Annotated in this window: 58 protein-coding genes and 2 riboswitches (2 of these 60 only partly in view); of the genes, 35 read left to right on the top strand and 23 right to left on the bottom strand. The window is 62.9% G+C overall.

The genetic code is table 11. The features are described from left to right. The 4 genes from QZW03_RS00560 to QZW03_RS00545 form a co-directional block, all read right to left on the bottom strand. Positions 1-346, bottom strand: the 5' portion of a protein-coding gene (locus QZW03_RS00560; RefSeq protein ID WP_296507362.1) for a thymidine kinase. 224 nt of this gene lie to the left of the window's left edge; 346 of the gene's 570 nt are visible here — the first part of the coding sequence; the start codon lies at positions 344-346; its stop codon lies off the left edge, out of view. A 114-nt stretch (positions 347-460) separates the two neighbouring features. Further along, entirely contained in the window at positions 461-1,060 is a 600-nt protein-coding gene (locus QZW03_RS00555; protein WP_296507360.1) for a hypothetical protein, read from the bottom strand. Continuing rightward, positions 1,044-2,465: an exonuclease domain-containing protein gene (locus tag QZW03_RS00550; RefSeq protein ID WP_296507358.1), complete on the bottom strand. Its 1,422-nt coding sequence runs from the start codon at positions 2,463-2,465 to the stop codon at positions 1,044-1,046. The genes QZW03_RS00555 and QZW03_RS00550 overlap by 17 nt, the downstream gene beginning before the upstream one ends. An 8-nt stretch (positions 2,466-2,473) precedes the next feature. Continuing rightward, complete coding sequence (locus QZW03_RS00545) at positions 2,474-3,019, bottom strand: NUDIX hydrolase (RefSeq protein WP_296507356.1); 546 nt, start codon at positions 3,017-3,019, stop codon at positions 2,474-2,476. 227 nt (positions 3,020-3,246) lie between these two features. Here QZW03_RS00545 and QZW03_RS00540 point away from each other — a divergent pair, with 227 nt between their 5' ends. After that, positions 3,247-3,393, top strand: coding sequence for a hypothetical protein (locus QZW03_RS00540; protein ID WP_296507354.1), 147 nt, complete (start codon positions 3,247-3,249; stop codon positions 3,391-3,393). Between the two features lie 6 nt (positions 3,394-3,399). Here the strand turns inward: QZW03_RS00540 and QZW03_RS00535 are convergent, their stop codons facing one another. Beyond that, on the bottom strand, positions 3,400-4,095 hold the full coding sequence (locus QZW03_RS00535) for a fumarylacetoacetate hydrolase family protein (protein WP_296507352.1): 696 nt from the start codon (positions 4,093-4,095) through the stop codon (positions 3,400-3,402). A gap of 37 nt (positions 4,096-4,132) precedes the next feature. Beyond that, positions 4,133-4,435 carry an antibiotic biosynthesis monooxygenase gene (locus QZW03_RS00530; protein ID WP_296507350.1) on the bottom strand — a complete coding sequence of 101 codons (303 nt, stop codon included), beginning with the start codon at positions 4,433-4,435 and terminating at the stop codon, positions 4,133-4,135. A gap of 62 nt (positions 4,436-4,497) precedes the next feature. On the opposite strand from QZW03_RS00530, the gene maiA reads away from it, so the two are divergent. Beyond that, positions 4,498-5,166: a maleylacetoacetate isomerase gene (gene maiA, locus QZW03_RS00525; RefSeq protein WP_296507348.1), complete on the top strand. Its 669-nt coding sequence runs from the start codon at positions 4,498-4,500 to the stop codon at positions 5,164-5,166. Continuing rightward, on the top strand, positions 5,153-5,965 hold the full coding sequence (pgeF, locus tag QZW03_RS00520) for a peptidoglycan editing factor PgeF (RefSeq protein ID WP_296507346.1): 813 nt from the start codon (positions 5,153-5,155) through the stop codon (positions 5,963-5,965). The genes maiA and pgeF overlap by 14 nt, the downstream gene beginning before the upstream one ends. Here the strand turns inward: pgeF and QZW03_RS00515 are convergent. Further along, positions 5,897-6,211, bottom strand: a complete 315-nt coding sequence (locus tag QZW03_RS00515; protein WP_296507345.1) for a hypothetical protein — start codon at positions 6,209-6,211, stop codon at positions 5,897-5,899. The two genes, pgeF and QZW03_RS00515, sit on opposite strands and share 69 nt — an antisense overlap. 119 nt (positions 6,212-6,330) lie before the next feature. Between QZW03_RS00515 and phaC the strand changes: the two genes are divergently transcribed. From phaC to QZW03_RS00490, 5 genes are all read left to right on the top strand, one after another. Beyond that, complete coding sequence (gene phaC / locus QZW03_RS00510; RefSeq protein ID WP_296508291.1) at positions 6,331-8,031, top strand: class I poly(R)-hydroxyalkanoic acid synthase; 1,701 nt, start codon at positions 6,331-6,333, stop codon at positions 8,029-8,031. Positions 8,032-8,063: 32 nt separating this feature from the next. Beyond that, positions 8,064-9,242, top strand: a complete 1,179-nt coding sequence (locus QZW03_RS00505) for an acetyl-CoA C-acetyltransferase (RefSeq protein WP_296507344.1) — start codon at positions 8,064-8,066, stop codon at positions 9,240-9,242. An 89-nt stretch (positions 9,243-9,331) separates the two neighbouring features. Then, complete coding sequence (gene phbB / locus QZW03_RS00500; protein WP_296507343.1) at positions 9,332-10,069, top strand: acetoacetyl-CoA reductase; 738 nt, start codon at positions 9,332-9,334, stop codon at positions 10,067-10,069. 174 nt (positions 10,070-10,243) lie between these two features. After that, positions 10,244-11,545, top strand: a complete 1,302-nt coding sequence (locus QZW03_RS00495) for an HD-GYP domain-containing protein (RefSeq protein WP_296507341.1) — start codon at positions 10,244-10,246, stop codon at positions 11,543-11,545. After that, entirely contained in the window at positions 11,542-13,953 is a 2,412-nt protein-coding gene (locus tag QZW03_RS00490) for a bifunctional diguanylate cyclase/phosphodiesterase (protein ID WP_296507340.1), read from the top strand. The genes QZW03_RS00495 and QZW03_RS00490 overlap by 4 nt, the downstream gene beginning before the upstream one ends. A gap of 263 nt (positions 13,954-14,216) precedes the next feature. Here QZW03_RS00490 and QZW03_RS00485 read toward each other — a convergent pair whose 3' ends face one another. Both QZW03_RS00485 and zapB read right to left on the bottom strand, forming a co-directional pair. Continuing rightward, positions 14,217-14,549, bottom strand: coding sequence for a cell division protein ZapA (locus QZW03_RS00485; protein ID WP_296507338.1), 333 nt, complete (start codon positions 14,547-14,549; stop codon positions 14,217-14,219). After that, a complete protein-coding gene (gene zapB, locus QZW03_RS00480; RefSeq protein ID WP_296507336.1) occupies positions 14,546-14,770 on the bottom strand; it encodes a cell division protein ZapB in 225 nt (74 codons plus the stop codon). The genes QZW03_RS00485 and zapB overlap by 4 nt, the downstream gene beginning before the upstream one ends. A gap of 37 nt (positions 14,771-14,807) precedes the next feature. Continuing rightward, positions 14,808-15,044, top strand: a riboswitch (cobalamin riboswitch). Positions 15,045-15,128: 84 nt separating this feature from the next. On the opposite strand from zapB, the gene QZW03_RS00475 reads away from it, so the two are divergent. From QZW03_RS00475 to QZW03_RS00405, 15 genes are all read left to right on the top strand, one after another. Then, complete coding sequence (locus tag QZW03_RS00475; RefSeq protein WP_296507334.1) at positions 15,129-16,604, top strand: cobyrinate a,c-diamide synthase; 1,476 nt, start codon at positions 15,129-15,131, stop codon at positions 16,602-16,604. After that, positions 16,601-17,455, top strand: coding sequence for an ABC transporter substrate-binding protein (locus tag QZW03_RS00470; RefSeq protein ID WP_296507331.1), 855 nt, complete (start codon positions 16,601-16,603; stop codon positions 17,453-17,455). The genes QZW03_RS00475 and QZW03_RS00470 overlap by 4 nt, the downstream gene beginning before the upstream one ends. After that, positions 17,452-18,033: a bifunctional adenosylcobinamide kinase/adenosylcobinamide-phosphate guanylyltransferase gene (locus tag QZW03_RS00465; RefSeq protein WP_296507330.1), complete on the top strand. Its 582-nt coding sequence runs from the start codon at positions 17,452-17,454 to the stop codon at positions 18,031-18,033. The genes QZW03_RS00470 and QZW03_RS00465 overlap by 4 nt, the downstream gene beginning before the upstream one ends. A 69-nt stretch (positions 18,034-18,102) precedes the next feature. Continuing rightward, entirely contained in the window at positions 18,103-18,780 is a 678-nt protein-coding gene (locus QZW03_RS00460; RefSeq protein WP_296507328.1) for an energy-coupling factor ABC transporter permease, read from the top strand. A 28-nt stretch (positions 18,781-18,808) separates the two neighbouring features. Next, entirely contained in the window at positions 18,809-19,378 is a 570-nt protein-coding gene (cobO, locus tag QZW03_RS00455; protein ID WP_296507326.1) for a cob(I)yrinic acid a,c-diamide adenosyltransferase, read from the top strand. 15 nt (positions 19,379-19,393) lie between these two features. Then, positions 19,394-20,257 carry an ABC transporter ATP-binding protein gene (locus tag QZW03_RS00450; protein WP_296507324.1) on the top strand — a complete coding sequence of 288 codons (864 nt, stop codon included), beginning with the start codon at positions 19,394-19,396 and terminating at the stop codon, positions 20,255-20,257. Positions 20,258-20,311: 54 nt separating this feature from the next. Beyond that, positions 20,312-21,283 (top strand): ABC transporter substrate-binding protein, encoded by a 972-nt coding sequence (locus QZW03_RS00445; protein WP_296507322.1) that lies wholly within the window; start codon positions 20,312-20,314, stop codon positions 21,281-21,283. Between the two features lie 14 nt (positions 21,284-21,297). Continuing rightward, entirely contained in the window at positions 21,298-22,341 is a 1,044-nt protein-coding gene (locus QZW03_RS00440) for an iron ABC transporter permease (protein ID WP_296507320.1), read from the top strand. 52 nt (positions 22,342-22,393) lie between these two features. Then, a complete protein-coding gene (gene cobW / locus QZW03_RS00435; protein ID WP_296507318.1) occupies positions 22,394-23,440 on the top strand; it encodes a cobalamin biosynthesis protein CobW in 1,047 nt (348 codons plus the stop codon). 307 nt (positions 23,441-23,747) lie between these two features. Beyond that, on the top strand, positions 23,748-27,554 hold the full coding sequence (gene cobN, locus QZW03_RS00430) for a cobaltochelatase subunit CobN (protein ID WP_296507316.1): 3,807 nt from the start codon (positions 23,748-23,750) through the stop codon (positions 27,552-27,554). Positions 27,555-27,556: 2 nt separating this feature from the next. After that, on the top strand, positions 27,557-28,696 hold the full coding sequence (locus tag QZW03_RS00425) for an AAA family ATPase (RefSeq protein WP_296507314.1): 1,140 nt from the start codon (positions 27,557-27,559) through the stop codon (positions 28,694-28,696). A gap of 92 nt (positions 28,697-28,788) precedes the next feature. Continuing rightward, positions 28,789-29,394, top strand: coding sequence for a VWA domain-containing protein (locus tag QZW03_RS00420; protein ID WP_296507312.1), 606 nt, complete (start codon positions 28,789-28,791; stop codon positions 29,392-29,394). A gap of 56 nt (positions 29,395-29,450) precedes the next feature. Further along, entirely contained in the window at positions 29,451-29,744 is a 294-nt protein-coding gene (locus tag QZW03_RS00415) for an antitoxin of toxin-antitoxin stability system (protein ID WP_296507310.1), read from the top strand. Then, entirely contained in the window at positions 29,741-30,019 is a 279-nt protein-coding gene (locus QZW03_RS00410) for a type II toxin-antitoxin system RelE/ParE family toxin (RefSeq protein ID WP_296507308.1), read from the top strand. Before QZW03_RS00415 ends, QZW03_RS00410 begins: the two co-directional genes overlap by 4 nt. Before the next feature lie 10 nt (positions 30,020-30,029). After that, positions 30,030-30,443 (top strand): hypothetical protein, encoded by a 414-nt coding sequence (locus QZW03_RS00405; RefSeq protein WP_296507306.1) that lies wholly within the window; start codon positions 30,030-30,032, stop codon positions 30,441-30,443. Positions 30,444-30,760: 317 nt separating this feature from the next. On the opposite strand, the gene QZW03_RS00400 is transcribed toward QZW03_RS00405, so the two are convergent. From QZW03_RS00400 to cbiE, 6 genes are all read right to left on the bottom strand, one after another. Further along, complete coding sequence (locus QZW03_RS00400; RefSeq protein WP_296507304.1) at positions 30,761-31,468, bottom strand: hypothetical protein; 708 nt, start codon at positions 31,466-31,468, stop codon at positions 30,761-30,763. Positions 31,469-31,519: 51 nt separating this feature from the next. Next, positions 31,520-32,428 (bottom strand): HNH endonuclease signature motif containing protein, encoded by a 909-nt coding sequence (locus QZW03_RS00395; RefSeq protein ID WP_296507301.1) that lies wholly within the window; start codon positions 32,426-32,428, stop codon positions 31,520-31,522. Positions 32,429-32,731: 303 nt separating this feature from the next. Then, entirely contained in the window at positions 32,732-33,529 is a 798-nt protein-coding gene (gene cobF, locus QZW03_RS00390) for a precorrin-6A synthase (deacetylating) (RefSeq protein ID WP_296507299.1), read from the bottom strand. Beyond that, the gene (cobM, locus tag QZW03_RS00385; protein ID WP_296507297.1) at positions 33,526-34,323 is read right to left on the bottom strand and encodes a precorrin-4 C(11)-methyltransferase; all 798 of its coding nucleotides are present in this window, start codon (positions 34,321-34,323) and stop codon (positions 33,526-33,528) included. Before cobM ends, cobF begins: the two co-directional genes overlap by 4 nt. Beyond that, positions 34,320-34,727, bottom strand: coding sequence for a cobalamin biosynthesis protein (locus QZW03_RS00380; RefSeq protein ID WP_296507296.1), 408 nt, complete (start codon positions 34,725-34,727; stop codon positions 34,320-34,322). The genes cobM and QZW03_RS00380 overlap by 4 nt, the downstream gene beginning before the upstream one ends. A gap of 43 nt (positions 34,728-34,770) precedes the next feature. Further along, positions 34,771-35,979 (bottom strand): precorrin-6y C5,15-methyltransferase (decarboxylating) subunit CbiE, encoded by a 1,209-nt coding sequence (gene cbiE / locus QZW03_RS00375; RefSeq protein ID WP_296507294.1) that lies wholly within the window; start codon positions 35,977-35,979, stop codon positions 34,771-34,773. Between cbiE and QZW03_RS00370 the strand changes: the two genes are divergently transcribed. Beyond that, positions 35,939-36,730, top strand: coding sequence for a cobalt-precorrin-6A reductase (locus tag QZW03_RS00370; RefSeq protein ID WP_296507293.1), 792 nt, complete (start codon positions 35,939-35,941; stop codon positions 36,728-36,730). The genes cbiE and QZW03_RS00370 overlap by 41 nt on opposite strands. A gap of 2 nt (positions 36,731-36,732) precedes the next feature. Here QZW03_RS00370 and cobJ read toward each other — a convergent pair whose 3' ends face one another. From cobJ to cobG, 4 genes are read right to left on the bottom strand one after another with little or no spacing between them, the layout of a single operon-like run. Beyond that, positions 36,733-37,482, bottom strand: a complete 750-nt coding sequence (gene cobJ, locus QZW03_RS00365; RefSeq protein WP_296507291.1) for a precorrin-3B C(17)-methyltransferase — start codon at positions 37,480-37,482, stop codon at positions 36,733-36,735. Continuing rightward, a complete protein-coding gene (locus QZW03_RS00360; RefSeq protein ID WP_296507289.1) occupies positions 37,479-38,210 on the bottom strand; it encodes a precorrin-2 C(20)-methyltransferase in 732 nt (243 codons plus the stop codon). Before QZW03_RS00360 ends, cobJ begins: the two co-directional genes overlap by 4 nt. Then, on the bottom strand, positions 38,210-38,842 hold the full coding sequence (locus tag QZW03_RS00355; RefSeq protein WP_296507285.1) for a precorrin-8X methylmutase: 633 nt from the start codon (positions 38,840-38,842) through the stop codon (positions 38,210-38,212). The genes QZW03_RS00360 and QZW03_RS00355 overlap by 1 nt, the downstream gene beginning before the upstream one ends. Then, positions 38,826-40,016 (bottom strand): precorrin-3B synthase, encoded by a 1,191-nt coding sequence (gene cobG, locus QZW03_RS00350; protein ID WP_296507283.1) that lies wholly within the window; start codon positions 40,014-40,016, stop codon positions 38,826-38,828. Before cobG ends, QZW03_RS00355 begins: the two co-directional genes overlap by 17 nt. 162 nt (positions 40,017-40,178) lie before the next feature. Here cobG and cbiB point away from each other — a divergent pair, with 162 nt between their 5' ends. The 8 genes from cbiB (at position 40,179) to QZW03_RS00310 (ending at position 47,999) form a co-directional block, all read left to right on the top strand. Beyond that, on the top strand, positions 40,179-41,165 hold the full coding sequence (gene cbiB, locus QZW03_RS00345) for an adenosylcobinamide-phosphate synthase CbiB (protein ID WP_296507281.1): 987 nt from the start codon (positions 40,179-40,181) through the stop codon (positions 41,163-41,165). Between the two features lies 1 nt (position 41,166). Further along, positions 41,167-42,144: an aminotransferase class I/II-fold pyridoxal phosphate-dependent enzyme gene (locus QZW03_RS00340; protein ID WP_296507279.1), complete on the top strand. Its 978-nt coding sequence runs from the start codon at positions 41,167-41,169 to the stop codon at positions 42,142-42,144. 13 nt (positions 42,145-42,157) lie between these two features. After that, positions 42,158-42,973 carry a hypothetical protein gene (locus QZW03_RS00335; protein ID WP_296507277.1) on the top strand — a complete coding sequence of 272 codons (816 nt, stop codon included), beginning with the start codon at positions 42,158-42,160 and terminating at the stop codon, positions 42,971-42,973. 151 nt (positions 42,974-43,124) lie between these two features. Beyond that, positions 43,125-44,642: a cobyric acid synthase gene (locus tag QZW03_RS00330; protein WP_296508289.1), complete on the top strand. Its 1,518-nt coding sequence runs from the start codon at positions 43,125-43,127 to the stop codon at positions 44,640-44,642. Positions 44,643-44,659: 17 nt separating this feature from the next. Further along, positions 44,660-44,850: riboswitch (cobalamin riboswitch) on the top strand. Between the two features lie 44 nt (positions 44,851-44,894). After that, entirely contained in the window at positions 44,895-46,052 is a 1,158-nt protein-coding gene (gene cobT, locus QZW03_RS00325; RefSeq protein ID WP_296507276.1) for a nicotinate-nucleotide--dimethylbenzimidazole phosphoribosyltransferase, read from the top strand. 18 nt (positions 46,053-46,070) lie between these two features. Continuing rightward, positions 46,071-46,940, top strand: a complete 870-nt coding sequence (locus QZW03_RS00320; protein ID WP_296507274.1) for an adenosylcobinamide-GDP ribazoletransferase — start codon at positions 46,071-46,073, stop codon at positions 46,938-46,940. Continuing rightward, positions 46,937-47,488, top strand: coding sequence for a histidine phosphatase family protein (locus tag QZW03_RS00315; protein WP_296507272.1), 552 nt, complete (start codon positions 46,937-46,939; stop codon positions 47,486-47,488). The genes QZW03_RS00320 and QZW03_RS00315 overlap by 4 nt, the downstream gene beginning before the upstream one ends. A gap of 64 nt (positions 47,489-47,552) precedes the next feature. Beyond that, positions 47,553-47,999, top strand: coding sequence for a YidB family protein (locus QZW03_RS00310; protein ID WP_296507270.1), 447 nt, complete (start codon positions 47,553-47,555; stop codon positions 47,997-47,999). A gap of 72 nt (positions 48,000-48,071) precedes the next feature. Here QZW03_RS00310 and QZW03_RS00305 read toward each other — a convergent pair whose 3' ends face one another. Genes QZW03_RS00305 through QZW03_RS00295 form a run of 3 tightly spaced genes read right to left on the bottom strand, consistent with a single transcriptional unit; the run spans position 48,072 to position 50,370 of the window. Beyond that, positions 48,072-48,893, bottom strand: coding sequence for an HDOD domain-containing protein (locus tag QZW03_RS00305; protein WP_296507268.1), 822 nt, complete (start codon positions 48,891-48,893; stop codon positions 48,072-48,074). Positions 48,894-48,937: 44 nt separating this feature from the next. Continuing rightward, positions 48,938-49,567: an endonuclease III gene (gene nth, locus QZW03_RS00300; RefSeq protein ID WP_296507267.1), complete on the bottom strand. Its 630-nt coding sequence runs from the start codon at positions 49,565-49,567 to the stop codon at positions 48,938-48,940. Continuing rightward, positions 49,564-50,370 (bottom strand): HDOD domain-containing protein, encoded by an 807-nt coding sequence (locus tag QZW03_RS00295; RefSeq protein WP_296507266.1) that lies wholly within the window; start codon positions 50,368-50,370, stop codon positions 49,564-49,566. The genes nth and QZW03_RS00295 overlap by 4 nt, the downstream gene beginning before the upstream one ends. A 124-nt stretch (positions 50,371-50,494) precedes the next feature. Here QZW03_RS00295 and QZW03_RS00290 point away from each other — a divergent pair, with 124 nt between their 5' ends. Continuing rightward, on the top strand, positions 50,495-51,682 hold the full coding sequence (locus QZW03_RS00290) for a PLP-dependent aminotransferase family protein (protein WP_296507265.1): 1,188 nt from the start codon (positions 50,495-50,497) through the stop codon (positions 51,680-51,682). A 33-nt stretch (positions 51,683-51,715) separates the two neighbouring features. On the opposite strand, the gene QZW03_RS00285 is transcribed toward QZW03_RS00290, so the two are convergent. Then, complete coding sequence (locus QZW03_RS00285; protein ID WP_296507263.1) at positions 51,716-52,324, bottom strand: response regulator; 609 nt, start codon at positions 52,322-52,324, stop codon at positions 51,716-51,718. Positions 52,325-52,429: 105 nt separating this feature from the next. Between QZW03_RS00285 and QZW03_RS00280 the strand changes: the two genes are divergently transcribed. Both QZW03_RS00280 and QZW03_RS00275 read left to right on the top strand, forming a co-directional pair. Next, entirely contained in the window at positions 52,430-53,089 is a 660-nt protein-coding gene (locus QZW03_RS00280) for a DsbA family oxidoreductase (protein ID WP_296507262.1), read from the top strand. Beyond that, a protein-coding gene (locus tag QZW03_RS00275; protein ID WP_296507261.1) for an alkaline phosphatase D family protein crosses the window boundary here: on the top strand, positions 53,086-54,639 show its 5' portion. 48 nt of this gene lie beyond the right edge of the window; 1,554 of the gene's 1,602 nt are visible here — the first part of the coding sequence; its start codon is at positions 53,086-53,088; the stop codon falls past the right edge of the window. Before QZW03_RS00280 ends, QZW03_RS00275 begins: the two co-directional genes overlap by 4 nt.

Here is a 54,639-nt window from a genome sequence, read left to right as displayed (position 1 = left end):
CGGAGCGCAGACCAAAGCAGATGGTCGGTATGTTGGCCATGTGCGCAATGCGATGCAACTGGGCGACCTGGGCCGGCTGCAAAAACTGTGACTCGTCAATCAGCACGCACGCCAGACCGTGCTGAGGTGTCAGCACATCTTCAAAGTTGGTGTGCTCATCAAAGGTGTCCGCCTGGCGCTCAATGCCGAGGCGGGACGCAATGCTGCCCACGCCGTTGCGATCATCGATACGCGCTGTAAAGAGCGCCACCCGCTGTCCTTGCTCTTCATAGTTATAGGCAATCTGCAAGAGCGAGGTTGATTTGCCGGCATTCATGGCCGAGTAGCGGAAGAAGAGTTTGGCCATAGCAAGGAGCAGCGGAATTCTGAAAAGGGGCCTATTGTGACTGCAATGCGCACCGCTCTGAAGTTGCTATCAAAAACATAGCGGAGTGCGCAGTATTCGTCTGGTATCAGGCCACTATTGGCTCATATTCCGGGCGCCGTTAGGGCTTTGAATCTGGAAAAGATGCTGCGCATTTTTTGCTACCTGTAAGGTGTCGTAGTAGGCATAGGCGCCCACTCCGACAGCGCCCACCAAGGGAATCCAGCGGGAAGCGCCTTTTCGCAAGGCGGAGCCTAGAAGTTTTCCGCTGATCTGTAGCGCGAGCGCCTCCAGGGCTTTCATGGTGCTGGAGCGCACCACCACGCGTTCGCCAGCTCTGACCGCAAAGTCGCGGAACAGTTGCGCAGAAACATGTCTGAAAAGGCAATACAGCATCTGCTCTTTGCCCAGATGGGTCTGCTGGCCATGCAGCGCTGCGATGTCGGCAACCATCTGGGCCTGAATCTTCCAGACGCTGATCATTTCGGGCAGCACTGTGAGCCAGCCCATCCACCCCGGGGGAAGCGACAGCGTGGCTGCGACCATGCTCGCTTGCCGTGCCGCCTTGCGTGCAATGGTATGGGCACGCAGGTCCGCATCGTCGCGCGCTCGCTCCGCGCTCTGCGGCACGTGCACCACCAAGTCGAGAAGTGCGCTTGCGAGTTGTACCCTCACGGAGTTAGGCGGCGTGGTCAAGGCGGGCTCCAAGGTGAACGACTTCGCGCGACCGCAAGCCGGCACCTGTGAGTCGCTTCACCAGCAGGCGATAGGTGTCGAGGTCAAAAGCCAACACCTGGCGCTGTGCAACGGCTTCCTGCAAAGCATGGTCATCATGCACGGTGGCCACGTGGCACCACTGATCAAACACATGAATATCGGTGCGACCCGTAAGAGGGTTGTGCTCCCGTATTCCCATAGGTCCGGGGTGCGGCCACGCAAGCAGGCGGTGTTCGGCCAGTGCAATTTGGAGTCTCACCCGGTGCAGTGCCGGTGGCTCGCGCCCGGCGCAAACGCCTTTGCAGCGTCCGATCTGGCTGGCAAAGCAGGCGCCTTTGCCGGACTCCAGACCCAGAGCATAGGGACACAGCTGGTGGGTTTCCGCCAGGGTGCGAAGCGCGTCTAGGGCTTGCCGTTTGGAGCGGTACGCGCCGTAGAGGCTCCCCATATCGGCAGCATCCACCTCGTCCAGGCGCACCAGTTGCACGACCGGTCGCATCGCCGGATCAGCATGCAGCTTCCAGGCAGTGAGTTGCTTTTCGCGCCGCAGCAAGCGGTTGTGGATCGGTTGAAGCTCTTTAACCAGTCGGGACTCCAGCAGCAAAGCCCCCAGTTCGCCGGCTGTTTCGCGCCACTCAATCCGCCGTATCTCTTGCAGAATGCGCATTTCGCGGGCCACCTTGGTCGAGGCCTGAAAATGCGACATCACGCGTGTGCGCATCGTTACGCTTTTGCCGATGTAGAGGGGAATGCTTCCTTCGCCGTAAAACAGGTACACGCCGGGCGTGTCGGGAATGTCCGACACCGCAGTCTCCAGTAAAGGGGGCAGGGCGGCACTGCTTTGCAGCAGGCCCAGCGCTTCGCGCTCAAGGGCCTCCGGGCCCAGCTCTTTGGCCGCTACCTCCAGCCACGCAAGTACAACCTCTACATCACCCATGGCGCGGTGGCGTGCCTGGGTCTGGAGTCCATGGCGCTGCAAGATGGCATCCAGCCCATGCCCCTTGTGTTGGGGGTACAAGCGGCGCGACAGGCGCACGGTGCACAGGGTTTTAACCTTCAAGGCAATGTCCAGCCGCGCCAGCTCGTGGAGCACGAAGCCATGGTCAAAGCGCACGTTGTGGGCCACGAAAACAGCGCCTTCCAGCAAGGCCAGGAGTGGCTTGGCCACTTGTTCAAACGTGGGGGCATCTTCCACCATGGCATCGGTGATGCCGGTGAGGCTTTGAATAAAGGGCGGTATGCGCACACCCGGGTTGACCAAGGTGGACCAACGCGCGGTTTCCACGCCCTTGTCTATCCTCACGGCGGCAATTTCAGTGATTCTGTCGTGGACCGCATTGCCGCCCGTGGTTTCAAGGTCCAGCACCACGTAGCTGGGCAGCATGGCCTGGCTCACGTGATATCGAGGGTGTGAATGCCGTAGTGGCCGCTTCGCCGGTCGGCAAAGTAGCAGTCCAGGGTTTCTTTAACAGTTCGGAAGGCGATCTCGTCCCACGGTATCTCGTCTTCACGGAAGAGCCGGGCTTCGATGGTTTCTGTACCCGGCGCAAACTGGTCGCTGGTGAGGCGGGCGCGGTAAAAGAGATGCACTTGCCCGACGCGCGCCACATTGAGCAAGCTGAACAGGCCTTGGAGTTCAAACTGGGCACCGGCTTCTTCGACGGTTTCGCGGGCAGCGCCTTCGGCCGTAGTTTCGTTCAGCTCCATAAAGCCTGCAGGCAGCGTCCATTTGCCGTAGCGCGGTTCGATGTTGCGTTTGCACAGCAAAACCTGATCGCCCCAATAAGGCACGGTGCCCACGACATTGAGCGGGTTCTCGTAGTGGATGGTGTGGCAAGCCGGGCACACCGCCCGGGGTTTGGTGTCGCCGTCATCCGGCACGCGGTAGACCACGGCGGTACCGCATTCTTTGCAATGTTTGAGGGGAGCGCGCTGCATGGAGCCTTGATGAGGGTGACGGATACAGGACCAAAAAGAGCTTCACTGTAATGCAAGAGAGCAAGTGATGCATTGCTGCATTTAAATCACAAAACTGCTTATGCCCTGAGGTTTTCGGGCGAATTGTTAACGCTCAGAGTTGTCCAAGGCAAACCGGTCGCAAGGTTGAGGCGTCAGCCCGGCGGCGATGCACGCGAGGCCCATGCGCACCTCCTAACACTGGCTGCATGCAAGCCACGGGCTGCCCGTGTTTCCCTGTCTGCCATGTCGACACGGGTCTGACCGATGCTTTTGCCAACGAAGGTGCATCCTTAATGGACGCAAGCGCCGCTCCCCAGTTGGGCCTGCGTGTGCGGTTTCAGCGCAAGTTCTAAGGCGGTTTAGACGATACGCACCTTCAGTGGCTCCAAGCCATCTACGGTGGCGTGCAGCACGTCGCCGCGAACAACAGCGCCCACACCCTCCGGGGTACCGGTGAATATCAGGTCGCCGGGCTGCAGCGTCCAGGCGGCGGAGAGTTGTTCAATGGTTTCCGCAATATTCCAGATCAGCTTGCTCACGCTGCTGCGCTGGCGCGGCGAGCCATTCACCAGCAGCGCAATGTCTGCCGAGGTGACATCGGGCAAGCCGGTTGCCGGAGTGATGGCGCCTATGGGGGCCGAGTGTTCAAACCCCTTGCCGATGCACCAGGGGCGACCCTGTTTTTTCATATCGTTTTGCAGGTCACGGCGGGTCATGTCCAGGCCCACGGCATAGCCATAGATATAGTGGTGTGCATCTTCTGCCCGGATGTTGCTCCCGCCGGTACCGATCGCCACCACCAACTCCACCTCATGGTGCAGGTTGGCAGTGAGGGTGGGGTAGGGCATGTCCACCGCCTGGCCCGGGTCTGCTGCCAGTACCGCATCCGCCGGCTTCATGAAAAAGAAGGGAGGCTCTCGACCGGTTTGGCCCATTTCCTTGGCGTGCTCTTCGTAGTTGCGGCCCACACAGTAAATGCGGTGCACCGGAAACCGCTCGGCGATTCCCGTGATGGCAACGCTGGCGGCAGCAGGGGCAGAAAACACATAGCTCATCATGAACTCCCTCAGAGTACGGGTGGGTGCGACGCGGTCAGACGGATTTCACCACCAGGTCGAAGTGCTCCACCACGGGGGGCTGCGCAAAGAAGGGGCCCACGATGGCGCGCCATTGGGTGAAGAGCTCACTCTCCCGGAAGCCGACGGTGTGGTCTTCCAGCGTGTCCCAGAAAATCTGCAGGATGTAGCGCTCGGGGCTTTCGATTCCCTTGTTGACCTTGAAGCCCTGGCATCCTTTGGCTTGACTGATGACATCGCGCAGACCGCGGGCAATGGCTTCGTCAAATGCGGCATTCTGGCCGGGCTGGATACGGATGTCGGCAAGCTCAAGAATCATGGGGTCTCCAAATGCGTGGGTTGAAAGCCGAATGGTAACGGCATCGGTTTATGCTCGGCGGCATGAAATTGTTCAGCTATTTCCGATCTTCTGCTGCATTCCGGGTCCGGATTGCTTTGGGCCTCAAAGGCCTGCCTTACGACTATGCCGCGGTCCATCTCGCCCGGGGCGAGCAGCTCCAGGCAGACTACCGCAGCACCCACCCGGATGCTCTGGTGCCGGTGCTGGAAGATGAAGGGGAGCTTTTAACGCAGTCCGTTGCCATCATGGAGTACCTGGATGAGGTGCACACTGATGCGCCTTTGCTGCCTGCAAGTCCGCTTGCCAAGGCCCGGGTGCGGGCCTTGGCACTGTCCATTGCTTGCGAAATTCACCCTTTGAATAACTTGCGGGTGCTCAAATTTCTGCAGGCGGAAATGGGTTTGCCCGACACCTCCAAAGACCGTTGGTACCACCACTGGACCCGACAAGGACTGGAGAGCTTTGAGACGCAACTTCTGAAGCTGGATGCGTGGCAGCAGGCCCGCGGGGGCGCGGCTCCAGGCACCTTTTGTTTTGGCGACACCCCGACGCAGGCCGATTGTTGCTTGGTGCCCCTCATCTTTAATGCCCGGCGTTTTGCCGTGCCGCTAGAGGGCTTGCCCCGCACCATGGCTGCCTTTGAGGCCTGCATGGCGCTGCCGGCATTTCAAGCGGCCATTCCTGATGCGTGTCCCGATGCCCCCCGGTAGAGCGCCCGAACCGGCCTCGCCGGAACACGGTTGGCTCATCCCCGACTGGCCCGCACCTGCCGGCGTGCGCTCGGTTTTTACGACGCGCCAAGGCGGGGTGTCGGTAGGTGCGTACGCCGGGCTGAACCTCGGCCTGCATGTGGCGGACGATGCTGCTGCGGTGGCCCAGAACCGGCAGCGGCTTGCCCAAGCTGTAGGCGGCCGGCCGGTGTTTTTAAACCAGGTTCACGGCACGAAGTGCATTGAGCTTGATGGGCGCACCCCCGACGGTACCGAGGCCGACGCTTGCACCACCAGCCACCCGGGTGCCGTGTGCACCATCATGGTGGCCGATTGCCTGCCCGTGCTGCTGACAACGACCGGGGGTGGCCGGGTTGCTGCGGCGCACGCCGGTTGGCGTGGTTTGCTAGGGCAGGGAGGTACCGGGGTGCTGGAGCAGACTTTAGAGTCATTTTGCCCTCTAGCCCCCGCTAATAAAGCGGGGGGTGCTACTGAAATCATAGCGTGGCTCGGGCCTTGCATCGGCCCAGGGGCTTTTGAGGTGGGCGATGAGGTCCGTAGTGCCTTTGTCGAGGCGCTGCCGCAGGCCCAAGCTTTCTTTCAGCCTCTTAGTGCCGGCAAGTGGCTGGCGGACCTGCCGGGCTTGGCCCGCCAGCGTTTGCAGGCGGCCGGTGTGCAGCGCATCTATGGCAACGACGGAAGCCCCGCCTGGTGCACCGTCAGCAACCCCTCACGGTTTTTCAGTCACCGCAGGGACCGCATCAGTGGCCGTATGGCTGCCTGTATCTGGTTGGAGTGAGTCGGGCTGGCCGCCGGCTGCCGCTTGGTGGGCGGCTATGGCGGCGTCCCGCTGCGCCTGCTCTTGAGCCCGGAGCGCCCGCTTGCGGGCCGGGGTGCCCATGAAATACATCATCAGGGCCACCGGCAATACGCCATAAAGCACAAATGTAAAGATCGCGCCCAGCACCGAGCCATTGGTGTTGGTGGCCTCGGCCACGCTCATCATGAGCGCGACATAAATCCAGGCAATGGGGACGATGTACATAAGGGTTTCGGAGAGTGTGGGCTGTCAGGATATCGCAGCTTAAGACTGCCATACTTGGGCGTTAGACTAGACCCACTAATTTTCAAGGTGATGGCGTGACGCAACCCTCCTCCGACTTCATGGCCCAAGCGGCCGAGCAGTTCCAACAGGCATTCACCCAAAGCTTCGCCAAAGCGCTGGAGTCCTTCAAAGGGCTGGACGCTGCTGGCGCCGGTGCCGGCTTTGCCCCCCTCAAAGAGGCGGCGCCGGACATCAAGTTTGCCCCCGAGCGCCTGCAGGCACTGCAAACCAGTTACGTAGAAGAAGCGGTCAAACTCTTCACACAAGGGCTGGGGCACCCTCCAGCGCTGCAGGATCGCCGGTTCGCGGCCCCCGCGTGGAGCGACAACCCCGTTGCCGCCTACGCAGCGTCCGCCTATTTGCTCAACGCCCGGACCATGATGGGTCTGGCGGAGGCGGTGGAAACCGACGACAAAACCAAGAATCGCATCCGCTTTGCGGTAGAGCAATGGATGGCCGCCGCGGCCCCGAGCAACTACCTCGCCCTGAATGCGGAGGCTCAGAAGAAAGCCATCGAAACCAAGGGCGAAAGCATTGCCCAAGGTGTGAAAAACATGGTGCACGACCTCCAGCAAGGTCACGTTTCCATGACCGACGAAAGTCTTTTCGAGGTAGGGAAAAACGTAGCGACCACCGAAGGCGCTGTGGTTTTTGAGAACGAACTGTTTCAGCTCATCGAATACAAACCCTTGACCGCCAAGGTGTACGAGAAGCCTTTCTTGCTCGTGCCGCCCTGTATCAACAAGTTTTACATCCTCGACTTGCAGCCCGAGAACTCGCTGATCCGCTACGCCGTGGAGCAGGGCCATCGCACCTTTGTGGTGAGCTGGCGCAATCCGGACCAGACGCTGGCCCATAAAACCTGGGACGACTACATCGAGCATGCGGTGATCCGCGCTATCGGCGTGACCCGCGAGATCAGCGGCTCACCTACCATCAATGCCCTGGGCTTCTGTGTCGGCGGCACCATGCTGGGCACCGCACTGGGTGTGCTGGCGGCACGCGGAGAAAAGCCGGTCGACAGTGCCACTTTTCTTACCACTTTCCTGGACTTTTCGGACACTGGCATTCTCGATGTGTTTATCGACGAAGCCATGGTCAAGTTCCGCGAAGCGGAGTTGGGCAAGGGCGGCCTCATGAAGGGTCAGGACCTTGCCAGCACCTTTAGTTTTTTGCGCCCCAATGATCTGGTGTGGAACTACGTGGTGGGCAACTACCTGAAGGGCGAAACGCCGCCACCGTTTGACCTGCTCTACTGGAACAGCGACAGCACCAATTTGCCCGGTCCGTATTACGCCTGGTACCTGCGTAACACCTATTTGGAAAACAACCTTAAAAAGCCCGGAAAGCTGACCGTCTGCGGCCAGAAACTCGATCTCGCGGCGGTTGATATTCCGGTCTATATCTACGGCTCGCGGGAAGACCATATCGTTCCGATTGGTGGGGCGTATGCATCTACCCAGGTCCTGCCCGGGAAAAAACGGTTTGTGCAGGGGGCCTCGGGGCACATCGCGGGAGTCATTAATCCGCCCGCCAAAAACAAACGCAGCCACTGGATCCGTGCCGACGGCAAATTGCCCAAGACGCACGCACAGTGGCTGGAGGGTGCTGTCGAATTTCCCGGCAGCTGGTGGACCGACTGGTCCCTGTGGCTCAAGGGCCACGCTGGCAAGCAAATTGCTGCACCCAAAACGTATGGCAAAGGGAAGTACAAGGCCATAGAGGCAGCTCCAGGGCGCTATGTGCAGGCGAAGGCCTGAGTTTTTTTGATTTACTAAGAAGGAGACACCTGATGGAAGAGATCGTGATCGTTGCTGCAGCCCGTACTGCAGTCGGAAAATTTGGTGGCTCTTTGGCCAAAGTGCCTGCGACCGAGTTGGGAAGCATCGTGATCAAGAGCCTTCTCGAGCGCAGCGGGCTACCGGTAGACGCAGTGGGCGAAGTCATTCTGGGCCAGGTCTTGGCAGCTGGCGTAGGCCAGAACCCTGCCCGCCAGGCCGTCATGAAGGCGGGTCTTGCCAAAGAAACCCCCGCACTGACGATCAACGCCGTGTGCGGCTCCGGCCTGAAGGCTGTGATGCTGGCAGCCCAGGCCGTGGCGTGGGGTGATAGCGATATCGTGATCGCCGGCGGCCAGGAAAACATGAGCGCCTCCCCCCACGTGCTCTTGGGCAGCCGCGACGGCCAGCGCATGGGCGAGTGGAAGATGGCCGACACCATGATCACCGATGGCCTGTGGGACGTGTACAACCAGTACCACATGGGCATCACCGCTGAAAACGTGGCCAAGGCCAATGACATTACCCGCGACATGCAAGATGCCTTGGCACTTGGAAGCCAGCAAAAAGCAGCTGCTGCGCAAGACGCCGGCAAGTTCAAAGCTGAAATCGCTGCGGTCTCTATTCCCCAGCGCAAGGGTGACCCTGTCGTGTTTGACACGGACGAATTCATCAACAAAAAAACCAACGCTGAAGCCTTGGCTGGGCTACGTCCTGCCTTCGACAAAGCAGGCAGCGTGACCGCGGGCAATGCGTCCGGTTTGAACGACGGCGCGGCCGGTGTGATGGTCATGACCGCCAAGAAAGCTGCCGCTCTGGGCTTGACGCCTTTGGCGCGCATCGCGAGTTTCGGCACAACGGGCTTGGACCCCGCCATCATGGGCTTGGGACCGGTGTCCGCAACCCAGCGCGCGCTCGCACGTGCCGGTTGGAAAGCAGCTGATGTCGATTTGTTTGAGCTCAATGAGGCCTTCGCCGCGCAAGCGTGTGCCGTCAACAAGCTGTTGGACATTGATCCTGCCAAGGTCAACGTCAATGGCGGTGCGATTGCCATTGGGCACCCCATTGGTGCATCCGGCGCGCGTATTTTGGTGACCCTGCTGCACGAGATGCAACGCAGCGGTGCCAAGAAGGGTGTGGCGTCCTTGTGTATCGGTGGCGGTATGGGCGTAGCCCTTGCTGTTGAGCGCTGATTTTTAAGTGAAATGTGCTGCTGGCCCATATTGAATAAGCGCTAGCAGCTATTGTTTTTGTAGCATATTAATCAAAAAGAGGAAGCAAAATGAGTCAAAAAATAGCCTATGTGACCGGTGGTATGGGTGGCATCGGAACCGCCATTTGCCAGCGTTTGCACAAAGACGGTTTCAAGGTGATTGCAGGCTGCGGCCCCACCCGTGACCATGTGAAGTGGCTGGCGGAGCAAAAAGAGCTGGGCTACACCTTTTACGCCTCGGTGGGCAACGTGGGTGATTGGGACTCCACGGTTGAGGCCTTCACCAAGACAAAGGCTGAGCACGGCAGCATCGATGTGCTGGTCAACAACGCCGGCATTACCCGCGATCGCATGTTCCTGAAGATGAGCCGCGAAGACTGGAGCGCGGTCATGAGCACCAACCTGGACTCCATGTTCAACGTCACCAAGCAAGTGGTGCCCGACATGGTGGAAAAAGGCTGGGGCCGCATCATCAATATTTCCAGCGTGAACGGCGAAAAAGGCCAGGCCGGCCAGACAAACTACTCTGCTGCCAAAGCCGGCATGCACGGTTTCTCCATGGCTTTGGCTCAGGAAATGGCGACCAAAGGCGTGACCGTCAACACGGTAAGCCCCGGTTATATCGGTACCGACATGGTCAAAGCCATTCGCGAAGATGTGTTGGCCAAGATCGTGGCCACCGTGCCCGTGAAGCGTTTGGGTGAGCCATCGGAAATCGCCTCCATCATCGCCTGGTTGGCGTCTGAAGAAGGTGGCTACGCAACCGGTGCCGATTTCTCGGTCAACGGTGGTTTGCACATGGGTTAAGGCTTAGGCTTTTTCCAGAGAGCCCGCCTTGTGCGGGCTTTTTTACGACTGCGAATGTTGAGAAATTGTTGAAAGTGATCTGATCTTGCAGGGAGCAGCATTCGGCTGGGTTATCCTCATCCGCGTGTGTATCGACCTGCCGCATTGCAGCCTGTGGCGGATGTTTTGGATCTTATGAAATCAGAAGAGTCAGTCTGGATCGATGTTGCGCTCCTGCGCCTGGGCCACTACGTTGAATTAGACGTAGGGTGGATGGCCCATCCGTTCCCGACTAGCAGCTTCAAAATCAGCTCTCAAAAGCAAATTGAGGTGATACAGGGCCTGGGCAAATCCCAAGTCCGCTGGGTTCCGCACAAAAGCGACGCTCTGCCGGATAACTCATCCCCCTTGGCGGAACCAGCCGCCTTGGATGCAGCAGCGATCGAGGCGCAAACCCGAGCAGACAATGCAGCCCGTGAGGCGGAACAGCGCAAGCTCCGCGCAGCCATGCTCACCGCCCAGGAGCGCAGTTTGTTGGCCTGCGAGCGGCGCTTTGCAGAATCGGTGCGCCTGTATCGCAAAACGCTAGACGCCGTTCAGTCCGACCCTAAGCAAGCGGTCGAGCCCTGTCTCACGATGGTCAATACCTATGTCTCGGAGTTGCTGGACAAAGGCGAGGCCGCGATTCGCCTGCTCTCTGAAGCTGCAGGGGACAAGTCGTCCATGCACCCGGTCAACGTGACCGTGATTTCGCTGTTGCTCGGTAAGGCCATGGGCCTCAACCGTGCGGAGTTGGTCGATCTGGGCATGGCGGCCTTTTTGCATGACATCGGTAAAGTCAAGCTGCCCGATCGTGTGCGCTGGCTGGAAGACAATTTCTCCAGTGTCGAGTACCGCCTGTACCAGGAGCATGTGACCCAAGGGCTGACCGTCGGTAAAGCCATGGAGTTGCGTGCGCCCGTGTTGCTCGCCATGCTGCAGCACCACGAAATGGTGGACGGTAGCGGCTTTCCTTCGCGACTGCGTGGGGACGCCATGGGAACCTGTGGCCGCATTCTTGCGCTGGTGAACCGCTACGACAATTTGTGCAACCCCAGTCGCCCCGGCTCTGCGCTAACGCCCCACGAGGCCTTGTCCCTGATTTTTGCGCAGTTCAAAGCGCGCTTTGATGCCGCGTCCTTGAGCGCTTTCATCCGGATGATGGGGGTCTACCCACCGGGCTCGGTCGTGCAGTTGATTGATGACCGGTACGGCATCGTGGTCTCTGTCAATTCAGCGCGTCCCCTCAAGCCGCGCATCGTGTTGCATGAGCCCGGCGTTCCTAAGCAGGAAGCCTTGATTCTTGATCTGGAAAAAGCGCCTCACCTCGGAATCCGCCGCAGCCTCAAGCCCGCGAACCTGCCTGCGGCAGCCCTGGATTACCTGGCCCCCCGCCAGCGAATTGCCTACTTCTTTGAGCAGGCAATTGAACCGGAGCAGCCCGGCACAGCCTCATGACCGCGGCGGGTCCGGGCGAACTGCTGGAAAGCCTGCTGGAACCTGTCTGGCTGGTGGACTCCCGCACTTTGCGGATTTTGGCGGTGAATCAGGCCGCTTGCGATCTGGTGGGTCTCAGCGCCGACACCTTGACAGGCCTGCCGGCGATTGAGCTGGCATCGGCGCCCGAAGACCTGTTTTTTTGGGAAGATGTGGCGGCCGGTCTGGCCGTGAATATTCAATCTCACACTCTCCTGCGTGGTGTCGATGGTCAAGCTATTCCGGTAGAGCGAAAAGTCAGCAGAGCCTGGTTGCCGGGCCCGCTGCCGGTGTATGTGGTGGCATTGCGCGACCTGCGGCCTTTGCAGGCCCAAGAGCAGGCGGTGGAAACGCAGTTAGCGGAAATGCGTGCCACGCTAGAGTCCAGTACCGATGGCATATTGGTGGTAGACCTGGAGGGCGGGGTGCGACACCTCAATCGCAGTCTCGCAGATATGTGGAGTCTGGATGTAGAAGCCATCACCCGTGGAGACGTCTCGGACGTGCCAGCCCGCATGACTGCCGCGCTGCTCGATTCCCGGCAGTCCAGGCCCGATGACAATCTGCCCCATGAACTCCTGCAACTCCGCAGCGGTCGGGTGCTAGAGCGCACCGTGGTCCCGCAGGTGAGCCGGCACCAGAAGATCGGATGGGTTCATGCGTACCGCGATGTGACGGCGCAGCGTCTCACAGACCAAGCGCTGCGCTTGGCGGCGAAGGTGTTTGCCTCCAGCCCCGATGCCATCTTCATCACCGATGCGCAATACCGCATCGTGCAAGCCAACCCCTGCTGCTTGAACATGATGCTCTGGACCCCGGAGGGTTTGTCGGCGCAGTCAGCAGAGGCAGTGTTTTTTGATCCGCAACGACCGCACTTGTTCGCCGACATTGAGATGTCTTTGCTCGCGGAGGGGCGCTGGTCCGGCGAGGTCTGGCGAAGGGGCGGCGCTGCCGCAGTTCCGGTAGAGGTGTTGTGGTTCTTATTGCGGGACCCCGCGGGCGCTGTCTGCAACACCGTGGTGCATTGCAAGGATATTTCCGAGCGCCACGAGGCTCGTCAGCACATTGAGCGCCTGGCCTACCGGGATGCACTGACCGGACTGGCCAACCGCAGTTTATTGGCCCAGCGCGTCGAGCATGCCCTGCGGGTGGCGGGGCGCAACGGTGGGCAATTCGCGATCCTGTTTCTTGACCTGGATCGATTTAAAAACATCAACGACACACTGGGCCATGCCTTCGGTGACCGCGTGTTGCTGGAGGTGTCGGAGCGCATCCAGCTCGCTCTGCGCGACGTGGACACCCTGTGCCGCATGGGGGGCGATGAGTTTGTGGCCTATCTCCATGATGCCGATGGAGCGGGGGCTGAAATGGCAGCCAGGCGAATCCTCGAAGCCTTGCGCCAACCCTATTCGCTCGATGGCATGCCCTTTACTCTGGGGTGCAGTATCGGCATTTCCCTGTACCCGGCCGATGGTGAAACGCTGGACGCACTGATCCAATGCGCAGACACGGCCATGTACCGTGCCAAAGAGCGCGGGCGGGGCGATCTGCGCTTCTACCAGCCGCAAATGAATGTCGACCTGCTCAGCCGCATGCGGCTGGACCATGCCATGCGCAAAGCCATGGAGCAGCAGCGCTTTCATCTGCACTATCAGCCCCAAATCTCACTGACCGATGGCCGACTCCTCGGTGCGGAGGCCTTGCTGCGATGGACGGACCCGGAGCTGGGTGTGGTCTCTCCGGCGGAGTTCATTCCTCTGGCGGAAGAGAGCGGCTTCATTGTGCCGCTCGGGCAATGGGTGATGCAGGCCGCCGTTCAGCAAGCTGCGCTCTGGGCTTCCCAGGGCATGCCCGTGTGCATATCAGTCAACGTTTCGCCCCTGCAATTTCAGCAATCCGATTTTGTGGACCGCGTGGCGCAGTGCATTGCCCAAGCCGGTTTACCGCCGGCCCTGCTGGAATTGGAGTTGACGGAGTCCATCTTGGTGCGGGATGCCAACGAAGCCTTGTCCCGCCTGCACGCACTCCACCGCCTGGGGGTCACTCTGGCGATTGATGACTTTGGTACCGGCTACTCCAGCCTGGCTTACCTCAAAAAATTCCCCATCTCCAAGCTCAAAATCGACCGGACTTTTATTACCGGGCTACCCGAAGATGAGAGCGACCGAGCCATCGTCAGCGCCACCATCGCCATGGCCAAGGCCTTGCGCCTTACCGTTGTGGCTGAAGGGGTGGAAACTACCGCTCAGCGCGACTTTTTGACCGGAGCGCACTGCACTTCTTTCCAGGGATTTTTGTGTGCTCCGGGACTTGCCGCAGATGCCTTTGCCCGTCTTGCTACGGGACTGATCGGTCAACCCCGTGGCGGGGATGCTGCGATTGCTGTTTGACAGCGTAGAGCTGCAATAGCCCAAAAAGGGTGTCTGCGAAGATCCACCGGACCCGCATCCTGAACCGGGGTTCAGGTGGGCGAGGTCAGCTGCCACTTTGGGTTCATCTGACGCGAGATGATCACGCTAGCAGAGCGATATTCCAAGCCCTGGCTCAATGAGCATTGGTTCAAGGAAATATAAAGCCCGGCGGGTTCGCAGACGCCTTCATTGTAAGGGTCAACCCTGAACCCGGGTGAGAATCCGGCTGATTTTTGCGCTGCCTAGAGCAGCCGGCCGTCGTCGCCTAACGCGGCGTCCAGACGCTCCAGCAGTGAGGTCAAAAGCAAAGCACCGTCGCCTTCGATAGGCGAGGCGTGGACCTCGGGCTGGACAGGAACTGCGGCAGGTACCGCCGCCTTGTCAGAGAGGTCGAACGCCAGGTTCAGCGCTGCCAGCACGGCAATGCGGTCGCGGGCACGCACCTTGCCGGCATCGCGGATTTTGCACATGGCGGTGTCTACCCGCTCCACGGCTTCCAGCAAACGCGCATCACCACCGTCGGGGCAACCCAGCAAGTAGCTTTGCCCCATGATTTGAACTTCCAGCTGTTTCATGTCGGGTCTTTGTGGGTCGCCAGGTTGTCAGGGATGCGTTCCAGCAGCGCGTCTACGCGGGCACGGGCGGCACTCAGGCGGGACTTCAATGCATCACGCTCTTGGGTGAGTGTTTCCACTTGGCTGGTGAGCAAGGTGTTGGTGCGCTGCAATTCTTCGTAGCGAAGGAGCAGCCGCTCCACGCGCTCGGCGATTTGGTCGATGTGGGTCTGATTCGACATAAGACTTTCATTGTAGGGGCCGCGCAAGCAATAGCTGCGTAAAATGATCCATGTTGGTGCTCGCGGTGTGGTTCGCATGCCGCAGTTCAACGGGAAGCAGGAGGAGTGCCGTGTGCGGCAAACTTTAACCTGCGCTGCCCCCGCAACGGTAAGTGGACGTGTCGCATTGACACTGCTCTCATCACAGTCACTGAACGCTTTGAACACGCGCTTGGGAAGACGATGAGGGTTGCCTCCACCAGCCCGGATACCGGCCAACAAGGTGGAGGAGTGCGCTGAGCGCTTTTCCGTAACGCTCATGCCCTGGCGGGGAAGCCGGGGAGAGTGATGCAACACAAGGCATGCATTTGCGCCCGCAATGTCACGTTCCTGCCCGGCACTCTTAATATCCGCCCCGTCTTCCGGACAGGGGAAAACAACGGTCACCTCCGCGTTGGCTCGCCTGCATGCGCGCCAGGGGCGAAAGGTCCGCGTTTTCAAGTGCGGGCCGGATTTTCTGGACCCCTACTGGCACCAGCTCGCCAGTGGCGCACCGGTCTACCAGCTTGATTTGTGGATGACTGGTGAGGCCGATTGCCGCCAGCGCCTGGGGCAGGCTTCGCAAGAAGCAGACTTAATTTTGGTGGAAGGCGTCATGGGCCTGTTTGACGGCGAACCCAGCGCCGCCGATTTGGCCCAGCGTTTTGACCTGCCTGTGATGGCCGTGTTGGACTCCGGCTCTATGGCCGGCACCTTTGGCGCGCTGGCCTACGGTCTGCAAACCTTCCGTCCCGGCCTGCGCTGGGCCGGTGCCTTGGCCAACCGCGTTGCCACCGAGCGCCACGCCGCCATGCTGCAACGCAGCTTGCGCGACGACAGCCCGTGGCTGGGCGCTGTGATGCGCAACGCCGCCATGACCCTGCCCGAGCGTCATCTGGGCCTCACCGTGGCCAGCGAAGTCGCCGACGCCCAAGCCCGCCTCGATGCCGCCGCCGATGCGCTAGCAAACACACCGCTGGGCCAAATGAGCCTGCAAGACCTGCATCAATGGTCCGTAAATTTCGAAGCGCCAGAAACAGGTCAAGCGACAGAGCGAGCCCCCCAAGGCGAAGCGGCTGAGCGCCCTGCGCAGGTCAAGGAGGAGCCCGCGCAGCGGGCGGGGGACACGGAGCAGGGCGCTCAGCCGCTTCGCCCACCCACCCTCTCCGCGACGAACCCAGCGACCCAAGGACCAACCCTGAAGGGCAAAACCATCGCCGTCGCAAGAGACACGGCCTTTTGCTTTATCTACACCGCCAACCTCGACTGCCTGCAAGCACTGGGCGCCGAGATGGTGTTTTTCTCGCCGCTCACAGACACAGCATTGCCCGCCTGCGACGCCCTGTGGATTCCCGGTGGCTACCCCGAGCTGCACGCCAGCACGCTCGCGGCCAACACCTCTTTGCGCGACAGCCTTGCCCATCATGTGCAGGCTGGCAAGCCGGTCTGGGCAGAGTGCGGCGGCATGATGGTGCTGTTTGATTCAATCACCACCACTGATGGCTTGCGGCACACACTGTGGGGCCTGCTGCCCGGCGAAGTCACCATGCACCAGCGCTTGTCCGCCTTGGGCCCCCAGCAGCTCCAATTGCCGTCCGGCACCCTGCGCGGCCACACCTTTCACTACTCCACCAGCGCCAGCCCGCTGGTGCCTGTGGCCCGCACAGCACGCCCCGACCACGACCCCATGCCCGATGCGGGCGAGGCAGTGTGGCAGCGTGGCGCCGTGCGAGCCAGTTACTTTCATGCGTGGTTCCCGTCCTGCCCCGAGGCGGTGGTGGAACTCTTTAGCCCCGTGCAAAAGGAGGCCGCATGACGCAAGACCTGCTGCACTTCAGCCCCGGCCCGCAGCGCATCGTCTGCCTGACCGAAGAGACTACCGAGTGGCTGTACCTGTTGGGCCAAGAGCACCGCATCGTCGGCATCTCGGGCTACACCGTGCGGCCCCGCCGGGCGCGGGACGAGAAACCCCGGGTGAGCGCCTTCCTGAGTGCCAAAACCGACAAGATCATGGCGCTGCAGCCTGACTGCGTGTTCGGTTTCTCGGATTTGCAGGCCGACATTGCGGCCGATCTGGTCAAACGCGGGGTGCAGGTCACCATCTTCAACCAGCGCAGCGTGGCGGATATTTTTTCCATGCTCTACCAAGTGGCCGCCATGGTGGGCGAGGCAGAGCAGGGCGCGCGGCGCATCGGCGAGATGCAAGCGAGCCTGCGCGCCATGCAAGCGACGGTTGCTGAGCGCTTGGAGGCCGGTGCGCGCAGGCCCCGGGTGTTTTTTGAAGAATGGGATGAGCCCCACATCAGCTGCATTCGCTGGGTGTCAGAACTGATGACGATTGCGGGCGGCGACGATTGCTTTCCCGAACTTGCGCAAGAGCCCATGGGCAAGCAGCGCATCATCGCAAACGGCGCCAGCATCGTGCAGCGTGCGCCCGACATCGTGCTCGGTTCCTGGTGCGGCAAGAAGTTCCGCCCTGAAAAGGTGGCCGCCCGCGAAGGCTGGGCCGATGTGCCCGCGGTGCGGGAGGGCCAGTTGTTTGAAATCAAGTCGGCGGACATTTTGCAACCCGGCCCCGCAGCCCTGACGGACGGCGTGCAGCAGATGCACCGCATCTTCATGGAGTGGATGGACAAGACTTTGCCCGCCCGAGGAGCGCCCGCATGACCGAGTTCACCATCGCCCGCAGCGAGCTTATTTTGGGTGGCCAAAAGAGCGGTAAATCGCGCCGTGCCGAGCTGCTGGCGCGCCAGTGGGTGCAGCAGTCGCCCGAGCACCGCGCGGTGATGATCGCCACCGCCCAACCCTGGGACGATGAAATGCGCCTGCGCATTGCCCGCCACCAGCAAGAGCGTGCCGAGCGCGTGCCCGGCATGACCACCGTAGAAGAGCCCTTGGCATTGGACGAAGCCCTTGCGCGGCACAGCACGCCCACCACGCTGGTGGTGGTGGACTGCCTGACCCTGTGGCTCACCAACCAGCTCATGCCCGCAGATTTTGAGCCAAGTAGCCCTCCCGCCCATATAGATACTGCGCTGACCGCTTCGTTTTTGATAGCAATTTCCCGGGCGCCTGGCCCGGTGGTACTGGTCGGAAACGAGATCGGGCTAGGCGTGATTCCCATGGGGCGCGAGGTGCGCGCTTTTGTCGACGCGTTGGGCCGGCTCAACCAGCAAGTGGCCGCCACCTGTGAGCGCGTCACCCTCATGGCCGCTGGCCTCCCGCTCACGCTAAAGGCCCCATGACGCTATTTCTGTCTTCACCCGTTTTCCCCGTTTAATCTCAATCAACCATTTTTACCAAGGAGCACCCTCATGCACATCGAACCCGGACTTGTAGACACCACCAAAATCTTCTTGAGCTACGCCACCGCCACCACGGCCGCTCTGTACGCCACCAAGCTGGCGGTCGACGCGGTCAAGAAAGACGGCCCTTTAGCCCTGATTGCGCGCGCTTTTCTGTGCATCGGCCTGGTGTTCTGCTTCTTCGAACTCATGCCGCACCACCCCGTGGGCGTGTCCGAGGTGCACCTGATTCTGGGCACTACTTTGATGCTGATCTTCGGCGTGGCACCGGCCGCCATCGGCCTCATGGGCGGCTTGCTGATCCAGAGCGTGTTTTTCGCGCAGCAGGATTTGCCCCAGTACGGCATGAACGTCACCACTTTGCTGGTGCCTTTGTTTGCGACTGCCGCCTTGGCGCGCCGCATCGTGCCGGAGAACGTGGCGTATGTGGACCTGACTTACGGCCAGGCCTTCAAGCTGTCGGCGGCCTACCAAGGCGGCATCGTGGCGTGGGTAGCTTTCTGGGCGATTTACGGCCGTGGCGTGGGCATGGAAAACATGAGCCAGATCGCCACCTTCGGCGCGGCCTACATGACGGTTGTGTTGGTAGAGCCCGTGGTCGACCTCGGTGTGTTGGCCGCTGCTAAGGCCCTGCGCCGCCTGCAAGGCAGCCCGCTGGTGAACCAGCGCGTGTACACCGCTGCTTGAGCGTTTCTTGAACTGAAGGACTGTTGTTGTGGATTTGATCGCTCCCCCCGTTGACCGAGACACGCCCCGCCCGCAAGGCGAGCGGCGGGGTTTGATATTGGTGCACACCGGCACCGGCAAAGGCAAAAGCACGGCCGCCTTCGGCCTGGCCCTGCGTGCCCATGGCCGGGGCAAGACGGTCAAGGTCTACCAGTTCATGAAAGTGCCCACTGCGCGCTTCGGCGAGCACCGCCTGTTTGAGCAGCTAGGCATTCCCATCACCGGCTTGGGCGACGGCTTCACCTGGAAGAGCAAAGACCTGGACCACTCCGCCGAGCTGGCCCAAGCCGGCTGGGAGCAGGCCAAAGCCACGGTCATGGCGGGCGAGCACTTCATGGTGGTGCTGGACGAAATCATGTACCCCCTGCGCTACGGCTGGATTCCGCTGGAGAGCATCCTGGACTGCCTGCGTAACCGCCCGCCGCATGTGCATGTGGTGCTCACCGGCCGCAACGCCCCGGCCGAGCTGATCGAGCTGGCCGACACCGTGACCGAGATGACGCTCATCAAGCACCACTTCAAAGCCGGTGTGCCCGCCCAGCGCGGCATTGAAGACTGATTGCTCGGCTTGGCCATGTTTGCTGCATCCCTCCCTGTCACACTGCCTGCCCACCCGGAGTTGCGGCTTGACAACGCATCGCTGCTGCGCCAAGGCAAGCGGGTGGTCGACAGCGTGAGTGTGAGTGTGCCGTTTGGTGCGCACGTGGCGCTGGTGGGGCCCAACGGTTCGGGCAAAACGACCCTGCTGCAGCTCATGGCGGGCCGCTTGGTGCCTAGCCAAGGACGGGTCCAGATTGCGGGCGTGGACCTTGCCCGCCTCACCGGCACCCAACGCGCGCAACAGATCGCAGTCGTTCACCAGCAAGAGCAGGTGCACGGTCAACTGCGGGTCCGCGACTATGTAGCGTTGGGGCGCACGCCCCATGCGCAAGTCAGCCACGAGGAGAGCGCCGCGGTGGTCAGCCGTGCCTTGCAGCGCTGTCGCCTGCAGCAGCTGCAGGATCGGCCCATGCGCACGCTCTCAGGCGGCGAGCAACAGCGTGCCGCCATTGCACGGGCTTTGGCGCAGGAGCCACGCATTCTTTTGCTGGATGAACCCACCAACCACCTGGACCTGCGCACCCGTGCCGACATGCTGGACCTGCTCACCGAGCTTGGTGTGACGGTCATTGCCGCGCTCCATGAGCTGAGCCTGGTGCAACGCTTCGCCCACCGCGTGGTGGTGCTGGGCGAGGGGCGGGTGGTGGCCCACGGTGAGCCGAGCCGGGTTTTGACGCAAGAGCTGGTGCTCGGCCACTTTGGAATGGATGTGTTTTATCTGCCCTTGCCCCACCGTGAGCAAGACATTGCCGTGTTTGAGTCACCCCAAACGGCCAAGGCCGCTGACAGTGCGCAACGCGCCACCGAGCGCGAGCCAGCGGCTGAGACGCTGGCGTGATGCCCGAGCCCCTTGATCCACATTTTTTTAAACCTTGAGACGAAAAATTACCTTATGCCCTTTTGTACCTCTGTAAAACTGCAAACCCTGCACCGTGTTGTAGTCGGCGCGTTAGCGCTTTGCGCCAGCAGCGCGTTTGCACAAACCTTTCCGGTGACGGTAGACAGCTGCGGCGAAAAGCTCACGTTTGCCGCCCCACCCAAGGCCGCCTTGGTGCACGACATCAACATGACCGACATGGCCTTGGCGCTGGGCCTGCAAAAAAGTATGGTGGGCGTGAGCGGTATCACCGGTTGGTACAAGATGAGCCCCGAGTTCAAGCTGGCTTTGGGCAACATCAAAGAAATAGCGCCCAAGCAGCCCACGATGGAAAACATCCTGGCCGCCAACCCCGACTTCTTTTTTGCGGGCTGGAACTACGGCATGAAGGTGGGTGGCGATGTCACCCCCGCCACCTTGCAGAAGTACAAAATCCCCACCCTGGTGTTGAGCGAAAGCTGCATCCATGTGGACAAAAACCGCCCCCGAGCGAGCATGGACTTGCTCTACACCGACTTCATCAAGCTAGGCACCATTTTTGGCAAAGAGGCTGCCGCCAAGGCCCAGGTTGCGGAGTGGAAGCAACGTTTGGCCCGCCTGCCCAAAGCCAGCGGCAAAGAAGCCACGCGCATGTTTTTGTTTGACTCAGGCGAAGACAAGCCCTTTACGGCAGGCAAATACGCCATTCCCACCGCCATGATGGAAGCCGTGGGCGGCCGCAACATCATGGACGACGTAGAAACCAGCTGGGGCACCGTGGCTTGGGAAGCCGTGGCCGCGCGCAACCCCGAGTTCCTGGTGCTACTGGACTACCAAAACGATGGCGGTGCCGACAAGTTACTCCAGTTCTTGCAAAAGCATCCGCTCATGCAGCACACCGATGCCGTCAAAAACAAGCGCTTTGTGGCCCTGCGTTATGAAGAGCTCACCCCCGGCCCCGCCAACATAGGCGCGATCGAGAAAATGGCCAAGGCCGCTGCACGTTGATCGCCACTTCCGCCATGTCTACCGCTTTGCACCGCTGGCGCACACAGGGGGCCGTGTCACTGCACGTGGCCTTGCTGCTGGCCATGCTGGCGGTGGTGGGCATGGTGTCCGTGGTGTCCGGGTCCACACCGGTGACCTTGGCCGAGGTGGCCCGCAGCATGGGCTTGCTGCTCTCTGGCGCGGCTGACAGCCACTACACCATGGTCGACCGCATCGTGGTCGACCTGCGCCTGCCGCGCATGGTGCTGGCCATTGTGGTCGGTGGGGGCTTGGCCGTGGTCGGCGCCTTGTTGCAAACCGCTACGCGCAACGACTTGTCAGACCCCTACCTGTTTGGTTTGTCCTCGGGCTCGGCAGCGGGTGCAGTGGCGGTCATCACCCTCACAGGCGAAGTGCTGGGCCTGTGGACGCTGCCCTTGGCCGCTTTTGTAGGGGGCATGGCGTCTGTGGGCGTGGTGTTGTTGCTGCTACGGCGCTACCGCAGCCACACCCCCGAGCGCATGATTCTGGCGGGCCTGTCGGTCTCGTTTTTGTTTACTGCGCTCACCTATTACTTCACCTTTCTGGGCGACCAGCGCGCCGCGCAGTCGGTGCTGTTCTGGACCATGGGGGGCCTGGGCTCCGCGCGCTGGGACAATCTGTTTGTGCCCTTGGCCGGGCTGCTGGCCTTGGCGGTCTTTTGCTGGCGCAAGCACAGCGCGCTAGACGCCATGCTGGGCGGCGAGAACACCGCCCACAGCCTGGGCATTGACCCGCAGCGCTTGCGCATCCAGGCCTTTGTGGTGTGTGCCTTTGCCACTGCCTGTTTTGTGGCGGTGTCGGGCGTCATCGGTTTTGTGGGCCTCATGGTGCCGCACCTGGCGCGTGCAGCCGCAGGGGCTTTGCACCGTGGCATGTTGGTGTTGGCCGTGCTCATGGGCGCCTTGCTCTTGCTCTTGAGCGATGTGATGTGCCGCACCGTGCTTGCGCCCCAGGAGCTGCCCGTGGGCATCATCACCGCCAGCGTGGGTGCGCTGTTTGTGATGTACACCTTGCTCAACCAGCCCGACGCAGCCTGAGCACACCACTTCGTTATCTGCTGTACCTCTTATTGTTTGAAAGCTTGATTCCATGCAAACCAAAAAAATCCCCGCCACCATCGTCACCGGCTTTCTGGGCAGCGGCAAAACCACGCTTCTGCGCAAGCTGCTCACCAACGCGCAAGGCCGCCGCATTGCCGTCATCGTCAACGAGTTTGGCGAGCTGGGCATTGATGGCGAGCTGCTGCGCGGCTGCGGCATCGGCTGTGACGAAAACGGTGAAGAAAACGGCCAGCTGTTCGAGCTGGCCAACGGCTGCCTGTGCTGCACCGTGCAAGAAGAATTTGCCCCGGTGATGGAGCAGCTCGCGGCCCGCCGCGACCAGATCGACTATTTGGTCATTGAAACCTCCGGCCTGGCCCTGCCCAAGCCGCTGGTTCAGGCCTTCCAGTGGCCCGCGCTGCGCAACACCTTCACCGTGGACTCGGTCATCACCGTGGTAGATGCCCCCGCAGTTGCCGCCGGTGACTTTGCCGACGACCCGGTGGCGGTAGACGCCCAGCGCCGTGCCGACGACAACCTCGACCACGACTCCCCGCTGCACGAGCTGTTTGAAGACCAGCTGGCCACGGCCGACCTGGTCATCGTGCACAAGGTAGACGGCATGGACGCCGCCGCGCTCGAAGCGGTAGAAGCCGCCATCCGCGCCGAGGCCCCTGCGGGTGTGAAGCTGGTGCGCGCCTCCCATGGTGATGTGCCACTGGATGTGCTGCTGGGCCTGGAGCGTGCGGTGGAAGACGTGATCGACTCCCGCAAAACCCACCACGACGAGGAAGAAGACCACGACCACGACGCGTTCGACTCCGTGTCCCTCACGCTGCAAGTGACCGACCGCGCCAAGCTCATTCCCGCGCTGATTGCCCTGGTGCAGCGCCACGAGATTTACCGCGTGAAAGGGTTTGTGTCCTTGCCCGGTGCGGCCATGCGCCTGGTGGTGCAGGGCGTAGGCCAGCGCTTTGACAGCTACTTTGACCGTGCTTGGCGTGCTGAGGAAACCCGGGCTACCCGCTTGGTGTTCATTGGCGATCACCTTGATGCAGCGGTGTTGCAGGCTGAAGTGCAGGCTGCATTGGCCTGATGTGTATGGGAGCCTCTGTTTCGCTATGTTTGCAGGCGCAGGCCGACGGGGTACTCTGCTCCGCGGCTGTCCTCCGCCCTGCGGGCTCCCCCTTGATGCCGCTGCGCAGAGCACCCCGCCGACCTGCGCTGGCAGCGGGCATGGGCTTCAAACATGGGTGCGCGAATCTTTATCTGGCGGAAGAGGGTGGGGTGGGTGTCGCAGCGAAATTAAGGAGGAGCCCGCAGGGCGGGGGACATTCGCGGAGGCACCCACTCCATCCTCTTTCGCACGCCACACAAGTCTCCCTTCAGTGAATTAAAAACCTATGCACCTACTCTCCACCCGCCCCGGCGGCCATGTCGAAGACGATGGCAATGGCATCGTGCGCGTGGAGCAAACGCCGGGCGACATTGTGGTGCTCACCGTCGCCGACACCACCTTGTCGCTCCTGGCCGAGGTGGCCAGCAACCTGCCGGCTGATTTTCCGAGTGTGCGCCTGGCCAACCTGATGTGGCTGCGCCAGCCCGCGTCTACCGACTTGTATATGGACGATGTGCTGCGCCACGCCAAGGCCATCGTCATCGAACACCTGGGCGCCCCCAGCGACTGGGCCTACATCGTGGACCAAGTGTGTGAGTCGGCCGCCGCGCGCGGCCAGTGGGTGGTCATGGTGTCGGGCGAGTGTGTGGAAGACGCGCAGCTCTTGCTGCGCAGCACCGCCGCCAAAGACGATTGCACCCACCTCTGGCGCTGCCTGCGCGAAGGCGGGCGCGCCAATGCGGAGAACTTTTACCAGCTGATCGCCCACGCCGCTTTCGGGCGCGGCGAGCGGCCTGCGCCTGCGCAGGTGCTGCCCGGCGCAGTGCGCTACGAGCCCGCACAAGCCCTGGCCCCTTGGCGCGATGGCGCGCCGGTCGCGCTGCTGGTGTTTTACAAAGCCCACTTGCAAGCCGGCAACACCGCCGCGTTTGACGCCATGTTGGCCGCGCTGGCAGAGCAGGGCCTCAACACCCTGGCCCTGGCGCTGGACTCGCTCAAAAACCCCGAGAGCATGGCGCTGTTGCAATCCACGGCGGCAGAGCATCGGGTGGATGTGGTGCTCAATGCCACCAGCTTCGCGGTGGGCTCCATTGACGGCAATGACAGCGGCGCCGAAGTGCAGCCCGTGCTGCTGGCGGGGGACGCGCCGGTGCTGCAAGTGATTGCGGCAGGCTGCTCGCAAGAGCAGTGGCAGGCCGACCCGCATGGCCTCACGCCGCGCGACCTGGCCATGCAAATCGTGTTGCCCGAGGTGGACGGGCGCATTGGCACCCGGCCCATCAGCTTCAAGGGCTTGGCCTGGCGCTGCGAGCGCGCCGAGATTGATGTGGTGCGCTACCAGCCCGAGCTGGAGCGCATGGCCTATGTGGCTGCTCTCGCCCGTCACTGGTGCGCACTGCGCTATAAAAATAATAGTGAAAAGCGCATCGGCCTGGTGCTGGCCAACTACCCGAATGACGACTCGCGCCTGGCCAACGGCGTGGGGCTGGACACACCGGCCTCCACCGTGGTCATCCTCCAAGCCTTGCAAGCCGCAGGCTATGCCACGGGCGATGTGCCGGCGAATAGCGACGCCCTTATGGCCGACCTGACCCGCGGCATCACCAACAACCTGGACGCCAACGACGCCCGCCCCGTGGGCCAGAGCTTGGCGATGGCGGACTATTTGCAAGCCTTTCAGGCGCTGCCCGCCGAGAGCCAAGCCGCCATCAACACGTTGTGGGGCCTGCCTGAGCAAGACCCGCTGGTGCGCTCTGGCCGCTTCATGATTTCGGGCCAGCGCTACGGCAATGTGTTTGTGGGCAACCAGCCCGCCCGTGGGCGCGACCTGGACCTGGTGGCCACCTACCACGACGCCGATTTGGTGCCCACGCACAACTACCTGGCCTTTTACTTCTGGCTTCGCCGTGCCTACGCGGTGGATGCCGTGGTGCACGTGGGCAAGCACGGCAACCTGGAGTGGCTGCCCGGCAAGAGTGTGGCGCTGGGTGCGGCCTGCTGGCCCGATGCGATTTTGGGCCCGCTGCCCCACCTGTACCCCTTTATCGTGAACGACCCCGGCGAGGGCGCGCAGGCCAAGCGCCGCACGCAGGCTGTCATCATCGATCACCTCATGCCCGCCATGACGCGGGCCGAAACCTATGGGCCCCTGCAGCAGCTTGAAGGCCGCATGGACGAGTATTACGAAGCCTTGTCGCTCGACCCGCGCCGCGCCAAGCTGCTGCGCGCCGGCATTTTGGAGCAGGTGCTGGCCGATGGCTTGCACACCGAGCTGGGCTTTACCAAGCCTGCCGACGATGCCGAGCGCGACGCCTTGTTGCGCCGCTTGGATGCCTACCTGTGTGAGATCAAAGAGTCGCAAATCCGCGATGGCCTGCACACCTTCGGCCAGTCGCCCACCGGCCGCCAGCGGGTAGACATGCTGGTGGCGCTGGCCCGCTACCCCGGCGGCTCGGGTGCTGCGCAAGCCAGCCTGACAGTGGCGCTGGCGCAAGACCTGGGGCTGACCGACTTTGACGCTCTGAGCCCCGACTGGGCTGCACCGTGGACCGGCCCACGCCCCGCCGTGTTGCAAGCCTTGAGCGACGACCCGTGGCGCCACGCCGGTCACACCCGCGAGCGCGTGGAGCTGCTGGCCACCCGCGTGGTGCAAGACATGGCAGAGCAGGGCAGTGTGCTGCCCGGCGGCCCCGCAGATGCGCCCGACGCCTGGCCCCACACTTGCCAGGTGATGCAGCGCCTGCAAACGGTGCTGGCCCCGCGCCTCGATGCCTGTGGCCCCAACGAAATTACCCAGCTGCTGCGCGGGCTCGACGGTCGCTTTGTGCCTCCCGGCCCCAGCGGCGCCCCCTCGCGTGGGCGCCCCGATGTGCTGCCCACCGGGCGCAACTTTTACTCGGTGGACACCCGCGCCATCCCCACCCAAACCGCCTACGCTATGGGCACTAAGGGGGCCGACCGCGTGGTCGAGCGTCACTTGCAAGACTACGGTGCCTACCCCACGGCCATGGGCCTGTCGGTGTGGGGCACCAGCACCATGCGCACGGGCGGTGAAGACGTGGCCCAAGCCTTCTCGCTCTTGGGCGTGCGGCCCAAGTGGGCGGCGGGCAGCAACCGTGTCACCGACATTGAAGTCATGCCCATGACCGTGCTGGGCCGCCCGCGGGTGGACGTGACCTTGCGGGTTTCCGGCTTCTTTCGCGATGCGTTTCCCAATGTGATTGATTTGTTTGACACCGCAGTGCGCGCCGTGGCTGCCATCTCGCCCGAGGACGAGGCCGACGATGTCAACCCCATCCGCGTGCGGGTGCAGGCTGAGGCCGTGCAGGCCCAAGCTGCCGGGCACAGCGATGCGGACGCCGAGCGTGCTTCCACTTGGCGCGTGTTCGGTCCCCGGCCCGGTGGCTATGGCTCGGGCTTGCAGGCGTCGATTGCCAGCGGCAACTGGACCGAGCGCTCCGAGCTGGCAGAAGCCTATTTGCGCGCAGGTGCATTTGCCTATGGGCAAGACACCGACGGCGCAGCCGCCCCCGAGGCCTTTGCCCAGCGCATGGCCGGGCTGGATGCGGTGCTGCACAACCAGGACAACCGCGAGCACGACATCCTGGACTCCGGCGACTACTACCAGTTCATGGGCGGCATGGCCGCCGCGGTGGAGCACCTGAGCGGCAAGACGGCTGCGCTCTACCACGGCGACTTCAGCGTGCCGGGCGCACCGCAAATCCGCTCTTTAGGCGAAGAGGTGGCCCGCGTGGTGCGCTCACGTGCCGTCAACCCCAAGTGGATAGACGGCATCAAGCGCCACGGCTACAAAGGCGCGTTTGAAATGGCCGCCACCGTCGACTTTTTGTTTGCCTTTGACGCCACCACCGGCGTGGTGGCCGACCACCAGTACGCGCTGGTGGCCGACGCCTATGTGCACGACGACAACACCCGCGCCTTTTTGCAACAACACAACCCCGGCGCGCTACGCAGCATCGGCGAGCGCCTGTTAGAGGCCATGCAGCGCGGCCTGTGGGCCGAGCCCGGCGACCACCGCGAACGCATCCAAGACCAACTGCTGGCGCTCGACAACCAACTAGAAGCCTCCTGACCATGCCCTTAAATCCTGAGATTCGTCCTGAAGTTCACCCTGACAAGCGGCCCGGCCAGGCGCTGACTGCCGCCCCGGCATCCGCCAGCGCGCCAGAGCCAGTGGCTTTCCCGTTTACCGCGCTGGTGGGCCAGCACGCCTTGCAGCGCGCGCTGCTGCTGGTGGCGGTAGACCCCGGCATCGGCGGGGTGCTGATTGGCGGGCCGCGTGGCACGGCCAAGTCCACCGCTGCGCGCGCTTTGGCCGCCTTGCTGCCGCAGGCCCCGTTTGTGACCCTGCCGCTGGCTGCCAGCCTGGAGCAGCTGGTGGGCACGCTCAGTATTGAAGACGCCTTGCAAAGCGGCGCAGTGCGCCTCTCGCCCGGCTTGGTGGCGCGGGCGCATGGCGGCGTGCTGTATGTGGACGAGGTGAACTTGTTGCCTGACGCGCTGGTGGATGCGCTGCTGGACGTAGCCGCCAGCGGCGTCAACACCGTGGAGCGCGACGGCATCTCGCAGCGCCACGCCGCGCGCTTTGTGCTGGTGGGCACCATGAACCCGGAAGAGGGCGAGCTGCGCCCCCAGCTGCTGGACCGCTTTGGCCTCTCGGTGTGGCTGCACAACCCCACCGACGCGGCAGAGCGCCAGCACATCGTGCGCAGCCGCTTGCTGTTTGATGCTGACCCCGCCGCCGTGGCTGCCAGCCATGCTGACGCCCTGCAAAACCTGGCCGCCAGCGTGCTGGACGCCCAAGCCCTGTTGCCCCGCGTGCAGTGGCCCGACGACGCGTTGGCCCACGCTGGAGCGCTGGCTCTGGCCGCAGGGGTAGACGGTGTGCGGGCTGATTTGGTCATGCTGCGCGCCGCCCGCGCATCCGCCGCGCTGGACGGGCGCGATGCAGTGACGGTGGCCGATGTGGACGCCGTGGCCGAGCTGGCCTTGCACCACCGCCGGCAGGTGGGGGCGCAACAGCCAGCGCCGCAAGTTGCGCCACCCACTGCACAAAAGCCCCAAGCCCCCACGCAGGGCCAAGGCGCCAGCAGCCCTCAGCCGCAGTCGGACAGTGCCGGTAGTGCCGATGGCGATTGGGGCGCCATGCCCCCTGTGCCCGTGGGCACCGTGCGGCCTGCGGCTGCTGGAGTGCTCCCGCCAAAAAAAGCCTGAGCCACCCCGGCCCCGCGCCCCAAAGTGCGGCGCGCGGCGGGCGGTGGCGCACAGCAGCTTTACCCACTGGTGCCCACGCACCAGCGGCAGCTGTGCGCGCGCCATCGGGCCCCGCCACACGACGCGGCGCCATCGCCTGGCTGCCCACTCTGCAGGCCAAAGGCCACCACGCCTTGGCCGCACAGCACCTGCGCTGGCGCGAGCCCCAAGCCAAGCCAAGCACCTTGCATTTGCTGCTGCTGGATACGTCAGGCTCCATGCGCCAAGGCAACCGCCTGGCCCGGGCCAAAGGCTATGCCGCCCAAGTGCTGGAGCAAGCCGCCCGCGCGGGTGAACACGTGGCGCTGCTGTGTTTTGGCGGGCAGTGCGTAGAAGTGTTGGTGCCCCCCGGCCCCGCACGCCGCGCCGCCGCCGTGCGCGTGCAACAGCGCGGCGGCGGTGGCGGCACCCCTTTGGCGCAGGCCATGGCGGCTGCTGAGAACCTCATGGCCCAGCACCGCCGCGTGCGCAGCACCAGCGCCAGCACCGCGAATGCCGTGCTGTGGCTGCTGACCGATGGCCGCACTGTCGAGCAGCCCCAAGTTCCGCAAGGGGCTGACAAGCTAGTGGTGGTGGACTTTGACGACGCCAAGGTCCGGGTCGGGCGCTGTGCAGACTGGGCTGCGCGCTGGGGTGCGGAGTACCGGCGGGGCTCCTGAGTTTGTACTACCAAGGTATATACTTTGGCGGTACATTTTCTGTCGGAGCTTGCCCCATGTCCAAAGAAGCCGTTTTCACCATGAAATTGGAACCCGAGCTGCGTGCCGATTTCATGGTTGAAGCCGAGGCTGCCCACCGCCCGGCCTCGCAGATACTGCGCGAATTAATGCGCGAATTTGTGCAGCGCCAGCGTGCGGCACGCGAGTACCAAGAGTTTTTGCGGGGCAAGGTCACCCATGCGCGAGACCAAATCCAAGCAGGCGAATACGCCAGCGACACCGAGGTAAATGCCCGTTTCGCGCTGCGGCGCGAGCAACTCCTTGCCAAGGCTGGGAAAACTGACGCATGAAAATTGCGTGGGCCACAGCAGCCGAGCAGGATCGTGCAGACATCATGGACTACATCGCTGCGGACAACCCGCTTGCAGCGATTCAAATGGACGAGTGCTTTGCCGCTGCGGCTGCACGCTTGGCTGATCACCCGTATTTGGGAAAGGTCGGCCAAATTGCAGGCACGCGTGAGCTGATTCCCCACGAGAGTTACAGACTGGTGTTTGAGGTTCAGGCAGACACCGTGTGGATCTTGGCTGTGGTGCACACCGCACGAATGTGGCCACCATCATGAGGAAAACAACATGCTATTAACAGACATCGCCGTAGAGCACACCATTGCGCCGCCCAAGGGCGGGCTGAGCGTGAACGTGGTGCTGCACCCGTTTACCAACACCCAGCGCGATTCGCTCGGCAAGTTTGAGATCGTCCGCACCGTGCGCGAGCCAAGCGGCAAAGACGTGAAACGCTCCACCTTCGTGTCCTTCGCCCAGTTGGCCGAGCTCTGCGCCAAAGGCGTGCTCGATCAACATGGGTTCGCCATTCGCATGTGCTGTGCAGATGGCAAGCACCCAAAAACCACCCCCACCAAAAAACTGTTGCCCACCCACATCAAGCCCGGCTCGCCGTTTGCGCTAGCGGTGCAGGGGATGGATGTGACCAAAGTGGCTACGCGGGAGCTGAGGTCGGCGTTGGTGCGGGCGGGGGTTAACCTGTAGGGTGCTATGGATTTGGTAGCGGCTTGAGTAGATTTAGTATGGGCTTAGTACCATTTTGGGTTATTAATAAATTGCGATCTGGTCGTCATACTCCTGCAGGGCAGTAAGCCGCATGGCGGTGCTTGTACTTGGGTGTTAATCGGTATCTCACTCAAAACTGAACCCTAACGCGATAGAGCCCAAACTGTTACGTCGAGTGTCACCGGCTATTAGATCCGTTTAGCTGCGGAGGGTGCCGAACAACGCCAGCCGTTTGGCTACCCGGATCACCTTAAGATTTTGTCATCGCTGCATTTTTTTGAAGCTCGTAAGGGCATTCAAGGATAGGTTGGTGCCAATTGAGTCATGCGCCTGTGTGATTCAAACTCCATCAATTGAATTTCAACTGACTCTTTCAAAGAGACGAGAAGGATTACGACCACCTCGTCTCCACGAAGAACTGTTTGACTCCTATAGGCTTCATCCAGCCGATTGGACAGCTCTTTGCAATATTCTGCTAAACACTCACTGCTGACATGCCCGAAGTACACCCGACGTGGTGAAGAAACAATCAGTAACTTGTCGAAATCGTGAAAAGGATCAAATTCCCATCCTTTCTCATCAGCGCTGCCGCGCTTGCAATTGGTCATGAGCTTAGATTCACTCTCCATTGTTGCAATAGGAGCTAACTTATATCCATTCGATGCCGCAAAAAAATCGACAAGATACTCCTTTAAGAAAAATTTCCTATTATTTTCAGGCTCGTTAAAGAGAACCCGTAAATGCATTTTCACATCATCGAAATATTTTGGGTTTCCCTTGAGTGCGGAATAAACTGTAAAAGACGGCGCTAGCTGATGCGTGACGGCATAAAAAATATATACGGCTAAATCTGTAAATGATGTTGGCCATCCATCAGTAGCTTCATCGGTAAGTTTTGATTGGAACGTTTTCCATAAGTTAGGCCTGTCTGTTTGATAGGTTGTGCACAAACAATCTATTGCATGCTCGCAAATGTCATACAGGGAGTCGGTGGTTCTGTTCATGGTTTTTATCTAAGCGGTATAAATATGAAAAGCCTAACGTGTGGTCTGAGCCTAGAGTGTCGCTGGAAGTGCGATCTTCTCTTCCTCGGTGAATTCTAAAAGACTCGTTCTGAAAGACATGTCCATGAATGGGCCTTCCATAATTAGGAACTTGCCCCGGGTGGCAAAGAACATAGGGTTGATATCCCTCCGAACAACATCAGCGAACCAGTTTGCGGCCTTTGTAGCGTCTTTGAGAAGTTTGTAGCAGCGAGCTTGCCACGCCTCGAATTCCAAAAGCTGGTTATCGTAGTTTGGGTTGAATGCAAGACGTTTGTAGAACTTATCGGCCACATAAACGTTGCCAGACTGCTCACTATGCTTCATGAACTCCTGGGCCGCCAGATGTATAAGGATTGAGAACGAGACGGTTGCCTGCTTTAGTTCCTCAAAACCTGGGGGCCAGATGGCCGCAATGACTTTTTGTCGAAACTCCCAAATCGCATCTGGCCGTTCTTTGGGCCATCGCTGATTCGGTGATAGAGCAAAGCTCGTCCAGCCGTGCCACTTCTCTAAATCACAATACGTAACTGCTGAGTCAATAATGGAACTTAAGGCCGCCTGATGTGCAAGCTTTACATGAACAATTGTTTCACTAAGAGTTTCAGTGACCCACAATTCGTGTGCAGACTTTGCTAAGTGCAGCCGCTCAACAGGCCAATCTGTCTGGTTCTTGTCAATCTCCGTGTGATGATTGGGGCAGAGAAGAATGAGGTTGTGGTAACTGTCTCTCTCTTCGGGAGAGAGTGGGCTTTTGCCGCGAGGTGCGTCGTCCTTTTCTCCAATAATGTGGGCTTGCTCACCGAGAGTAAATGCTGACGATACTGCGTCTGCGTCTTGAGTGAGTTGAGTCTTGCAGATCGCGCAACGATTACCAGATCGTCCCCACAAGATCTTTATATCTTTATTCTTGATAGTCAATTAGGTTTCTAAAATGTGTAATTTATTACATAAAATAAAAAATTCTCAACAAGCTGGTATGTACTCTTTATAATTTTCACTTAATTCCCATGTAGTTGACTTGCAGCTAGCTTTTTGTAGGCGATGTAATATTATTTGGTTTAAAAATTTATAAAAAGTCGCAAACCGTTTGCATCCATTGCTCCGCTAGACTTAGCTTTGGATATCCCCATGGGCGTGGTCTGCCTCTGCTATTAAATCTTAATGTGGATGATTGCTACTTGGTCGGGGCGGACTTAGGCCTTACTCTTCTAATCGCGCAATTTAGTCGACCACCCGCCTCATCAAATAAATATCCATCACCCACCCATGCGCGGCGCGCGCGGCTTGGCGCTCTGCCTGAATCCGCTCGCTCACTTCGGCCAGCGGCCCGGCGATGCAGATTTGTTGGGGCATGCCGAGGTAGGCGCCCCACCAGATGGTGATGCCCTCGGGCGGCAGGTGTTGGAAGGCGCAGTGGCCGTCCAGCATCACAGCCACGGTGTCGGCGCTTTCGGGCCAGCCGTGGTCGCGCAGTTGGCGGCCGGTGGTGATGGTGACCGGGGCGTTGATGTCGTTGAGCGCAATGGCGTGGGCGGCGGTCAGCGCTTGCAGCGCGGTGATGCCGGGCACCACCGACACCGCCAGCGGCAGGTGCAGCGCCAGCCGGTCTGCAATGCGCAGGGTGCTGTCATACAAAGACGGGTCGCCCCACACCAACAGAGCCACGCGCCCGCCTTCAGGCAAATGGGCGCGAATTTTTGCCAGCCACACCTCGGCAATGGCGTCGTGCCAGCGGTTCACCGCGCCAGGGTAGTCGGGGTCTCGCGCGTCGCGCACCGGCATGTCGAACGGCACCACTTGTGTGGCGGGGTTGGTCACCAGCTCTTGGCACAGCGCGAGCCGCAGCTCGGCCAGGTCGGCTTTGCCTTCGCCTTTGTGCGGCACCAAAATCAGGTCGGCCGCATTCAACGCTTTCACGCCCTGGCGGGTCACATGGTCGGGGTTGCCGGTGCCTATGCCGACCAGGCACAGCGCTACTGGTCCATCGACCTTGGCAACAGCACTCACTGCGGCAGTCATTCGGTGCCCGCCGGAAAGCGCGGCGCGGTGCCCAGCGGGCGGTAGCGGCGGTCGTAGTCGCCAGCGTAAAGGCGGCTGTGGGCAAAGTCGCCTTCACCCAAGTTGTGCCCCAGCGTGTGGCCCACCAGGATGAGCGCGGTGCGCTCCATGCCATCGCCAATAGCCGCCTCGATGGTGGCGAGCGTGGCGCGCACCACGCGTTCGTCCGGCCAACTGGCGCGCCAGACCACGGCCACCGGGCAGTCTGCGCCGTAGTGGGGCGACAGCTCGGCCACCACGCGCGGCAGCACATGAATAGACAGGTGAATGGCCAGCACCGCCTGCGTGGCTGCAAAGTTGGCCAGCGACTCGGTGTCGGGCATGGCCGATGCGCGGCCCGAGGTGCGGGTGAGCACCACCGATTGGCTCAAGCCCGGCAGCGTCAGCTCGGCCTCTAGGGTGGCTGCGGCTGCGGCAAACGAGGGCACGCCCGGCGTCACGGTGTAGGGGATGCCTAGTGCGCGCAAGCCGCGCAGCTGCTCGCCCATGGCCGACCACACCGACAAGTCGCCCGAATGCAGGCGTGCTACGTCGTGCCCGGCGGCGTGGGCGGTGCTAATTTCTTCCAAAATTTGCTCCAGCGACAGGGGCGCGGTGTTGACGATGCGGGCACTGGCCGGGCAGTGGGCCAACACGCCCTCGGGCACCAGCGAGCCGGCATACAGGCAGACAGGGCTGGCGGCAATGAGGTCGCGCCCGCGCAGGGTCAACAGGTCGGGTGCGCCGGGGCCGGCGCCAATGAAGTGAACAGTCATAGGGAAGTATTTTCTGTGAAAGCCAAAGCACAAGTGGCCATGCGGTCGGGGCTGATGCTGCGGTTGCCAAGCAGCGTGGCGCTAGGGCCTGCGGCTGCCAGCGCTGCGGCTTCGGCCACGCTGTGGGCGCCGTAGCGCTCGGGCACATGGGTGCTGGGTGTGGCGGGCTGCTCGGCCAGCGCGGGCAGGGGAACGGGGTGGATGGAAATGCCCAGCTCGGCGGCGAGTTGCAGCAGGGCGGGGTGGTGGGACTTGTCGGCGGCGGTGGCCAGCGCGCTTACTTGCGCGAGGGTGATTTGCTGGCCGTGCGCTGTGGACGCTGCATCCAACGCAGCGAGCAAGGCGCTGCGCAGCGAGGCAGCGTCGCACCCGGCTCGCAAGCCCAGGCCTGCTACCAGCTTCATGCGGGCAAGCACGCGCTGTGGCGGGCGGCCAGGGGCGCGGAGTTCACAGCGTGGCGCTCCATTGCACCACCGGGCGGCTGGCTTGCCAGCCGCGCATGCGGCCCAAGGGCGCGGCCTGCGCCAGCTCGATGCGCAGCAGCTCACCGCCGTGTTGGGCGTGCAGTTGCAGCAGGGCCGATTCGGTCTCCAGCGTTACCGCGTTCACCACCAAGCGGGTGCCTTGCGGGGCGGTGGCTTGCAGCAGGGCGAAGAGCGCCAAGTCGAACCCGCCACCTACAAAAATAGCGTGCGGTGTGGGCAAGCTGGCCAGCAGCTCCGGCGTGTGGCCGTGGTGCACGCGCAGGCGGTGGGCTATGCCAAAGTGGGCGGCGTTGTGGCGTATGTTGCCCACGCGCTCGGCGTGTTGCTCCACCGCGCTGCTGCTGCCACCGGCCAAACACCACTCCACCGACACCGAGCCGGAGCCCGCGCCCAGGTCCCACAGGTGTTCGCCGGGGCGGGGCGCGAGTGCGGCCAATGTGAGCGCGCGAATGGGGGACTTGGTAATTTGCCCGTCGCTGGCAAAGCCCGCGTCCGGCAGGCCAGGGGTGCGGGGCAGGCCTTTGAAGGTGGCCTCATGGCTGGTCACGTGCACGGCTACCGCGACCGGGGTTTGGATGTCGGCAAAGGCCAGCGCTTCTGCCGTGGTCTGGCGCACGCGCTCGCGCGGGCCGCCCAGCGCTTCCAGCACCCACAGGGCAGATGCGCCACAGCCTTGGGCGGTGAGCCACTGGGCAAATTCAGCTACTGCCGTCGCATCGCGCAGCAGGCAGATCAGCTGCGCGCCGGGGTGCAGGCTGCTTCGGGTGCGCTCAAAGGGCGCGGCGTGCAGGCCGAAGCAGTGCACCGCCTCCAGCCGCCACGCCAGGCGCGAAGCCGCCAGTGCAAAGGTAGACGGCGCAGGGTGGGCCATCCATTCGCCGGGCTGCAAGTGCGCCGCCAGGCTGCCACCGGCCCCGAACCAAAACGGGTCGCCCGAGGCCAGCACCACCACCGCTTGGCCGCGCAGGGCCAGCACGGGCGCCACGTCAAAAGGCACGGGCCACTCGCGGCCACGGCTGCCCACATCGGCCAGCGCCAAATGGCGGGGCCCGCCGAACACGTGCTGCGCGCGGGCCAGTGCCGAGCGGCTACCATCGCCCAGACCATGCAGACCCTCTTCACCGATTCCAATGACCGTTAGCCAAGGGGTAGACAACCACGGTTCAGACATAGCACGCGGCTCCTTGCGGGTGTTGTTGCTGGGCGGCACCACCGAGGCCAGCCGCTTGGCACAAGCCTTGGCCCAGGCCGGGGTGGACGCGGTGTTTTCTTACGCAGGTAGGACGGACGCGCCCGTGGCCCAGCCGCTGCCCACCCGCGTGGGCGGCTTTGGCGGGGTGGCGGGCTTGCAGGCTTATTTGCAGGCCGAGCGCATTACCCACGTTGTGGACGCCACCCACCCCTTTGCCGCCCAAATGAGCAGCAACGCCGTGCAGGCCTGTGCAGCCGCTGGCGTGCCCTTGCTGGCCTTGGAGCGGCCCGCGTGGCAAGCACAGAACGGTGATGTGTGGACGCATGTAGCCGACATGGCTGCCGCCGTGCAAGCCTTGCCCGCGGAGCCCGCCCGTGTGTTTTTGGCGATTGGCAAGCAGAACCTGGCGCCGTTTTTGGCCCACACACAGCACTGGTACTTGTTGCGCTTGGTGGACCCGGTGCTGGACTTGCCCGCCGCGCGCGGCCAGGTGGTGCTGGACCGCGGCCCCTTCACGCTGGAGGGCGACCGCGCTTTGCTGCAAGCGCATGGCATCACGCACATCGTTTCTAAAAACTCGGGCGGCGCGGGTGCCGAGGCCAAGCTGATAGCGGCCCGCGAGTTGGGGCTGCCCGTCATATTGATAGACCGGCCGCACATTCCTGCCCGCACCGTGGTGCATAGCGTGAATGAGGTTTTGCGCCGTCTTGACTGCGCGGGCAGCTACTAAATTCATAGCGCCGAGCGCGGGGTGTACACAAAGCGGCCCACGTAGCGGGTGGCGCTGTTGCCCACAATGACCACGGTGCGCATGTCCGCCATCTCGGGGGTGGCGTCACCCAGGCGCACCGTGAGCAGCTTTTCTTCAGGCGTGCTCACCGCGCGGGCAAAGGTAATCAGGCGCTCCGGGCCACAAGCCTCCAGCAGCACCTGCAGCACGCGGCCAAAGGTGTGGGGGCGACTGGCGGAGCGGGGGTTGTAAAACGCCATGGCAAAGTCGGCCCCGGCGGCGGCGCGCACGCGGACTTCAATCAGCTCGGCGGGTTTGAGGTTGTCGCTCAGGTTGATGGCGCAAAAGTCGTGGCCCAGGGGCGCACCGGCGCGTGCTGCAGCGGCCAACATGGCGGTAATGCCGGGCAGCACCCGAATATCCAGCACCTGCCAGTCGGGCCGGCCCTCCAGCGCTTCAAACACGGCCGCGGCCATGGCAAACACGCCAGGGTCGCCGGACGACACAATCACCACCTGTTTGCCCTCGGCGGCCATTTGCAAGGCAGCGCGGGCGCGGTCCATTTCGACCCGGTTGTCTGAGGCGTGCAGCGTGAGGCCGGGGCGCGGCGCAATGCGCGCCACATAAGGGATGTAGCCCACGATGTCGGTGGCGGCCTCTAGGGAGGCAGTTACTTCGGGTGTGACCAATTGCGCATCACCCGGGCCGAGGCCCGCAATACACAGCGTGCCGGTGGCCAGCGGTGCGGTCATTCCTGCACCTCGGGGCGGCGGCCTTGGCCGTGAACCAGCACGATGGCGAAATAAGGGCAGTCGCTGCCATCTACCTCGGCCAGCTTCACGACGCGCTCACCGGGCATGGTGCCGCGCTCAACCAGCCAGGCCTGCTCCAAGCGGCCGGCTTGGGCCAGCGCGCTGCGCACGCGGGGCAGGTTGCGGCCGGTTTTCATGATGACGAGGGCATCGGCGGTTTGCATGTGGCGGGCCAACTCGTCTTCCGGCAGGGTGCCCATGAGCACGGTCATGACATCGTCGCCCCAGGTGATGGGCACGCCAGTGGCCGACCAGCAGCCCACCATGCCGGGAATGCCGGGTATCACCTCCACCACTGCGCGGCCTTGCAGCCGGGTATAGAGGTGCATGAACGAGCCATAAAAAAACGGGTCGCCTTCGCACAGCACCAGCACGTCTTCGGTTTGCGCAAGCTCGGCCAGGCGGTCGGCCCAGTCGTCGTAAAAGGTGGCCAGGCAGTGGATGTATTCGGGGCTGTCAAAAGGCAGCTCGGTGGTCACCGGGTATTCCATGGGGTACTCGGTGGCACCGGGCAGCAACATGCCTTCGACAATGCGGCGCGCCTGACCGGGGCGGCCTTTTTTGCGGAAGTAGGCCACGTGGGTGGCGGCGCGGATGGCGCGGTCGGAGCGCACGCTCATCAAATCGGGGTCACCGGGCCCCAGGCCCGCGCAAAGAATGCGTCCCATCAGATTTCCCTCCGGCAGGCGAGTGCATTAACTGCCGCCACGGTGATGGCGCTGCCGCCCAAGCGGCCATGCACCACCATGCTGGGGGCAGGCAGGTCGGCCATGAGCGCGGCTTTGGACTCGGCCGCCCCCACAAAGCCCACCGGGCAGCCAATGATGGCGGCCGGGCGCGGGCAGGCAGGGTCTTGCAGCATATTGAGCAAATGAAAGAGGGCGGTTGGCGCATTGCCAATGGCCACTACCGCGCCTGCCAAGTGCTGGCGCCAGAGCTCCAGCGCAGCGGCACTGCGGGTGGTGCCCATGGATTTGGCCAACTCGCGCACCGACGGGTCTTGCAGGGTGCACAGCACCTGGTTGTCGGCGGGCAGGCGGGTGCGGGTAATGCCCTCGCTCACCATGCGCACGTCGCACAAAATGGGCGCGCCGGCCTCCAGCGCTGTGCGGGCGGCCTCGGCCATGCCTTCAGAAAACTGCACATGCGCCTCCAGCCCGACCATGCCGGCGGCGTGGATCATGCGGACGACGGCCAGCTCTTCGACGGGGTTGAAGCGGGCGAGTTCGGCCTCGGCGCGGATGGTGGCAAAAGACTGCCGGTAGATGGCGTCGCCATCGGTTTCATACGTATGGCGCATGCAATCGTTGTTGTTCTAGGTAGGCGGCAATGCCCTGCGCGTCGAGGCCGGTGGCGTCGGGCGCGCTTTGGGCAGTGCCGTGGTCAATCAGGTGGTAGCCCGCATCAGCGGCCACCACGGTCAAAGTGTTGCCATGGTGGGCGCAGCCTTTGCTGCAGCCCGACACATGGGCGGTGCGGCCTGCTGGCAGCAAGGGCGCAAGAAAACGGGCCAGCGCGCGGGTGGGGCCGAGCGCCTGGGTGCAACCGGGGGCACCGGTGCAGGCCATCACGCGAAGGCGCGCATCGTGCGGGTTGGTAATGAGCTCGGGCAGGGCCGGTGCGGTGTGCAGGCCCTCCATCACCAGCCCGCGCCAGGGGGTGAGTCGCAGTGGCGCGAGAGAAGCCAGCTGGTAGAGCGTGTCGGCGGGCAGCTGCCCGAACTCCAGGCCGACCACCATGCCGGTCGCCGAGTCGCCCACAGGCTGCACTGCCGCCGGTGCGGGGGGCACGGGTGTGGCGGTAAACCGGGTAGGCAAGGCTTGGCGCTGCAGCAGGCGGGCCATGCGGCCCCGCCCGTTGACTACGCCGCCACTGGCCACAAACCAGCGCGCCAGCTCCATGGCGGTCTGCGCGGCCTGCTCCAGTGGCACGCAGGCACCAGTGGGCGCGCCGTCGGCAAACACCAAAACCTGCCCGCCATAGCGTTCGAGCCGGATGTCGGCAGAGCCCGCGCGCAGCACCGGTGGTGCCCCGAGGTCCAGGGCGAAGCCGAACTTGCCGGGCAGGGTGGGGGCGTCGGGCGCTGCCAAGGCTAGGGTTAGTGCCTCGCAAATGGCGGGCGTGCCGTCAGAGTCAGTCCAGAAAGGGCTGAGCAGCAGGTTGCGGCGGCCTTCTATGTCGGCGCGCTCGTCGAGCAGGCCCAAGGTTCGCAGGCCGTTGATCAAGGCGGGGTAGCTGTCGGGGCAGACGCCGCGCAGCTGCAGGTTGGCCCGGCTGGTGAGTTCCAGCATGGGGGAGGCGTATTGCTGGGCCAAACCGGCCAGGCCTTGCGCCTGTAGCGGCGTGAGACGCCCCAAGGTCGGCCGCACCCGCACCACCAGCCCGTCGCCAGACGGCATGGGCCGCAGCGCGCCGGGGCACCAGCCCTGAATACGGGGCTCGCTGGCAGTGGAGGGGGAAGGGTGGCTTTGCACGAGGGGATGCGCGTCGGTAACTCTCAAGTATCTCACTATCCCCTCGTTAAAAACCCCGACTGTGCCAGCCGAACCTTCACCCCGCCTGACGCACGTATGATGGCGCGCCCGCCCTTGTCTCCAACCCCGGCACCGCCCGACTTTGATGGATCTGCACCGCGTATGACTACAGAATTCACCCCCCAACATTGGGCCGGCGCGGTGGGCGTGGCCCTGGTGGTCGCCCTCTGGGTGGACCGGCGCTGGGGCGAACCTGCGGCCACGCTGCACCCGGTGGTGTGGATGGGCAACTACCTCACCAAGGCGGGCGAGCGGGTGCAGCGCCACGCGGCGCAAGACCCCCATACACAAGATTTCAAGGCTTTTTGGCTTGCCGCCCTGATGTGGTCTGCGGGAGCTGCTCTGTTTTTAATAGCGGCTTTGTTGTTGCAGGGGCTGGCGCTGGAGCTGCCCTGGTGGGCTGCGGGCCTGACCTTGGGTCTGCTGCTCAAGCCCATGCTGGCACTGGCCATGCTCAAAAGCGAGGTGCGCGCCGTGGAGGCCGCGCTGGCCGAGTCGCTGGATGCGGGGCGGGAGCGCCTGCGCTGGCTGGTGAGCCGGGACGTGACCCAGCTCACCGACGTGCAGGTGCGCGAAAGCGCTATTGAGACGCTGGCCGAGAACCTGAATGACTCGGTGGTGGCGCCCATCTTCTGGTTTTTGCTGCTGGGGCTCCCGGGCGCGGTGCTCTACCGCTTTGCCAACACGGCCGACGCCATGTGGGGCTACCCCGGTGTCTACCAGGGGCGCAACTGGGCGTGGGCCGGCAAATGGGCGGCGCGCGCCGACGATGTGCTGAGCTGGGTGCCCGCGCGCGTGACGGCGGTGCTGCTCCTGCTGGTAGAGGGCCGGCGTGGCTGGGCGCTGCGCAGCCAGCTGCGCGCCGAGGCTGCCAAAACCCCGTCGCCCAACAGCGGCTGGCCCATGGCCGCCATGGCCCTGGTGCTGGGCGTGGCCTTGCGCAAACCGGCGGTGTATGTGCTGAACCCCGAGGGGCGGGAGGCGCAGGCGCCAGATACGGCTGCAGCCCTGATTTTTGTATCAAAAGCAGTGCTAGCCCTCGTGTTGATTGCGCTAGGCGCTCTATTTTTGATAGCGGCGGGAGTCTGAGGTGAGTGCAGCTGCACGCATACACGGCGGCCCCGACGCGGCAGGCCCGGCGCGCTTTGACTTTTCGACCAACAGCAATGCCTGTGGCCCTTGCCCCGACGCGCTGGCGGCGGTGCAAGCGGCCGACGCCACGCGCTACCCCGACCCGAACTACACCGCTTTGAAAGCCGCCCTAGCTGCCCACCACAAGGTGGAGCCTTGGCGGGTGGTGCTGGCGGGCAGCGCTAGCGAAATCATATTCCGCATTACCGCTTGGGTGCGGCAGCGTGGCGGGAGCCGGGTGCACCTGCCGCTGCACGCCTATGGCGACTACGCCCACGCCGCGCAGGCCTGGGGTTTGGAGCGGGTTGCGGCGGCGGATGCGGCAGACCTGGTCTGGGCCTGCGACCCCGCCAGCCCCACCGGCCAGAATCACACCGGCTGGCCGCAGGCGCTGGAGCGCAGCACGGTGGTGCTCGACGGGGCCTATGCGCCTTTGCGACTCAGCGGCGAGCCGGCGCTGAGCGCTACCCAGCGCGACGCTGTGTGGCAACTCTTTTCGCCTAACAAGGCGCTGGGCCTGACCGGCGTGCGCGCGGCCTATGCCATTGCGCCGGTGCATGCCCAGTCTGCCGCCGGTGAATTGGATGCGATGGCGCCCTCGTGGGTGCTGGGCGCGCATGGTGTGGCCATGTTGCAGTGCTGGGCGGAGGCCGACACGCAGGGGTGGCTGTCCCGGAGTCTGGACACCTTGCGCACCTGGAAGCACGGGCAAATCAGCGCCCTTGAAGAGGCCGGCTGGTCCGTCATGCCCAGCGATGCGAACTTTTTTTGCGCCCGTCCGCCCCCCGAGGTGGACCTGCACACCTTGTTAGAGACACTGCGCGCCCGGGGCATCAAGTTGCGTGACGCGACTTCGTTTGGCTTACCCGGCTGGGTGCGCTTGGGTGTGTTGCCGCCTGAAGCGGTGGCGGCCTTGTTGGCGGCGCTGGCCATTTGATACGGCGGCTGTTGTGGGTTTGCTCTTATTGCTCTTGCCCTTGGTGTTTACCGCGCTCATGCCCCGGCGCTGGCTGATGCCCTGGTTTTTGACCCTGTTGCTGGGTTTTGTGCTGTGCTGGGTGGACTTCAGCCGGGTGCAAGCCGGCGCGGCGAATGTGTTTGGCTTGGCCATCGTGTTCATGTTCTTGCTCGCGGTGGTGGCGGTCGGGGTTGTGCGCGTGGTGCTGACCAAGTTGCTGCGTAAGACTCCCGTGCCGGTGGCCGATTCCCATGGGGTCAACCTGTATTTGGCGAGCCTAGCCGGGATGGTGATGGCCGCCGTGCTGACCGTGGTCACCCTGAGTCTGGTGGACAAGGTGCTCTCTAGCGCTTTGGCCTTGCACGCGGGCGTGCTGGTCGCGGGTGGGCTGTGGTGGTGGTTGACACCGCGGCTCTGGCCGTGGCCGCGCACGGCCCATCGCCTGCAAGCGCAGTCGGTTTTTCGGGTGGCTGGCGTTGCGTGTTGTGCGGCTGCGGTGGCCTGGTCGCTCATGGCGGCACAGACCAAAATTCAGTCCGCGCGGGCGCTGGCGCAGGGCCAGCCATATTGCTTGCAAGCGTCTACCCCGCGAGGGCTGCAATCAGTGGTCTCGCGCCTTGATATGTCGGGCTTTGCTGCCCGGGCCGGAAGGGGCGGCGAGCGTCATGCCCGCATGGCTCTGGGCTCCGGGGCGCAGTTGGCGTGGTGGTATTGGTCGTACCGCGGCGGCGCGTGGGAGCATGATCCCTTGCAGGGCGTGTTGAATTGCCAGCCTGTGCAGAACTCGGCAGAGCCTTTGCCGTGGTGAGGGTGCGCAACATCAACAACAAGCCTCTGAGCGGCGTTGAAAAGAAGGAAAACATTGTGAAATTCAGAACCACACTCCGCACATGGAACCTGGTCTTGGGCTGCCTGCTGTTGCTGGGCAGTGCCCCGGCTGCGTGGGTGAGGGCGCTGCCATGACCGCCCGCTGCATCATGGTGCTGGGCACCACCAGCGGCGCTGGCAAAAGCTGGGTGACCACCGCGCTGTGCCGCTACTACGCGCGCCAGGGGCTCAAGGTCGTGCCCTTCAAAGCGCAAAACATGAGCAACAACGCCAGAGTGGTGTCGTCTGCCAGCGGGCAAGGCGAGATCGGCTCGGCGCAGTACTTTCAGGCCTTGGCTGCCAACGCCCTGCCGGAAGTGCGCATGAACCCGCTACTGCTCAAACCCGAGCGCGACACCCACAGCCAGGTGGTGCTGATGGGGCAGGTGAATGCCGAGCTCAGCGCCATGCCGTGGCGGGGGCGCAGCCTCAAGGTCTGGCCCCAGATTGCGGCGGCGCTGGATGCCCTGCGTGCGGAAAACGATGTGGTGGTGATCGAGGGCGCGGGCTCGCCCGCCGAGATCAACTTGTCCAGCGGCGACGTGGTCAACATGCGGGTGGCCAAGCATGCGGACGCGGCGTGCTTGCTGGTGAGCGACATCGACAAGGGCGGTGCTTTTGCACACCTGTATGGCACGTGGGCGCTGTTGCCTGAGGACGAGCGGCGCTTGATCAAGGGCTTTGTGCTCAACAAGTTCCGGGGCGATGCCAGCCTGTTGTCGCCCGCGCCCGAGCGCTTGCAGGAGCTCACCGGGGTGCCCACAGTGGCGGTGTTGCCGATGTGGCAGCAGCACGGTTTGCCTGAAGAAGACGGTGTGTTTGACGACCGCAGTGTCAGCCGGGGCTCGGTGGAGCTGACGGTGGCGGTGGTGGCCTACCCGCGCATGAGCAACCTTGATGAATTTCAGCCGCTCAAAAACATTCCGGGGCTCAAACTGCAATGGGTGCGCAGCCCCGGCGAGTTGGCGGGCCTCAAACCCACCGACTGGATCATCCTGCCCGGCTCCAAGCACACCAGTGGTGACCTAGCGTGGTTGCGGGCCCAAGGTCTGGATGCCGCGGTGGCAGGGCATGCGGCGCAGGGCGGGGCGGTGTTGGGTGTGTGCGGTGGCTTGCAGATGTTGGGCGAGGCGCTGATTGACCCGCACGGGATTGATGGCAATGCGCCGGGGCTGGGGCTGTTGCCGCTGGTGACGGTGTTTGCGGAGGATAAGACGGTGCGGCACACGGCGACCCGTTTTTTCCCTGAATCGCGTTCGCCCGCGCGGGAAGGCGCGCAAGACAGTTCGCCTTGGGCTGCTCTGGCGGGTGTGTCGGTGGCCGGCTATGAGATTCACCATGGGCAAACGGCCCCGCACGCGGCCATGGCTGCCTCCGGTAACGTGGCTTGCGCCGTGCTGCCGGACGGCTTGGGGTGGACTAACCCGCAAGGCAATGTGCTGGGCGTGTACTTGCATGGCATGTTAGAGGACGCCGCAGTGTTGCAGGCGCTGTTTGGCGGGCGGCTGCAAGGGCCTGTGCCCACGCTGGACCGGGTGTTTGACGGCTTGGCCGATTACATCGGCCAGCACTTTGCGCCCGGTGTGCTGGGCGGTTTTTTGACGCGCTGAGCCCACCCGGCGCGCTGCTATCATCGGCTGCTTCAGGTGCCCCTTGCCACGGCTTGGGGAGAATCGGGAAGACGGTGTGAATCCGTCGCGTGCCCAACGCTGTAAGGACGATGACCTGCGCAATCTGCCACTGGCCGCCAAGGCCGGGAAGGCGCGCAGGGCCAGTGGAATCCGAGCCAGAAGACCGGCCTGAAGTTGTTCAAGCGCAGCAAGGCCGGGCTGCGTTCCATGGGTTTAGCACAGGGGAATGCTATGAATACATCGTCGGCGCACGCCGCATCGGGCTCGCACGCCCATCCATCCAACGCAGCCGCACAGGCGCTCGCATCCGGCGCCACACCGCTGGCGGATATTGCCGATCCGGCGCTCACGCAAGCGCTGCAGGACACGCTCAACAACAAAACCAAACCGCTGGGCTCCTTGGGGCGCCTCGAGGATGCGGCGCTCAAAATCGGCCAGATTCTGGGCAGCACCGCACCGGTGCTGGAGCAGCCGCAGATGGTGGTGTTTGCCGGTGACCACGGGCTCACCGCGCGGGGTGTCTCTGCCTTTCCGAGTGATGTGACCTGGCAGATGGTGGAAAATTTTCTGGCCGGTGGCGCCGCTGTGAGCGTGCTGGCGCGGCAAAACGGTATTGCACTCACGGTGGTGGACTGCGGTGTCAAACACGATTTTCTGGCCGGTTTGCCCGCCGGCGCCACCCGCGCCGGCCTTCAGGTGCGCAAAGTGCCGGGCGCAGAGCACGGCACGGCCGACTCGTCCGCGCAGCCCGCCATGACCGCGCAACAGCGCGATCAGGCCCTGCAAGAAGGCATGGCGCTGGTGCAAGGCCTGCCGGGCAATGCGCTGTTGCTAGGGGAAATGGGCATTGGCAACACGTCGGCAGCGTCTTTGCTGTTGGCCCGCCTTGCCGGTTTGGATATTGCGGTGTGCACCGGCGCCGGTACCGGCCTGGACGCGCCCGCGGTGCTGCGCAAAACCGAGGTGCTGCGCGAGGTGCTGGCACGCCACGCAGAGGCCACTGCACCGCTCGACGCGCTGGCGGCTTTGGGCGGCTTTGAGATTGCCACCATGGTGGGCGCGGTGCTGCAGGCAGCTCAGGAGCGCCGGGTGATTGTGGTGGACGGCTTTATTGCCACCAGTGCCGTGCTGGTCGCACACGCGGTGCAACCGCTGGTGTTGCAGCGCTGTGTGTTTGCCCACCGCTCGGGCGAGCGGGGCCACGAATTCATGTTGCAGCACTTGGGGGTGCAGGCCTTGCTGGACTTGGGGCTGCGCTTGGGCGAAGGCTCCGGCGCGGCGCTGGCCTGGCCGCTGCTGCAGTCGGCCTGCACTGTTCTGCGGGACATGGCGAGCTTTGCCTCTGCCGGCGTGTCGGAAAAAGCGGACGGACCGGTGGCGGTGGGCTGAGCCTGCCCATTGACCGCCATGCGCAGTTTCATTCGCCACTACTTGCTGGCATTGCAGTTTTTCAGCCGCGTGCCGGTGACCGGCCGGCTGGCGGACTGGGTGGGTTTCAGCCCCGCCATGCTGCGCGCGAGTGCGGCGCATTTTCCGGGGGTGGGGTGGCTGGTGGGTGGCGCGGTGGCGCTGCTCACGGCGGGCTTGCTGGCCTTGTTGCCTGCCGGCCCGTTCGCACCCTTGGTGGCTGCGGCGTTGGGCACCGCGCTGAGTGTGGTGATGACCGGCGCCTTTCATGAAGACGGCTTGGCCGATGTGGCTGACGGCTTGGGCGGCAGCTACCACCGTGAGCGCGCGCTGGAGATCATGAAAGACTCACGTGTGGGGGCCTTCGGGGCCATTGCGGTCATGGTGGCGCTGTTGTGCAAGGTGGCGCTGCTGGCCCTGCTCGGCACGTTGGGAGCGGGCGTCATGGTGTGCGCCCTGTTTGCAGGGCATGTGGTGTCGCGCACCTGGCCGCTGTTCACCATCCGGCTGCTACCGCACGTGGGGGATGCCGCGCAGTCCAAGTCCAAACCCCTGGCGAACCAGATTAGCGCCCACGCGCTTCTGGTCGCTACTTTGTGGTGTTTTATGGCTCTAGCCCTTGTATCGTATGCGCCATTCGCTGTGAAAACAGTAGCATTTGTATTCGATTTCCAAGCTTGCTGGTGGGCGCTTGGTAGCGGCTTGGCCGGGGCTGGGCTGGGCTGGTGGTGGATGACGCGGTGGTTCTCGCAGCGGCTGCAAGGTTTTACCGGCGACTGCCTGGGCGCGGTGCAGCAGGTGTGTGAGATCGCGTTTTACCTGGGGCTAGCGCTGGCCGCCGGGTTGCTGCAACGAGGGGGGGGCCTGTGAGCCTGTGGCTGCTGCGGCACGCAAGTCCTCTGGTGGCGCCTGGCACCTGTTACGGCCGCTTGGACGTGGCGGCAGACCCTGCAGCCACCGTAGCTGCCGCACAGGCCGCGGCCCAGGCGCTACCCCAAGGTGCGCGCCTGCGCTACTCGCCCCTGCAGCGTTGCGTGCAACTCGCGCAGGAGCTTTTGGCCTTGCGGCCTGACCTGGCGCACGATGCCACCGAAGACCCGCGCCTCATGGAAATGGATTTCGGTGTGCACGAGGGCTGCGCCTGGAGCAGCATTGCACCGGAGTTGGTTCAAGCCTGGACGGACGATTTTTCCCGCCACCGCTTTGGCGGCGGTGAGTCGGTCGAGGGCATGATGGGCCGAGTGGCCAGCGCGTGGGATGCGTACCGGCTGAGCCCACCGGGAGACGAAGTGTGGGTAACGCACGCCGGAGTGGCGCGCGCTGCCAGCCTGATCAGCCAGGGGCGCCGCAGTGTGGAGCGTGCCGACGCGTGGCCGCTGGACGGGCCGGCATGTGGTCAATTGCTGTGCTTGCCCTGATGGGCTGAGCGCCATACGGCTGTGTCACACTGGGCGGGGTTTTTTACTTTCACGGGAGGTTTTTATGGGTTTATTGGATTCTGTTTTGGGCGCAGTAACGCAAGGCGCGGGTTCCGGCGGTCTGCAGGACATCTTGGGTCAGTTGCAAGGCAACCCCCAAATCATGCAGTTGGCCAGCGAGTTGCTGGGTAGCAACGGCAGTCTGGGCGGCATTCAGGGCTTAGTGAGCAAGTTCCAGGAGGCCGGTTTGGGCGATGTGGTGGCGTCGTGGATCGGCTCCGGCTCCAACCTCCCGGTGTCAGCAGAGCAGCTGCAACAAGTGCTGGGCTCGGATGCACTGTCGGGCTTGGCGCAACAGGCCGGCCTGAACTCCGGTGATCTGGCGGGTCAGTTGTCGAACCTGCTGCCCGGTTTGGTCGACAAGCTCACTCCCGGTGGCGAACTGCCCGCTGCGGGCTTGGGAAATGCCGGAGATTTGATGGGCGCCTTGGGCTCCCTGCTGAAGGGCTAAAGGTGCAGAGGGCCGGGGCCTGACAGTGGCCCCGCTATTGAAAAAGGCTCCTGGGTAAGGAGCCTTTTTTATTTAGTGCAGCAGCGCCGAAATATCGCTGAACTGCTCGGGGTCCGGCACTTCTTCGAGCAGGGCGGCCAGATCCAGTTCCAAATACGCCAGCACTGCAGGCGGAGAGGCTGCCACCGAAGCCTTGAGCGCGGCCATGTCCCGGCTCTGATCGGCCCACATAGCCGCCAGATGGACGACAGCGCACAGCGGCGATTGCCCGACTGCCGCTAAGGGGTCTGCGCAATGGGCGAGAGCCATGACGACTTCTTCCGGAAAATCCCAACGCCGGGCCACCTCGGCGGTGATCTGACCCTCGTCATAGCCGATGAGCTGACGCTCTCTCTGCCAGCGTTCTCCAGGATTGAGAGGCTGCGCTTCAATAGGTGGAATGACCTCCGGGTTTTGCAGTGCAACGACTAGTTCGCCCAAGCGCAGCATCGTGGCGGTGAGCCAAGCTTGTTGCTCGTCGATGTGTACTTTGTGGGCCAGAAACTTGGCATAGCCCGCGCACACCATGCTGTAGCGCCAGAATTCCAGGCGGTTGATAGTGTCCGGCAACTTGAAGACCTGAGACATGCAGATGCCCAGTGCGCGAGCCCTGATTTGTGTCATGCCCACGACGCTGACCGCGCTGTCCAGCGTGGTGACGCTGCGAGAGAGCCCGAACAAGGCACTGTTTGCCATGCGCAGCAGCGTGGTGGTGAGCGCGGGGTCTTTGGCAATGATGTCCCGCACGGTGACGACGTCGGCATCTTCGTCGTTGAGCGTGCGAATAAGGGCATGCGCCACTTCGGGCATGACCGGCAGTTTGACTGCTTGAATGAATGTATTGATGTCCGCCATGAATGCTTGCGAGAGCCAGAGTCGCTGACACGACAGTGTTCAGCTCAGACCTTGAGTTTATATCCGCAAAACTGCTGGACCGCGCAGGCTTTGCACAAAGGTTGACGTGCCTGGCAAACGTAGCGCCCATGCAGGATCAGCCAATGGTGTGCATCGACCATAAAGCGCGCCGGTATCCGTTTGAGAAGTTTCATTTCAACTTCCAAGGGCGTTTTGCCCGGTGCCAGCCCGGTGCGGTTCCCCAGACGGAAAAGGTGGGTATCGACCGCCATGGTGGGCTGCCCGAAGGCTACATTGAGTACCACGTTCGCCGTTTTTCGGCCCACGCCGGGCAAGGCCTCCAGGGATTGCCGGTCGGCGGGGATTTGTCCGCCATGCAAATCCACCAACATGCGGCAGGCTTCCATCAAATGCTTGGCCTTGCTCCGGAAAAGACCAATGTTTTTGATGTGGTCTTCCAGCGCCGGTAGTCCGAGATCCAGTATTTTTTGCGGGGTATTGGCCACCGCAAAGAGCTTGCGGGTCGCTTTGTTCACGCCCACATCAGTTGCCTGGGCAGACAACAAAACGGCCGCCAGCAACTCGAACACAGAACTGAACTCCAGTTCAGTCTGCGGATGAGGGTTGGCGGCCTGCAGGGTGGCGAAAAACTGTTCGATCTGGCTGGATTTCACAAACTGTTGACGTTAATAAATGACTCTTCGGCCGGGAATTTAGCGTGCATCCAGTCATTGTCGAGCATCAAGGCGGTGACCACCTCGGCCGGCAGGGTGCCAATGACATCGGGGCCGTTGTGATCGGTTTCCGCCATCAGCCCCGCGAGGTGGACTACGCCCGCAAGCCTGGAGAAGCCATGGGGCGTGACAGGGTCCGCCGATTGCGCGAGAGCCTGGACAATTTGCGGCGGGAAATTCCAGCGGCGGGCTAACTCGGAGGTGATTTGCCCTTCGGTAAACCCGGTCAGCCGGGCCTCACGTTGCCAGCGCACGCCCGGGATGTGGGGGAGTTTTTCAATCTCCTGCAACACACTGGGGTCGGCTTGAACGATCAGCAATTCGCCTAGGCGCAGCATCATGCCAGTTAGCCAGGCCTGCTGCGCGTCCATGCCCAGACCGGTGGCCAGCCACTGCGAGTAGCCGGCGCAAGCCATGCTGGTGCGCCAGAATTCTTTTCGGTCTAAACCCTCAATGATCGGAAAAGATTCGCTGAGGCAGGCCCCAAGCGCTAAAGTACGCACTTTTTGCATGCCGACCATGGTGATGGCGTCGTCGATGGAAGAGACGCCGCGTGGCAAGCCGAACTGGGCGCTGTTAGCCAGACGCAAAAGTTTGGCGGACAGCGCCGGGTCTTGGGAAATCAGATCGCTGATCTCTGCGACACCGACATCTTCGTCATTGAGTGACTTGATCAAAGCGTGCGCTACCTCGGACATGGAAGGCAATTTGACGGATTCGAAGAAAGCGGCCAACTGGGTCATAGAAATTCCTCAGAATGTGGAAATGATGCAAGACACGGGGACAATCTACCTGTTTTCCAGAGGTTTGAAAATCTGGTTCCCAGTTAATTTCTGATAATTTTTTGTTTGAAATGTGAATTTAAATATGCTATTTGCTGATCGCCTCAACAACGTCGAAACCTCCGCTATCCGTGAGCTGTTCAAGCTCTTGGGCAAGCCCGGCATCATCAGTTTTGCAGGTGGTTTCCCGGATCCGGCGCTTTTTGACGTGGAGGGGATTCGCGAATCCGCCGACGCAGTCCTGAAAAACAACCCCGGCCCGGTACTGCAATACGGCGCAACCGAGGGCTACCAGCCCCTGCGTGAAGGGATCAGCCACCACATGGCCGGCAAAGGTGCCACGGTGGCGCCTGAAGGGCTGATCGTGACCACCGGAAGCCAGCAGGCCCTGGATTTGATCGGTAAAACCATGATCTCTCCGGGTGACAAAGTCATCATGGAAGCGCCCACCTTTCTGGCCACCATCCAGTGTTTCCGCCTGTACGGTGCCCACGTCATCGGCGCGCCGATCGACTCCCAGGGTGTGGATGTAGACAAGCTCGAAGCCTTGATCGAGGAGCACAAGCCCAAGCTGGTGTACCTGATTCCATCTTTCGGCAACCCCAGCGGCGCCATGCTGAGCCTGGAGCGCCGCAAGCGCATTCTCGAAATCGCAGCGCGCACACAGACCCTGGTGGTGGAAGACGATCCGTACGGCGAATTGTTTTTCGACCAGGCGCCGCCGCCCAGCCTGCTGGCCTTGAGCGACTCGGTGCCCGGTAGCCGGGAGTGGTTGGCCCACTGCGGCTCGTTTAGCAAAGTGCTCAGCCCCGGCCTGCGGGTGGGCTGGCTGATTGCACCTCCCGCCTTGCTCAGCCGCGCAACCATGTGCAAGCAGTTCAGCGATGCGCACACCAGCAACCTGACCCAAGCCACCGCGGCGCACTATTTGACGCTCAACCGCTTGCCTACTGCCCTGGCCGCCGTGCGCGCGACTTACGCTGAGCGGGCCCGGGTGATGGCGGCACGCCTGCAAGCCGAATTGGGAGATGCCATTGCGTTTGACGCACCCCAGGGTGGCATGTTCTTCTGGGCGCGCCTCACCGGCGCCCAGGGCAAGCCGACCCATGCGGGTGAATTTGCCCAGCGGGCGATCGACAAGCTGGTGGCCTTTGTGCCGGGCGCGCCTTTTTACGCCCATGACCCCGACCTGAGCACGTTGCGCCTGAGCTTTGCCACCGCGGATGTGGCCAAGATCGAGGAGGGAATTGCCCGCTTGGGGCAAGCACTGTAATTGTTGGCTGAGCCTGATGCCCCGACAAGGGTGTCAGGCTTTGCGGAGTTTGGTGGCGGGCACCACGCCGTGGACGTTGCTGAGTTGCACCGCCAGCTCGCCACGGCTCAAGATGACGTTTTTCACTGTGTCCCGGATGCCCTGGTACTCCACCAGGTCGCCGGGTTTAAAAGTGGGTGAGTCCGTGGCCACCGGTGCGGCACCGCTGTAGCGCGGCCGCCGGTAGCCCGGCATGCGCCGCCCGACTTCGTCAAACTCGCGACCCCATTGCTCCAGCGCCCGCCCCATGGCGGTTTGCATGTCGGGAGCGGTAAATGGCTTGCGCAGCTGAAACATGGCGCCTTGGGCGTTGGCCTCACGCTCCATGTCGTGATCCAGCTGCATGCTGGTCAAGGCCCAGCGCAGGCCGGGGTGGGATGCGCGGAGTTGCCGGGCCAGTTGCAAGCCGGTCAGGGGGGCACGGCTAAAACAGTCGGTCAGGAGAAAATGGGGGGGAAACTCCGCAGCCAGTGCGAGCGCGGCCTCTGCAGAGTGCGCTGTCTGGACCCACGCGGCTTCGAAACCAAAGCCTACCAACATTTTTTTTGCGAAAGTTTGCAGGGCAGGGCTGCTGTCGGCAACCAAAAAACGAACCGCGGACATACAGTGTGAAAAACGGAGAAACTCGGAATCCCCATTCTATGTGGCACTGCAGCATTACCCCGGCTCTGCAGGGAGCATTTCAACTTCATTCACCGGACAACCTTGATGACCACTTCCCTCAAAATTGACTTTGTTTCTGACATTTCCTGCCCGTGGTGCGCGATTGGCCTGCAGTCGCTGGAGACTGCGCTCTCCCGGCTGGAAGGCGAGGTGGAGGTGCACATGCACTTTCAACCCTTCGAGCTCAACCCGAACATGGTGGCTGAAGGGGAAGACATTACCGAGCACCTCGCCAAAAAATACGGTTCAACCCCTAAGCAAGCCGCTGCAGCGCGTGAAAACATCCGCGCCCGCGGCGAAGCGCTGGGGTTTACCTTCAACATGGACAAGCGCGGCCGCATCTACAACACCTTTGACGCCCACCGCCTGCTGCACTGGGCGGAAGACACTGGCTTGCAACCGGCCCTCAAAAAAGCGCTTTTCAAAGCCTATTTCACCGATGGCAAAGACCCGAGCCAGCATGCGGTGCTGGTGGAGGCGGCAGAGTCCGTCGGGCTGGCAGGGGACGAAGCCCAGGCCATTCTGGCGGGCGACGACTACGCCGATCTGGTGCGGGAGCAAGAGCAGTTTTACTTGAGCGCGGGCATCCAGTCCGTGCCCGCGGTGGTGATCAATGACCGGCACTTGATCTCCGGCGGTCAGCCGCCCGAGGTGTTTGAGCAGGCGCTGCGCCAGATTGCCGCTGAAACCGCCTCCCACCCATGACCCGGGAAGCGCCCGCTGCGCTGTGGGTGGACCGGCGGCGCTGGCTAGCCTTGGCCGGCGCTGCCGCAAGCGGGCTCTGGCTCGCTCCCGGAGCGCGTGCCCAAGCGCGGCTCAGCACCGACCCGTTTGCCCTCGGGGTGGCCAGCGGCTCGCCCCGGCATGACTCGGTGGTGCTTTGGACCCGTTTGGTAAAAGACTCCGCAGAAGGCACCGCGGCCTGGGGCGCACAACCCGTCGCTGTGCGCTGGGAAATGGCGCACGACGCGCAGTTTCAGCGCATGGTGCAAACAGGCACCGCCATGGCGGCGCCCGGGCTGGCGCACGCGGTGCATGTGGAGGTGCAAGGCCTGGAGCCTGACCGCTGGTATTTCTACCGCTTTCAAGTCGGTGGCGCGGTTAGCGCGGTCGGCCGCACCCGCACGTTTCCGCTGCCGGGTGCCGCAGCGGCCCGCTTGCGCTTGGCCTATGCCTCGTGCCAGCACTGGGAGCACGGCTACTACAGCGCCTACCGCCACATGCGCGACGAAAACCCCGATGCTGTCATGTTTCTGGGCGACTACATCTACGAATACGGCGGCAGCAACAAAGGTGTGCGGCGGGCTCCCACGCAAGCCACCCTGTCGCTGGACGACTACCGCGCCCGATACGCTTTTTACAAGGCCGATGCTGACCTGCAAGCCATGCACGCCGCCTGCCCCTGGCTCATGACGTGGGACGACCACGAGGTGCAAAACGACTACGCCGGCCTGACCCAGGGCACCTTCGGGCCCGAGGTCGCGGATTTTGGTGCACGGCGGGCGGCTGCGTACCAGGCGTATTACGAGCACATGCCACTGCGGGCCGCGGTGCTCCAGAGAGCGTTGGCCGGGGTCATGCAGCCGGGCAGCGAGCTGCGGCTCTACGACCGCGTGGCCTTCGGGCGCCTCGCCGTGCTGCACACGCTGGATGACCGGCAGTACCGCGACCGGCAGGCCTGCACGAAAAATGGCGCGTTCGGCTCCAGCAGTGTGAATCCGGCGGCGTGCCCCGCGTGGAGCGACCCCGCCCGCTCGCTTTTGGGCGCGGAGCAGGAGCGCTGGCTGGGCCGGTCCTTGGCGGCCGGGGGCGTCACCTGGACGCTGATCGGCCAGCAAACGGTGTTCGGCCAGCGGGACTTTCGCCCGGGCGAGGGCCAAGCGCTGCCCAACGATGGCTGGGACGGCTACGCCCCTGCGCGCACCCGCCTGACCCAGGCGCTGCAGCAGCACCAGGCCAGCAACCCCGTGTTTCTGGGCGGCGATGTGCACTCCAACTGGGTCGGCCACGTGAAAGCCGACTATGCGCGGCCTGACAGCCGCTCGGTGGGTGTGGAGTTTTGCGGCACCAGCATCACCTCGCGCGGGGGGGACAACAAGGGCATTGCCGATGTGTTGGCGGAAAACCCGCACTTCGTTTTCGTGGACCGGGAGCGCCGGGGCTATGGCATGGCCGAGTTCACGCCGCAGCGGCTCACGGTCGCGTTGCGGGTGGTGGACGACGTGACCCGCGTTGACAGCGGCATCAGCACCCTG

Source organism: Rhodoferax sp. (genome assembly GCF_013297935.1).
Classification (GTDB): domain Bacteria; phylum Pseudomonadota; class Gammaproteobacteria; order Burkholderiales; family Burkholderiaceae_C; genus Allorhodoferax.
Note: the sequence above shows the minus strand (reverse complement) of the source record. Positions and strands in the feature narration are given on the sequence as shown.

What these genes read in the sequence shown, in the direction of transcription:
- QZW03_RS00465 (WP_296507330.1), top strand. Translation starts at nt 17,452, where the DNA reads ATGACCGAGTTCACCATCGCCCGCAGCGAGCTTATTTTGGGTGGCCAA.
- QZW03_RS00285 (WP_296507263.1), bottom strand. Translation starts at nt 52,324, where the DNA reads ATGTCCGCGGTTCGTTTTTTGGTTGCCGACAGCAGCCCTGCCCTGCAA.
- phaC (WP_296508291.1), top strand. Translation starts at nt 6,331, where the DNA reads ATGGCCCAAGCGGCCGAGCAGTTCCAACAGGCATTCACCCAAAGCTTC.
- cbiB (WP_296507281.1), top strand. Translation starts at nt 40,179, where the DNA reads ATGACTACAGAATTCACCCCCCAACATTGGGCCGGCGCGGTGGGCGTG.
- cobM (WP_296507297.1), bottom strand. Translation starts at nt 34,323, where the DNA reads ATGACTGTTCACTTCATTGGCGCCGGCCCCGGCGCACCCGACCTGTTG.
- QZW03_RS00545 (WP_296507356.1), bottom strand. Translation starts at nt 3,019, where the DNA reads ATGCAGCGCGCTCCCCTCAAACATTGCAAAGAATGCGGTACCGCCGTG.
- QZW03_RS00490 (WP_296507340.1), top strand. Translation starts at nt 11,542, where the DNA reads ATGACCGCGGCGGGTCCGGGCGAACTGCTGGAAAGCCTGCTGGAACCT.
- zapB (WP_296507336.1), bottom strand. Translation starts at nt 14,770, where the DNA reads ATGTCGAATCAGACCCACATCGACCAAATCGCCGAGCGCGTGGAGCGG.
- QZW03_RS00425 (WP_296507314.1), top strand. Translation starts at nt 27,557, where the DNA reads ATGCCCTTAAATCCTGAGATTCGTCCTGAAGTTCACCCTGACAAGCGG.
- QZW03_RS00290 (WP_296507265.1), top strand. Translation starts at nt 50,495, where the DNA reads ATGCTATTTGCTGATCGCCTCAACAACGTCGAAACCTCCGCTATCCGT.
- QZW03_RS00485 (WP_296507338.1), bottom strand. Translation starts at nt 14,549, where the DNA reads ATGAAACAGCTGGAAGTTCAAATCATGGGGCAAAGCTACTTGCTGGGT.
- QZW03_RS00415 (WP_296507310.1), top strand. Translation starts at nt 29,451, where the DNA reads ATGTCCAAAGAAGCCGTTTTCACCATGAAATTGGAACCCGAGCTGCGT.
- QZW03_RS00470 (WP_296507331.1), top strand. Translation starts at nt 16,601, where the DNA reads ATGACGCAAGACCTGCTGCACTTCAGCCCCGGCCCGCAGCGCATCGTC.
- QZW03_RS00370 (WP_296507293.1), top strand. Translation starts at nt 35,939, where the DNA reads ATGACCGTTAGCCAAGGGGTAGACAACCACGGTTCAGACATAGCACGC.
- cobW (WP_296507318.1), top strand. Translation starts at nt 22,394, where the DNA reads ATGCAAACCAAAAAAATCCCCGCCACCATCGTCACCGGCTTTCTGGGC.
- QZW03_RS00440 (WP_296507320.1), top strand. Translation starts at nt 21,298, where the DNA reads ATGTCTACCGCTTTGCACCGCTGGCGCACACAGGGGGCCGTGTCACTG.
- QZW03_RS00360 (WP_296507289.1), bottom strand. Translation starts at nt 38,210, where the DNA reads ATGGGACGCATTCTTTGCGCGGGCCTGGGGCCCGGTGACCCCGATTTG.
- QZW03_RS00535 (WP_296507352.1), bottom strand. Translation starts at nt 4,095, where the DNA reads ATGAGCTATGTGTTTTCTGCCCCTGCTGCCGCCAGCGTTGCCATCACG.
- QZW03_RS00310 (WP_296507270.1), top strand. Translation starts at nt 47,553, where the DNA reads ATGGGTTTATTGGATTCTGTTTTGGGCGCAGTAACGCAAGGCGCGGGT.
- QZW03_RS00280 (WP_296507262.1), top strand. Translation starts at nt 52,430, where the DNA reads ATGACCACTTCCCTCAAAATTGACTTTGTTTCTGACATTTCCTGCCCG.
- QZW03_RS00410 (WP_296507308.1), top strand. Translation starts at nt 29,741, where the DNA reads ATGAAAATTGCGTGGGCCACAGCAGCCGAGCAGGATCGTGCAGACATC.
- phbB (WP_296507343.1), top strand. Translation starts at nt 9,332, where the DNA reads ATGAGTCAAAAAATAGCCTATGTGACCGGTGGTATGGGTGGCATCGGA.
- cobN (WP_296507316.1), top strand. Translation starts at nt 23,748, where the DNA reads ATGCACCTACTCTCCACCCGCCCCGGCGGCCATGTCGAAGACGATGGC.
- QZW03_RS00475 (WP_296507334.1), top strand. Translation starts at nt 15,129, where the DNA reads ATGTCACGTTCCTGCCCGGCACTCTTAATATCCGCCCCGTCTTCCGGA.
- QZW03_RS00530 (WP_296507350.1), bottom strand. Translation starts at nt 4,435, where the DNA reads ATGATTCTTGAGCTTGCCGACATCCGTATCCAGCCCGGCCAGAATGCC.
- QZW03_RS00505 (WP_296507344.1), top strand. Translation starts at nt 8,064, where the DNA reads ATGGAAGAGATCGTGATCGTTGCTGCAGCCCGTACTGCAGTCGGAAAA.
- QZW03_RS00295 (WP_296507266.1), bottom strand. Translation starts at nt 50,370, where the DNA reads ATGACCCAGTTGGCCGCTTTCTTCGAATCCGTCAAATTGCCTTCCATG.
- cbiE (WP_296507294.1), bottom strand. Translation starts at nt 35,979, where the DNA reads ATGTCTGAACCGTGGTTGTCTACCCCTTGGCTAACGGTCATTGGAATC.
- QZW03_RS00305 (WP_296507268.1), bottom strand. Translation starts at nt 48,893, where the DNA reads ATGGCGGACATCAATACATTCATTCAAGCAGTCAAACTGCCGGTCATG.
- QZW03_RS00445 (WP_296507322.1), top strand. Translation starts at nt 20,312, where the DNA reads ATGCCCTTTTGTACCTCTGTAAAACTGCAAACCCTGCACCGTGTTGTA.
- QZW03_RS00400 (WP_296507304.1), bottom strand. Translation starts at nt 31,468, where the DNA reads ATGAACAGAACCACCGACTCCCTGTATGACATTTGCGAGCATGCAATA.
- QZW03_RS00460 (WP_296507328.1), top strand. Translation starts at nt 18,103, where the DNA reads ATGCACATCGAACCCGGACTTGTAGACACCACCAAAATCTTCTTGAGC.
- QZW03_RS00320 (WP_296507274.1), top strand. Translation starts at nt 46,071, where the DNA reads ATGCGCAGTTTCATTCGCCACTACTTGCTGGCATTGCAGTTTTTCAGC.
- cobF (WP_296507299.1), bottom strand. Translation starts at nt 33,529, where the DNA reads ATGACTGCCGCAGTGAGTGCTGTTGCCAAGGTCGATGGACCAGTAGCG.
- QZW03_RS00495 (WP_296507341.1), top strand. Translation starts at nt 10,244, where the DNA reads ATGAAATCAGAAGAGTCAGTCTGGATCGATGTTGCGCTCCTGCGCCTG.
- QZW03_RS00405 (WP_296507306.1), top strand. Translation starts at nt 30,030, where the DNA reads ATGCTATTAACAGACATCGCCGTAGAGCACACCATTGCGCCGCCCAAG.
- QZW03_RS00355 (WP_296507285.1), bottom strand. Translation starts at nt 38,842, where the DNA reads ATGCGCCATACGTATGAAACCGATGGCGACGCCATCTACCGGCAGTCT.
- cobJ (WP_296507291.1), bottom strand. Translation starts at nt 37,482, where the DNA reads ATGACCGCACCGCTGGCCACCGGCACGCTGTGTATTGCGGGCCTCGGC.
- QZW03_RS00550 (WP_296507358.1), bottom strand. Translation starts at nt 2,465, where the DNA reads ATGCTGCCCAGCTACGTGGTGCTGGACCTTGAAACCACGGGCGGCAAT.
- QZW03_RS00330 (WP_296508289.1), top strand. Translation starts at nt 43,125, where the DNA reads ATGACCGCCCGCTGCATCATGGTGCTGGGCACCACCAGCGGCGCTGGC.
- maiA (WP_296507348.1), top strand. Translation starts at nt 4,498, where the DNA reads ATGAAATTGTTCAGCTATTTCCGATCTTCTGCTGCATTCCGGGTCCGG.
- QZW03_RS00450 (WP_296507324.1), top strand. Translation starts at nt 19,394, where the DNA reads ATGTTTGCTGCATCCCTCCCTGTCACACTGCCTGCCCACCCGGAGTTG.
- QZW03_RS00515 (WP_296507345.1), bottom strand. Translation starts at nt 6,211, where the DNA reads ATGTACATCGTCCCCATTGCCTGGATTTATGTCGCGCTCATGATGAGC.
- pgeF (WP_296507346.1), top strand. Translation starts at nt 5,153, where the DNA reads ATGCCCCCCGGTAGAGCGCCCGAACCGGCCTCGCCGGAACACGGTTGG.
- QZW03_RS00380 (WP_296507296.1), bottom strand. Translation starts at nt 34,727, where the DNA reads ATGAAGCTGGTAGCAGGCCTGGGCTTGCGAGCCGGGTGCGACGCTGCC.
- QZW03_RS00540 (WP_296507354.1), top strand. Translation starts at nt 3,247, where the DNA reads ATGCAAGCCACGGGCTGCCCGTGTTTCCCTGTCTGCCATGTCGACACG.
- cobT (WP_296507276.1), top strand. Translation starts at nt 44,895, where the DNA reads ATGAATACATCGTCGGCGCACGCCGCATCGGGCTCGCACGCCCATCCA.